General features: G+C 58.3%; 46 protein-coding genes, 2 tRNA genes, 1 pseudogene and 2 riboswitches (1 of these 51 running past the window's edge). Of the genes and pseudogenes, 27 read left to right on the forward strand and 22 right to left on the reverse strand.

Going from position 1 to position 57,671, the window contains the following annotated elements:
• Positions 1-317: 317 nt before the first annotated feature.
• Entirely contained in the window at positions 318-881 is a 564-nt protein-coding gene (locus tag IMW75_RS12945; protein WP_205892820.1) for a lipocalin family protein, read from the forward strand.
• A gap of 1,543 nt (positions 882-2,424) precedes the next feature.
• Here the strand turns inward: IMW75_RS12945 and IMW75_RS27255 are convergent.
• Complete coding sequence (locus tag IMW75_RS27255; RefSeq protein ID WP_205892821.1) at positions 2,425-4,224, reverse strand: DNA recombination protein RmuC; 1,800 nt, start codon at positions 4,222-4,224, stop codon at positions 2,425-2,427.
• 831 nt (positions 4,225-5,055) lie between these two features.
• On the opposite strand from IMW75_RS27255, the gene IMW75_RS12955 reads away from it, so the two are divergent.
• The 4 genes from IMW75_RS12955 (at position 5,056) to IMW75_RS12970 (ending at position 8,663) form a co-directional block, all read left to right on the forward strand.
• Complete coding sequence (locus tag IMW75_RS12955; protein WP_205892822.1) at positions 5,056-5,574, forward strand: hypothetical protein; 519 nt, start codon at positions 5,056-5,058, stop codon at positions 5,572-5,574.
• Positions 5,575-5,898: 324 nt separating this feature from the next.
• The gene (istA, locus tag IMW75_RS12960) at positions 5,899-7,485 is read left to right on the forward strand and encodes an IS21 family transposase (RefSeq protein ID WP_205892823.1); all 1,587 of its coding nucleotides are present in this window, start codon (positions 5,899-5,901) and stop codon (positions 7,483-7,485) included.
• On the forward strand, positions 7,463-8,212 hold the full coding sequence (gene istB / locus IMW75_RS12965; RefSeq protein ID WP_205892824.1) for an IS21-like element helper ATPase IstB: 750 nt from the start codon (positions 7,463-7,465) through the stop codon (positions 8,210-8,212). Before istA ends, istB begins: the two co-directional genes overlap by 23 nt.
• Positions 8,213-8,342: 130 nt before the next feature.
• Positions 8,343-8,663, forward strand: a complete 321-nt coding sequence (locus IMW75_RS12970) for a hypothetical protein (protein WP_205892825.1) — start codon at positions 8,343-8,345, stop codon at positions 8,661-8,663.
• Between the two features lie 265 nt (positions 8,664-8,928).
• On the opposite strand, the gene IMW75_RS12975 is transcribed toward IMW75_RS12970, so the two are convergent.
• The 4 genes from IMW75_RS12975 to IMW75_RS12990 all read right to left on the reverse strand — a co-directional run bounded on the left by IMW75_RS12975 (position 8,929) and on the right by IMW75_RS12990 (position 12,496).
• Complete coding sequence (locus IMW75_RS12975) at positions 8,929-9,630, reverse strand: hypothetical protein (RefSeq protein WP_205892826.1); 702 nt, start codon at positions 9,628-9,630, stop codon at positions 8,929-8,931.
• A 101-nt stretch (positions 9,631-9,731) separates the two neighbouring features.
• The gene (locus IMW75_RS12980) at positions 9,732-10,124 is read right to left on the reverse strand and encodes a PDDEXK family nuclease (RefSeq protein ID WP_205892827.1); all 393 of its coding nucleotides are present in this window, start codon (positions 10,122-10,124) and stop codon (positions 9,732-9,734) included.
• 528 nt (positions 10,125-10,652) lie between these two features.
• Positions 10,653-12,101 (reverse strand): relaxase/mobilization nuclease domain-containing protein, encoded by a 1,449-nt coding sequence (locus IMW75_RS12985; RefSeq protein ID WP_205892828.1) that lies wholly within the window; start codon positions 12,099-12,101, stop codon positions 10,653-10,655.
• 23 nt (positions 12,102-12,124) lie between these two features.
• A complete protein-coding gene (locus IMW75_RS12990; RefSeq protein ID WP_205892829.1) occupies positions 12,125-12,496 on the reverse strand; it encodes a hypothetical protein in 372 nt (123 codons plus the stop codon).
• A gap of 567 nt (positions 12,497-13,063) precedes the next feature.
• On the opposite strand from IMW75_RS12990, the gene IMW75_RS12995 reads away from it, so the two are divergent.
• Both IMW75_RS12995 and IMW75_RS13000 read left to right on the forward strand, forming a co-directional pair.
• Entirely contained in the window at positions 13,064-13,975 is a 912-nt protein-coding gene (locus IMW75_RS12995) for a hypothetical protein (protein WP_205892830.1), read from the forward strand.
• A gap of 55 nt (positions 13,976-14,030) precedes the next feature.
• The gene (locus IMW75_RS13000) at positions 14,031-14,390 is read left to right on the forward strand and encodes a histone-like nucleoid-structuring protein, MvaT/MvaU family (RefSeq protein ID WP_205892831.1); all 360 of its coding nucleotides are present in this window, start codon (positions 14,031-14,033) and stop codon (positions 14,388-14,390) included.
• A gap of 105 nt (positions 14,391-14,495) precedes the next feature.
• On the opposite strand, the gene IMW75_RS13005 is transcribed toward IMW75_RS13000, so the two are convergent.
• Positions 14,496-15,335: a hypothetical protein gene (locus IMW75_RS13005; RefSeq protein WP_205892832.1), complete on the reverse strand. Its 840-nt coding sequence runs from the start codon at positions 15,333-15,335 to the stop codon at positions 14,496-14,498.
• On the reverse strand, positions 15,332-15,820 hold the full coding sequence (locus tag IMW75_RS13010) for a hypothetical protein (RefSeq protein WP_205892833.1): 489 nt from the start codon (positions 15,818-15,820) through the stop codon (positions 15,332-15,334). Before IMW75_RS13010 ends, IMW75_RS13005 begins: the two co-directional genes overlap by 4 nt.
• A 929-nt stretch (positions 15,821-16,749) precedes the next feature.
• On the opposite strand from IMW75_RS13010, the gene IMW75_RS13015 reads away from it, so the two are divergent.
• The gene (locus IMW75_RS13015; RefSeq protein WP_205892834.1) at positions 16,750-17,832 is read left to right on the forward strand and encodes an acyltransferase family protein; all 1,083 of its coding nucleotides are present in this window, start codon (positions 16,750-16,752) and stop codon (positions 17,830-17,832) included.
• A 72-nt stretch (positions 17,833-17,904) separates the two neighbouring features.
• Here the strand turns inward: IMW75_RS13015 and IMW75_RS13020 are convergent.
• The 5 genes from IMW75_RS13020 to gacA all read right to left on the reverse strand — a co-directional run bounded on the left by IMW75_RS13020 (position 17,905) and on the right by gacA (position 21,224).
• Positions 17,905-17,978, reverse strand: a tRNA-Cys gene (locus IMW75_RS13020).
• A gap of 47 nt (positions 17,979-18,025) precedes the next feature.
• Positions 18,026-18,101, reverse strand: a tRNA-Gly gene (locus tag IMW75_RS13025).
• 63 nt (positions 18,102-18,164) lie between these two features.
• Complete coding sequence (gene pgsA / locus IMW75_RS13030; RefSeq protein ID WP_045058294.1) at positions 18,165-18,725, reverse strand: CDP-diacylglycerol--glycerol-3-phosphate 3-phosphatidyltransferase; 561 nt, start codon at positions 18,723-18,725, stop codon at positions 18,165-18,167.
• A gap of 32 nt (positions 18,726-18,757) precedes the next feature.
• Entirely contained in the window at positions 18,758-20,581 is a 1,824-nt protein-coding gene (gene uvrC / locus IMW75_RS13035) for an excinuclease ABC subunit UvrC (protein ID WP_045058351.1), read from the reverse strand.
• Between the two features lies 1 nt (position 20,582).
• Positions 20,583-21,224, reverse strand: a complete 642-nt coding sequence (gacA, locus tag IMW75_RS13040) for a response regulator transcription factor GacA (RefSeq protein WP_082069126.1) — start codon at positions 21,222-21,224, stop codon at positions 20,583-20,585.
• A gap of 679 nt (positions 21,225-21,903) precedes the next feature.
• Between gacA and IMW75_RS13045 the strand changes: the two genes are divergently transcribed.
• The 11 genes and pseudogenes from IMW75_RS13045 to IMW75_RS26930 form a co-directional block, all read left to right on the forward strand.
• Complete coding sequence (locus tag IMW75_RS13045; RefSeq protein ID WP_205892835.1) at positions 21,904-22,971, forward strand: 3-deoxy-7-phosphoheptulonate synthase; 1,068 nt, start codon at positions 21,904-21,906, stop codon at positions 22,969-22,971.
• A gap of 217 nt (positions 22,972-23,188) precedes the next feature.
• Positions 23,189-23,470 (forward strand): peptidylprolyl isomerase, encoded by a 282-nt coding sequence (locus IMW75_RS13050; RefSeq protein ID WP_045058291.1) that lies wholly within the window; start codon positions 23,189-23,191, stop codon positions 23,468-23,470.
• 136 nt (positions 23,471-23,606) lie between these two features.
• Positions 23,607-25,475, forward strand: coding sequence for an extracellular solute-binding protein (locus tag IMW75_RS13055; RefSeq protein WP_205892836.1), 1,869 nt, complete (start codon positions 23,607-23,609; stop codon positions 25,473-25,475).
• Positions 25,475-26,536: a microcin C ABC transporter permease YejB gene (locus IMW75_RS13060; protein WP_205892837.1), complete on the forward strand. Its 1,062-nt coding sequence runs from the start codon at positions 25,475-25,477 to the stop codon at positions 26,534-26,536. Before IMW75_RS13055 ends, IMW75_RS13060 begins: the two co-directional genes overlap by 1 nt.
• A complete protein-coding gene (locus IMW75_RS13065) occupies positions 26,536-27,558 on the forward strand; it encodes an ABC transporter permease (RefSeq protein ID WP_205892838.1) in 1,023 nt (340 codons plus the stop codon). The genes IMW75_RS13060 and IMW75_RS13065 overlap by 1 nt, the downstream gene beginning before the upstream one ends.
• A gap of 16 nt (positions 27,559-27,574) precedes the next feature.
• Positions 27,575-29,158 (forward strand): ABC transporter ATP-binding protein, encoded by a 1,584-nt coding sequence (locus tag IMW75_RS13070; protein WP_045057560.1) that lies wholly within the window; start codon positions 27,575-27,577, stop codon positions 29,156-29,158.
• Entirely contained in the window at positions 29,155-30,573 is a 1,419-nt protein-coding gene (locus tag IMW75_RS13075; RefSeq protein ID WP_205892839.1) for a sigma-54 interaction domain-containing protein, read from the forward strand. Before IMW75_RS13070 ends, IMW75_RS13075 begins: the two co-directional genes overlap by 4 nt.
• 291 nt (positions 30,574-30,864) lie before the next feature.
• On the forward strand, positions 30,865-32,256 hold the full coding sequence (locus IMW75_RS13080) for a GntP family permease (protein WP_045057562.1): 1,392 nt from the start codon (positions 30,865-30,867) through the stop codon (positions 32,254-32,256).
• Positions 32,257-32,263: 7 nt separating this feature from the next.
• Positions 32,264-33,037: a 3-hydroxybutyrate dehydrogenase gene (locus IMW75_RS13085; protein WP_045057563.1), complete on the forward strand. Its 774-nt coding sequence runs from the start codon at positions 32,264-32,266 to the stop codon at positions 33,035-33,037.
• Positions 33,038-33,137: 100 nt separating this feature from the next.
• Complete coding sequence (locus tag IMW75_RS13090; protein WP_205892840.1) at positions 33,138-35,093, forward strand: acetoacetate--CoA ligase; 1,956 nt, start codon at positions 33,138-33,140, stop codon at positions 35,091-35,093.
• 29 nt (positions 35,094-35,122) lie between these two features.
• A pseudogene (locus IMW75_RS26930) lies at positions 35,123-35,200 on the forward strand (outer membrane lipoprotein carrier protein LolA); the annotation flags it as partial.
• A 63-nt stretch (positions 35,201-35,263) separates the two neighbouring features.
• Here the strand turns inward: IMW75_RS26930 and IMW75_RS13095 are convergent.
• Positions 35,264-36,373 carry a PilT/PilU family type 4a pilus ATPase gene (locus tag IMW75_RS13095; RefSeq protein ID WP_045057628.1) on the reverse strand — a complete coding sequence of 370 codons (1,110 nt, stop codon included), beginning with the start codon at positions 36,371-36,373 and terminating at the stop codon, positions 35,264-35,266.
• A gap of 119 nt (positions 36,374-36,492) precedes the next feature.
• Between IMW75_RS13095 and IMW75_RS13100 the strand changes: the two genes are divergently transcribed.
• Both IMW75_RS13100 and IMW75_RS13105 read left to right on the forward strand, forming a co-directional pair.
• Complete coding sequence (locus IMW75_RS13100) at positions 36,493-39,030, forward strand: PAS domain-containing hybrid sensor histidine kinase/response regulator (protein ID WP_205892841.1); 2,538 nt, start codon at positions 36,493-36,495, stop codon at positions 39,028-39,030.
• 66 nt (positions 39,031-39,096) lie between these two features.
• Complete coding sequence (locus tag IMW75_RS13105; protein ID WP_007898282.1) at positions 39,097-39,372, forward strand: peptidylprolyl isomerase; 276 nt, start codon at positions 39,097-39,099, stop codon at positions 39,370-39,372.
• A 59-nt stretch (positions 39,373-39,431) separates the two neighbouring features.
• On the opposite strand, the gene IMW75_RS13110 is transcribed toward IMW75_RS13105, so the two are convergent.
• From IMW75_RS13110 to IMW75_RS13125, 4 genes are all read right to left on the reverse strand, one after another.
• A complete protein-coding gene (locus tag IMW75_RS13110) occupies positions 39,432-40,649 on the reverse strand; it encodes an amino acid deaminase (protein ID WP_205892842.1) in 1,218 nt (405 codons plus the stop codon).
• 59 nt (positions 40,650-40,708) lie between these two features.
• On the reverse strand, positions 40,709-41,098 hold the full coding sequence (locus IMW75_RS13115) for a RidA family protein (RefSeq protein ID WP_205892843.1): 390 nt from the start codon (positions 41,096-41,098) through the stop codon (positions 40,709-40,711).
• Positions 41,099-41,267: 169 nt separating this feature from the next.
• The gene (locus tag IMW75_RS13120; protein ID WP_045057568.1) at positions 41,268-42,827 is read right to left on the reverse strand and encodes a TerC family protein; all 1,560 of its coding nucleotides are present in this window, start codon (positions 42,825-42,827) and stop codon (positions 41,268-41,270) included.
• 324 nt (positions 42,828-43,151) lie between these two features.
• Positions 43,152-44,048 carry a LysR family transcriptional regulator gene (locus tag IMW75_RS13125; protein ID WP_045057569.1) on the reverse strand — a complete coding sequence of 299 codons (897 nt, stop codon included), beginning with the start codon at positions 44,046-44,048 and terminating at the stop codon, positions 43,152-43,154.
• A gap of 103 nt (positions 44,049-44,151) precedes the next feature.
• Here IMW75_RS13125 and IMW75_RS13130 point away from each other — a divergent pair, with 103 nt between their 5' ends.
• Together IMW75_RS13130 and poxB are read left to right on the forward strand one after the other, a co-directional pair.
• Entirely contained in the window at positions 44,152-45,699 is a 1,548-nt protein-coding gene (locus tag IMW75_RS13130) for an MFS transporter (protein ID WP_205892844.1), read from the forward strand.
• 85 nt (positions 45,700-45,784) lie between these two features.
• The gene (poxB, locus tag IMW75_RS13135; RefSeq protein WP_045057571.1) at positions 45,785-47,509 is read left to right on the forward strand and encodes a ubiquinone-dependent pyruvate dehydrogenase; all 1,725 of its coding nucleotides are present in this window, start codon (positions 45,785-45,787) and stop codon (positions 47,507-47,509) included.
• Between the two features lie 126 nt (positions 47,510-47,635).
• Here poxB and IMW75_RS13140 read toward each other — a convergent pair whose 3' ends face one another.
• The 4 genes from IMW75_RS13140 to cobW all read right to left on the reverse strand — a co-directional run bounded on the left by IMW75_RS13140 (position 47,636) and on the right by cobW (position 54,242).
• The gene (locus tag IMW75_RS13140) at positions 47,636-48,376 is read right to left on the reverse strand and encodes a vWA domain-containing protein (RefSeq protein WP_205892845.1); all 741 of its coding nucleotides are present in this window, start codon (positions 48,374-48,376) and stop codon (positions 47,636-47,638) included.
• A complete protein-coding gene (locus tag IMW75_RS13145; protein WP_205892846.1) occupies positions 48,301-49,299 on the reverse strand; it encodes a magnesium chelatase ATPase subunit I in 999 nt (332 codons plus the stop codon). The genes IMW75_RS13140 and IMW75_RS13145 overlap by 76 nt, the downstream gene beginning before the upstream one ends.
• Positions 49,300-49,367: 68 nt before the next feature.
• On the reverse strand, positions 49,368-53,177 hold the full coding sequence (gene cobN / locus IMW75_RS13150; protein ID WP_205892847.1) for a cobaltochelatase subunit CobN: 3,810 nt from the start codon (positions 53,175-53,177) through the stop codon (positions 49,368-49,370).
• A 3-nt stretch (positions 53,178-53,180) separates the two neighbouring features.
• The gene (gene cobW / locus IMW75_RS13155; protein ID WP_209012806.1) at positions 53,181-54,242 is read right to left on the reverse strand and encodes a cobalamin biosynthesis protein CobW; all 1,062 of its coding nucleotides are present in this window, start codon (positions 54,240-54,242) and stop codon (positions 53,181-53,183) included.
• 100 nt (positions 54,243-54,342) lie between these two features.
• A riboswitch (cobalamin riboswitch) is annotated at positions 54,343-54,556 on the reverse strand.
• 192 nt (positions 54,557-54,748) lie between these two features.
• A riboswitch (cobalamin riboswitch) is annotated at positions 54,749-54,977 on the forward strand.
• Between the two features lie 119 nt (positions 54,978-55,096).
• On the opposite strand from cobW, the gene IMW75_RS13160 reads away from it, so the two are divergent.
• The 4 genes from IMW75_RS13160 (at position 55,097) to cobM (ending at position 57,250) form a co-directional block, all read left to right on the forward strand.
• Entirely contained in the window at positions 55,097-55,288 is a 192-nt protein-coding gene (locus IMW75_RS13160; RefSeq protein WP_045057575.1) for a CbtB domain-containing protein, read from the forward strand.
• An 11-nt stretch (positions 55,289-55,299) separates the two neighbouring features.
• A complete protein-coding gene (locus IMW75_RS13165) occupies positions 55,300-56,007 on the forward strand; it encodes a CbtA family protein (RefSeq protein WP_045057576.1) in 708 nt (235 codons plus the stop codon).
• On the forward strand, positions 56,004-56,417 hold the full coding sequence (locus tag IMW75_RS13170; RefSeq protein ID WP_205892848.1) for a cobalamin biosynthesis protein: 414 nt from the start codon (positions 56,004-56,006) through the stop codon (positions 56,415-56,417). The genes IMW75_RS13165 and IMW75_RS13170 overlap by 4 nt, the downstream gene beginning before the upstream one ends.
• An 80-nt stretch (positions 56,418-56,497) precedes the next feature.
• On the forward strand, positions 56,498-57,250 hold the full coding sequence (gene cobM, locus IMW75_RS13175) for a precorrin-4 C(11)-methyltransferase (RefSeq protein WP_045057578.1): 753 nt from the start codon (positions 56,498-56,500) through the stop codon (positions 57,248-57,250).
• A gap of 76 nt (positions 57,251-57,326) precedes the next feature.
• Here the strand turns inward: cobM and nfuA are convergent, their stop codons facing one another.
• Positions 57,327-57,671, reverse strand: the 3' portion of a protein-coding gene (nfuA, locus tag IMW75_RS13180) for a Fe-S biogenesis protein NfuA (RefSeq protein WP_045057579.1). It continues 240 nt past the right edge of the window; the window shows 345 of its 585 coding nt (coding positions 241-585); its start codon lies beyond the right edge, outside the window — the gene reads right to left on this strand; the stop codon is at positions 57,327-57,329.

Genomic DNA, 57,671 nt, shown 5'->3' on the forward strand with positions numbered 1-57,671 from the left:
GCGATATCAGCCATTTTTTGATGCATCGCTACAACTGGATTCGGCCTCACCAATTCAACGAGGGGTTGGCACCAGCGCGGGCCGAGGAAAAACTTAACGTCGTGTCCGGGATTAGTTGACCACTACAACGTCTCATTAAATCGCAATTTGATTTTTTAGCTCATAAGACTCATGTCGGAAAAGGCGCGAGGCTTTCTAGGTGAGCTATCACAGGGGGTATCGTGTTTTGGCCATGCATGCCCTAAAAGCGGATAAAACTTTTACCCAACGCCTAGCGCCAAAAGCACGCGAGCAATCTCCTCACTGCCTGGAAGATCATGTCAATGCGTAACGCCCTGCGAATGTCCTTTCTTAGTCTCACTATCGCTCTCTCTGGATGCACGATTTCCGGTAATCAACCTCAGCCCACTACCGTGCAGGTTGATCTTCAGAAATATCAGGGCACGTGGTATGAACTGGCCCGTTTACCAATGTTTTTCCAAAGAGACTGCATACAGTCCAAAGCACATTATCGCCTTCGGGAAGATGGCCGAATTGATGTTACCAATCGCTGCAAGCAAAACGACGGTGAGTGGAACGAGGTAATCGGCATCGCGGAACCTCAACAACCAGGTAGGACAGACAAGCTCTGGGTGAAATTTGACAACTGGTTTAGTCGCGTAGCACCGGACGTAGCTAAAGGTGAATACTGGGTCCTTTATCACGATCCAGACTATCAATTTGCTTTGGTTGGCCATCCAAGCCGTGAGTACCTCTGGATACTTTCCCGTTCGCCTAGAATAAATGGAGCTAGGCGTGAACAGCTGGTGGAAGTTGCCAAACAACAAGGGTATGACCCCAGCCAACTGATTTGGCGCCAGACAGATCCGATGGAGCCTTAAGCGCTGCATTTTTCTGACGACTTAGTGCTTGTTAGTGGTTAACGTCAATGGGGAATGTAAGACCTGCCACTAACCCCGTCGCTATCATCCACGTAAATTCGCAAAAGCGATTGTCCCATGTACACCTTTCGAGTTGAGACATGTGATCAAGGTTGGGCGTTGTACTGAGCACGTTCAGTGCGGCCTAGCGTAACGCAGACTCGCTGGCTGAGTTGATCAAGGTCGCGACACCATTGCTATCGAAGCATGGTGCGTTGGTTCGCATCAGGAGCCCGGGAGGGGGATTTCATGAGTTGAAATTCGAAAAAGCCAATGTGGTGGAGAAATTCGCGGGGGAGTGACCGTTCGATTCCAAAATTTGCAAGTCCCGGCTAGTTAACGGCTCAATTGAGAGGGCCAACGCTTGGGCACTTGGCCAACTTTCCGTTAGGCTGTTGAACATTCCAAACAGAATAGTGTAGGGGCTTTTATGACATTAGTTAACGGAGTAACGCTCGCACTGGCTCTTTTGGGTGCTGTTTTAGGCGTCATCAACACTTGGCATGCGCTCGATAAATCTCGCGTAAAACTTCGGATTAGGCCAAAGCATGCGATTCCATTTGGCGGCACGGACGCACGTCTGAACTTCTGCATCGAGATTACAAATTTGAGTGCCTTCGCAGTCACTGTCGAAGAGGCCGGAGTCGCTCTCGACTCACCTGACAAGCGGCTTGCGTATACGAGCCCTGTGCTGATTGACGAAGGAGGCTGGCCCCGCCGTCTGGAACCAAGAACATCGGTCACCATTTACGGCCAAGCACCATCCACAAATGGCCTTCGTCTGAAGTGTACTTATGCGACTACCTCCTGCGGCGTTACCAAGGAAGGGACCAGTCCAGCGTTTAGGCAAATGGCGAAGCGTTCCGGATGAAAAAGGCATCGTTGCGAAGCAAGCTCGTAGGCGAGATGACTTGGAAGGGGCAAAGGAAGAAGGCAGCTTAAATTCGGGCCCCACAGACAAATGGTCTGATTGCGCCGCCCGGCAGCCGGTGCAATCAGCACGATACTTGGATCAATCGTTCGCAGATAGCGACCTGAGCAAGAGTGCTTGAAGGGCTATAAAAACCTGCACCTTTGCTCTGATCATTTTCCCGTCCTGACGGCCATTTCAGAGATCTGCCGCAGAGAAATTCGTCCTGGCCTAAAAGCTACTATCATTAATACGGCACCTCACTCTAAAAATTCAGGAGATGGGCATGTCAAAAGCAAGCGGAGAGAAAAGCGGGTCCGCACCGGCGAGTAAGGCAGGTGGCTCCAAATCACCACCAGTAGCGAATTTGCCAAGCACCACTGGTAAACCCTCAGGAGGTGGTCGAGGAAACGCTCCTGCTAAAGGCAAGTAAACAGACCAGAGGTTGGGTCGCACCATGGCAGCGCATGGCAACAGGCCTGCCTAGCCTTTACCCTCCGCCAGTTGTGTTTCATTTTTTTGTCAAAAAAACCGACTTTTGGGTAACTGAAAAACCAGCCGCGTTGTGGCGGTAACGCGGCTAATCGAAGAGTCTCAAGACACTGCAATTAAAGGCGTTTCCGGCCCTTCTCCAACTGCTAGCGCAATGTCACCTTCGAGTTCCAGCTTTGCCCGTTCCAGCAGTTCTCCTGGCAATTCTTTCTGCACTGAAACTCCCAGCTCTCTGAATTCCGACGCTTGTTTGATCAGGTTACCCTTACCGTTATAGAGCTGGCCCAAAGCCTTAGAGTAAGTCTCTTTGGCCTTATCAAGCTGGGTACCCACAGCCTGCATACTGGTGAGGAAACCGTTGAGCTTTTCGTAAAACTTCTGGGCCCGGCTGGCCAGCTCCGCGGTGTGCTTGTTTCGATCTTCGAAGCTCCAAAGCTGTTTAACGATCTTCAGGCTGGTCAACAAGGTCGTAGGAGTGGCCACCAATATGTTGCGCTCGATCGCACGTTGGAAAAGTGACTCATCGTGGCGCAGCGCTTCAACGTAGGCTGACTCGATAGGAATGAACATGATCACGACTTCGGGCGAATTCAGTCCGGCAAGGCGGTGATAGTCCCGGTCGGCAAGCTCATTGATCCGAGCACTCACGGCTGCGGTGTGAGCGGCTAGTGCTTGGGCACGTACAAGATCATCTTCGGCATTGATGTAGTCGGTGTAGGCAACCAGAGATGTCTTGGCATCAATAATCATGTGCTTGTTTTGCGGCAAGTATACGATGGCGTCCGGACGCTGGCGGCCATCTTCAGTATTGAAACTTACTTCGCGTTTGTAGTCAGTTCCAAGACGAAGGCCTGAGCTGTCCAAAACATTCTCCAACATCAGCTCGCCCCAGTTGCCTTGAACCTTCTTCTGGCCGCGCAGAGCAGTGGTCAGCTTTTCAGCCTGGTCAGTGATGTCTTTGTTCAGGACTTGGAGGTTCTTTAGCTCAGTTCGCAGTTCAACTCTCTGCTCAGCGTCCTTGGTGTGGATGTCTTCGATGCGCGAGCGGAAGCCTTTCATTTCAGTTTGTAACGGGGCAATCAGATTGTTGATGCTTTCCTGGTTCAGCTCTTTGAAGGCCTTCCCCTTGCGCTCCAGTACTTCATTGGCCAAGCGCTCGAATTCTTTGGTTAGACTCTCCCTGTTTTCATTGAGCTGCTTAAATTGCGCGTCGAAACTTTGCTGTTTTTCCACAAACGAGGTGTTGAGTTTGACGTGAGCGTTTTCCAACGCAGCATATTTTTCATTAGCGGCTTTGAGATCAGCGCATGTCGCCTCCCACCACGCTTTATAGTTGCTCAGCTCGTTCTGCTTTTCCTGTAATTGGGCCTGAACCTGGGCGAACAATTCGCGCGTCTCCCCCAGTTGAGTTGCGGTATGTTTGAGTTGAGCTTCGACAGATGACAGTTGGGTTTCCAACTTTTCTCTCTGTTGATCACGTTCGGACAATCGCTCCGTGAAGGTAACCACGTTGCTCGCTATTTGCTCTTGCAGCTTGGCAGCGGTTTCCTGAGCTTTGGAGTTGCTCTCACGTGCCACTTGTTCTGATTGTTGAGCGCGTTTTAGCTCGGTTTTGTGGGTTGTAATTTCCGCGTCCAGCTTGGCTATTTGATCTTTGTTGTTATCCCTATCTGTCTCCAGACGTCCATAGGCGATATCTAGAGCGGCCTTTTGCTCGCTCAACTGGGCGATCTGCGTCGCCTGAAGGGCTAGCTCAGCTTTGGCCTGCTCTAGACTGGATCGAGTGACCTCAACGTCTGTATGCAACTGTTGTTGGTTACGTTGGGCTCGCCAGCTGGCAAGCGCCCATGCGATGACGAAAGCGGCGAGTGGTAGCGCGACCAGAATCCATTTTTGCTCCACGATCTTCTCCTACACCTAGATTGCTTTCAAAATACGCGCCCCCGCAGACTGCGACGACGCGTCACGATTCTTATGCGTTTTTTTTGCCGAACCGATGGGCAGACCGATCCGAGATTCAAAGCAAGCGCAACAGAATGTCTCATTGTCGAAATGGCAAACAATCGCTCTCGCAGTGCCGAGCATAGACGACAATTTCGACGTAGTGGCCAAATGCTCTCTGCCGCGCCAAACAAGCAGGTATTCGGGTTCATCAGTAGATAGAAATAGGTAATAGAACGACATCGAGATGTCGAGGCGGGTGTTGATCGTCTTGGATATCTGGTCAAGCATTTGTAAAAGCAACTGTCCAGTGACAACGGTCCCTGATGGAAAAGGACCGAACTACTGATTGGATCAATGCCTATGCTTCTCTAATTGTCTGGCCGACGATTACTCTCACACCACTTGACCCCACCATGTTAGATCAGAAGCACCTACTCAACATTACGCCGCTAAAATGACGGAATGAACCGGCAACACTATGGCCGACACGAGGGAGCACGTCGCAACATCCTCATAGCAAGCTCTACACATCTTTCACCCGCACCCTTTTTCTCGCTTATGAAATACAATTATTTTTTATCCATCTTGACTTTCCCAAAACCTCCGCCAGCCGGAGGTTATAGAGTTTTCAATATCTAAAAGAAAAAATATTCTAGTTGCATACAAAAAAAGCATTGTCATACTCGAAAACAAATAACGATCCAGCGAAAACATATTTTATTATTAATAAATAAAATATTCAAAAATACCCCACTAGATTAAACCCCACAAACCAATTAGAGGATAAATATGCATAGCTACATCACATTGGGCGTTGGCAGCTCTTACCCACTTGAAACCCCTTGCCATGAAGGCGCTGCGGCTCAATTTCTTGTAAAGCCAGGAAACATCTTGCAAGTAATGATGCCATCGATTATGAATTCAGAGCTATCCGCACTAAAAAAGGGCAAAATACGCTCTGGATTCATAACTCAAGGTAAAACAATTTTTATACTTTTTGAAATCGGCGACCTCCTGTTTGAGTGTCCGTTTAAGCCAAGCATAATTCCTCAAGATCTCATTTCTATTCCTGACCTAACAAACGCAAATCAAAGAATGCTTGTGGATATGCACGTCATTGATACTGACACGAACAACCTCTGCGCTTTGCGCTCATTCACCTTGGCACCAGCTCTAACAGAAAAACTTATCGCCCAAGCGAAGAAAATAAGGGAGTCAGCAAACGTCACTTGTGAACTCCAAGATATCGTACATCAATCTCTTTTCAGCATGTTTAAGACTGCTAAACTATATAAATGTGGCGTGTAGTGCTTTTTAGACGATAACGTCTCTATGCGAAATCAACAGACCTATGGGCCATGCGAAAACCCAGATTTCACGTAGCAGCCAACCATGTCCAAAGTGCGTATTTCGGCCCATCGTGACCGCCCGTTTCGGTACATCGTGACCGACCATTTCGCTAACGCGTGACCGCTCATTTCGCTAACAACGTGACCGATTTTCCGCCTGTTCCGAAACAGCCGGTCACGCCCTTAGCGAAATGACCGGTCACGTTGTTAGCGAAATACCCTACACCCGTTGCGCATGACCTGAGCCGTCGCCACCCTTCGTCCCATTTCGGGGAATCGAAGGATGGCGGCGCAGCGAGTAGCCATGCGTAATATCAAAGAATGCCTACGCCTCAAGTTCGAGGCCGACCTGTCCCACGAAAAGATTTCCCGCGCCTTGCAGCTGTCCAAGGGCGTCGTCAGCAAGTACATCAAAGCAGCGCGCGACACTAGTATCGAGTGGCCCGCGCTGGCTCTGCTGGATGAGACGGCGCTCGGCGCCGCCCTGGTGCCCGCCGCCAAAGTCATGCACACACGCGGCGACCGCGTGTTGCCCGACGTGATCACTCTGCACCGCGAACTACGCCGCAAAGGCGTGACGCTACAACTGCTGTGGGAGGAATACACCGCCGCCCATCCCGACCAGCCGACCTACCGCTACACCCAGTTCGTCGAGCATTACCGCAGCTACGCCCGCACCCTCAAACGCTCGATGCGCCAGCAACACCGCGCCGGCGAGAAGCTGTTCATCGACTACGCCGGGCCGACGCTGCCGGTGATTGACGCGGCTACCGGCGAGATCAGTCAGGCGCATATCTTCGTCGCGGCCCTCGGCGCCTCGAACTACACCTACGCCTGCGCCACGCCGGGCGAAACCCAAGTGGACTGGTTGACGGCGTTGAGCCAGGCCCTTAGCTACTTCGGTGGCGTTCCCGAAATGATCGTGCCGGACAACCCTCGCGCCTTGGTCGCCCGGCCAGACCGTTACGAGCCGGGCCTGAACCGCGCTGCGCTGGAGTGCGCTCAGCACTACGGCGTCATCATGCTCCCGGCGCGTCCGCGCAAGCCACAGGACAAAGCCAAGGCGGAGGTGGCCGTGCAAGTGGTCGAGCGCTGGATCATGGCGCGGTTGCGGCACCAACAGTTTTTCAGCCTGCACGCCCTCAATCAGGCCATCGCCGTTTTGCTGGAAGACTTGAACCGACGTCCGTTCAAAAAGCTCGACGGGTGCCGACGGGACTGGTTCGAGCAACTCGACCAGCCAGCGCTCAAGCCGCTGCCGGCGCATCCATATGAGGTCGTGATCTTCAAGCGCTGCAAGGTCAACATCGATTACCACATCGAGGTAAATGGCGGCTTTTACAGCGTGCCCTCGGCCTTGTCCCGGCAAAGCGTCGACGCCCGAATAAGCGCCCATACCGTCGAAATCCTGCATGGCAATCGCCGGGTGGCCAGCCACCTGTTGCTCCGCCGGCGCGGTGCCTACAGTACCCAGAGCGAACACATGCCAGCCTCGCACAAGGCGCATCGCGACTGGACACCTCAGCGCCTGCTCGACTGGGGCGAGCGGATCGGCCCCCACACCCGGCAGGTCGTCGAACATCAACTGACCCACAAGCCCCATCCGGAGATGGGCTACCGCTCCTGTCTGGGCCTACTCTCGCTGGCTCGCCAATACGGTAACGCACGCCTGGAAGCGGCAGCCAGCCGCGCCGTGCAACTACGCGCACTTAACAGCCACACCGTCCGTAACCTGCTCAAACAAGGGCTCGACCAACAACCGCTGCCCAAGGCCACCGCCGTCGCACATCCGGCCCGCCACGAGAACGTGCGCGGTGCCGACTATTACACCCAAAAGGAGCTGTTCAATGATGACGCAACACACCCTTAACCAGCTGCACCAACTACGACTCAGCGGCATGGCCAAAGCGCTGGAAGAGCAGTGGACACTACCGGCCAGCCACAGCTTGAGCTTCGATGATCGGCTCGGCCTGCTGCTCGACCGAGAGCTGGCTTGGCGTGACAACAAACGTCTGGAGCGACTGCGCAAACAAGCCAAACTCAAGTATGGCGGTGCCTGCCTGGAAGACCTCGACCGACGCCCGGGCCGAGGCCTGGATGAACGCCAACTCGCGACCCTGGCCAGCGGCGACTGGATCCGCCAACAACACAACCTGCTGCTGACCGGGCCGACCGGCGTAGGTAAAAGCTGGCTCGCCTGCGCCTTGGGCAACCAGGCCTGCCGTCAGGGCTACAGCACGTTATACCTGCGCACGCCGCGCCTGCTGGAACAACTGCGCATCGCCCACGGCGACGGCAGCTTCGGCCGCACGCTACAACAACTGGCCAAAGTTGACGTGTTAATCCTGGACGACTGGGCTCTGGCGCCACTGGAAGAAAACGCCCGGCACGACCTGCTGGAAGTGATCGACGACCGCGCCGGCTCGCGGTCGACGGTACTGACCAGCCAACTGCCGGTCGATCACTGGCACGGCTGGATCAACGATCCGACAGTGGCCGACGCTTTACTTGATCGGCTGGTGCACAGCGCGTATCGAATCGTGATGAAAGGCGAGTCGTTGCGACGTAAAAAGACGGAAGAAGAAGCGGCATCGTGACCGATGCGGTTAGAATTTAGACCCCGCGCAATCGGGTGGAGAAACCGGTCACGTTGTTAGCGAAATGACCGGTCACGATGAGCGAAATACGCATCCAAAGCTTTTATGTTGTCAAACAAGGGGTCTGAGTGTGGGTGATGATGAAGAAAAGCCGGTCGATCCACTTGCGTCAATTCGGCACATGCTGCCTAACATTGAATCCGAAGATAGCTGGCTCGGTGAGAACTATCGAGGCTGGCAAAGCTTTGCGAACGCCATAAAGGTTGCGAGCGCAGACTACGACTGTGAAATTGTTTGTAGGCCAGAGCAAGGCTTCCTGCGAGTCGATTGCTTTTTTGCCCCGCCGCACATCAAAACCCTCGGTTACGCCATAGAGGCTGCTACAAGCCATATTTTTCAGCGTTGTGGTGAATACCCTGCTGAAAAGGCGGTCGTTGATGGCTGGGTCTGAAAGCTCTGCCAGCGATGCATCAAGAAGAGCAAAACAGGCTGATTCTTACGCCCTGGGGACGTAACGGTGCGTCGGTTTTTCAGATGGTTGAAAATGCCAAATGAGCCTGCTCTCAGTGGATTTTCAGGAACAATTTGATAGCACATGCTGGCGTGTGTACGCAGATTGTTCCAAGCGTGGAAAGTGGGTCTAAACCGTGCTTAAGATCCTCAACACCCAATTACACACCCAATTACACCCATTTCCAGCCTAAGAACAGGTCGGGTCAACCCGTGATGCTCTTCCTTAGGTCTTTGAACATCGCTCTGCCCTCCTTCGCAGCTATCCGGCCATTACGTGGCCCCTCAATTTTACCTTGCCCTGTTACGTCGTCTTCCATGCATGCTCCAAGGGCAGACCACGCAGCTCGGATATCCAGAAGCTCGTTCACGGAATACAAGTCGTCACCCTTTAGCCCAGTACGATGCTGATGCCTCAAAATTCTTGAAGAGATTTCCAGAATCGAGCTAATGATGGACTGTGCATCTCCACCATCAACTGGCCCTCTCGGGAATGCTGGTTCACTTCTCTGCCTCGTTATCGCACCCTTTATCAATCCGGCCTGGACCTCAATGATCGGCTCGATGATGCCGCTGAACTCACCGACTTTTGCCGCTTGGTCTCCTTGTGATGAGCGAGTCTTCAAAAGCGGCGTTCCCCCAAGCTTTCCGGCAGCAGCTGCCTCAATGAATGCCTTATGGATACGAGAAATCTGGGTGGATCTCCAGGATTCAAATTCGACCGCTTGTTCGAGGGGAATCTCAGGATGAGCTATAGGCTCCAACAGGTCGAATGTTGCGATCTGGATTGTCGTGCTTTTGCGGACGCCTTTGAGTGGATCGCCGTTTGCATCGAATGCAGCAACAGCTAATGAAACTGACTTGAGAATGACAACGCGGCCACAGTTTTGAGACATCCTGATATACATAACTTGTTACTCCTTCCTATTGTTCTTATGTTTTAAGTATAACATGTTAAATAGGAGTCCTAACGCACACTTAATAAAATGAGTGAATATTTTAATAAGTTTCAATGTTGCGTTATTTTGTGACGCTTTATTATCTCTGCGAACATTTTGCTCTTTTTGAAATCAGCAAACTCGTCTTCGAAAGTGCAGTAGAAAGGCATGCCGCGTTTGTGATGGTACGCAACCCACTCTTCATGTAACAACCGAAATCCGTCTTTCCTCGGTTTCTTCCAAGCGATTTCCGTACCACGGCGCTGGAACACAAAAAGGAATGCGAAGCCGCCCTGCTCTGTCACAGACTCGTATTTACCGGGTACGTCTTTCTCAAATGCACCTTTAAGTTCAACAGGGATGTTGGTGCCAGGGATAATTGAATCAGGTGTGTACCGATGCTTGCGAGTGTAATCAATCGTGAGCGGTTCGTACTCTAGGTTTACGAGATACGTTTCAAACATTCTCAGCTCAAACCAGCTTGACAATGGGATCGGCGGCTTCGGAATTTAGGTGATGCCATCAGGGGCAGGAGGAGCGGAATACTTAATTCTATTGTATTCATTAAATTTAATTAATAACTGCTGCTTCTTTACTTCCATCGCAAAGCTTCGAAGCTCTTCACATCCGAGAGACGCTAAATTCTCTGGGATCTGGATCATCAATTGGTGGCAACTATTAATAAAAGGTTAACTTACAACGTTATAATAAAGTAAAAAGGATGGAGAGGTAATACTTTAACGATATATTTGGGAGAAGGAGTTGAGTATAGCGTTAAGTACCTCTATAATAGGAGAATGAAACGGAAGTCCTAAAAATCCTTTTAAAGCATGATTCTGACGATCCGGAAAGACGGGTACGAGGATTTACGTTTCATCGAATTTAGAGTACAACTTTTGCTCGAACATACCTCAGCGTTGATAAACTCGTTGTGGGCTCCGGGGTTTTGTTTTGTTTAGGAGTAAATAAAACCTGGAAGTCCCCGGCTTTGGTTATGCTTCTAATTTCTCATCTGGCTCATCAAAACCTTTGCATAGAGTGGCTAGATATTTCATTTGCTTTTGCACTTTTTCTTCAACATCCAGCTCCATAACGTCGGACATGTCGTCCTCGGGTAGATCGAGCACGACTGGCACATTTAGCCGACAGGCTGTATCAGACAATTCATTCGATGGAGCCATTTCGTCGAACTCCACTTCAAGGCCATCAAAGAAATCATCAATCGCTCGTTTGATAATAGCGAGCATCATCTTCATTATTCTTGCGACACGTTCGGCCTCAATTTCGATTTCAACCTCGCTTCTGGATTTCTTTATTAGGCGCAAATGGAACGATGCGTTGAACCCCAGGTAGCTTGAGCCTGAATCTGCATAGAGGCCAAACAACCGCCCCCTGTTCTTTACGTATGATCGTATGCGTGCGTTGTTGGGTGGAAGCTTGACGTAGACTCGCCGTAACGCAGTCATGCTCCCAGCCTCTTGGTACGTAGGCATGGCGCTCCTTGCGTTCTGTACGAGCGTGTAAGCGGTGGGTGGCAGGCCAAGCATGGCGTTGTCGCGAGCTGGGTTGTAATTTAAACCTTCTTTGAGAATCAGTTGGTCAAACGTAAGACGGGTGGCTTTCAGTTTTGAGCCAGAGATCCATCTGCCATCGGGTCTGCTCAATTTGAACATGATGCCTTTAATGTGATCTGGATTGTTTGGCTCAGTTTTCACCTGGGTAAGTACTCCCCTTTCGTTTAGCTTCAGTACAAGCTCCGAAAAAGTTTTTGGTTTGTCTTGCTTCCACAGGTCACCGAAAATCCCTCTGAGTATTTTTGCTTGATCGCTGCCCTTTCTAAACACATCTCCGTTTTTTGCGAAGCATTGGTCAGGATTTTCCACGACCTTCAAATTATATTTCAGTTCAAGTTCTCTACATGCCTCCCAGCCTTTTTTGTAGCCGTTGCTATCGCTAACAATAGAAAATTGAGGAGCACGAGGTTTTCCGTTAGGTGCAACATCACTGTGAATTAATTGCGCTCGGCAGGCGATTATGTGAATGTGCAGATTGTCAGTATCGTAATGGGCGCTGGCAACCCATTTAGCACCCTTCCCATAGCCGAGGGCTTTCATATAATGTCTTGCGCAATCAAGCAATTCCTGTTTGCTAAGCGTTTCACCAACATCTAATGATAAGACGTAATGAGCAAACATTAGCTTAGATGTGCCCTTATATTTATTAGCGTGGCCGCTCATTTCGGCGATGATTTGAGAAGTATCGACTTCGACACTTTCGCTTCCGTCAGTATTTAAAGAGCGAATCAATGGGTCACCAGCGATGATGTTGCCGCCTATAAACTCAATAAACGGGCGCTTCTCACGATATTTCTCTGGTTCGGCGAAAATATATTTGACTCCATTCTCCGATATTTCCTGATATTCAAGTTGCTCACCAATCATTTTTGTTGCTCCTTTTATTATTTTTATTGTGTTAGGAAGCTTTCTATAATTTCGACTTTTTCGAGCAAGCCGTGAATCGTATGCACTACATCGACTGGTAACTCTGACTCGATAGCGTACTGTTCTAAATCGTGGCATGAGAATGCCAAATCCCCCAAATAGGCTGAGGCTGCCTGGATTTGCGGATTGTTTGCCGTCAATATTCTGCGCTTGCTACAAAATTCCAGAATCTTTTCCCGCAAAAGACCAGAAATTGTCGGATATCCCAACTCTTCACTTATTGCTTTGATGGCCTGAAACTCTTCAGGTATCAGATAAACTTTTAAGATCTTGCTCTGACGTATTATTTTTCGAGGCGCACCGCCCTTGTTCTTAATAAATACTTTTTCCGACATGTCGCTCACCATTTATTATTTTTATTTTTGGCTTTTATGTTTTTGATTTGAATCGCGCAGAATCCGAAGGATTTGAGCAGAAGCCCGTCGAAAGCACCGTGTACGAGAGAATCGAGGTATCACGGGGCTGTGAGACATAGCTTGCATTTCTAGTCAATAAAAATATTATACCACCTTAGTATTGACTTTTTTGAAGCTTTATTAATTTTTTCTAATTATTTTCTTGCAATCTATATCCTTTCTACTATGCTTCTAGGAAGGCAGTGGTTTTCATAGCGTAAAGTCAGTTCTGTCTACGCATGCGTTAAGGCCAGCTAACGCTGAAATCGGCCAGCGGGTTGGTGTGTAGACCCAACCCCTCCGATGCGTGACCAAAATTAGAAGTGAAGTGCATGCCCGAAAACGTTGAACGGCATAGAGAAAAAGCGGAGTACGGCGATAGAAGAGCATGCATTCACTGTTAAGCCTTTGCGTATTGAGCCCCCAACGCAACATCCGTTTTTCAGGATGTTGCGTGGGGCATTCGGTCAAAAGACTGCGGAACCTAGCTCCCAGACGGAGAAAAGAATGAGGCCAAGAAAGGAAAAAGCTCAAAAACTGATAGATAAGTGCGGGGTTCTCTATTGGAAATGGCAAGAGCTGCTTGAGAAAACAGAGGACGATGTAGAGGCCGAACGGCAGGGCAATAAGCGTATGGGTCGCCCTCCTATCCCGCTGAAAACTTTGCGAGAGCGAGCAGAAACTGCGTACCAGCAAGAATTGGCAGAGCTTCGTGAGTTCGAAATACAACTAGGAATTGAAGAAACACCTGAGGTTGAAATAATTGAAAATGGCGAGCGACTCCGCCAGAAAGGCCCTGGTCGCCCTGGGATCAGCGAGATCGGCAGAAAATTCCGACACTTGCGCCGTAAGCTGAAGCATCTGGAAGATGCCATGTCTGCTGTCGATGAAACGGCATCGCCTGTTTATGACGGCTTGGGTCGTCCAGCAATGTCATCGAGAGAGCGCATTGGTTATTATCAGCGCGATATCGAACAGATAAAAAAGGATATCGACGCCGAGCTGTCGAAAATGTCGTCTGCGGAACGCACAAAGATTTTGCTAGACAATGCGCGAATCGACCGGCGCGATTTGAATATGAAGCTTAAAAAAGAACCTGAGAACAACGAGGCGATTCAGGCGTTGATTGAAAAGCTAGACTCTGAAATCAGCTCACTGGAGCAACAACTCGAAGAGGAAGGTCAGGCGTCGAAACCTTTTGTCCAAGCGCCACTGATTACGCAGGTCGTTCGTTCCCCGCGAGAATATTCGCCAGCCGTTTCTGAACTCATCAGGAAATTGGAGTCCCAGCTGATCGTGACGAATCCACCAGCTGAGTTGACACTCGAATCGCTGGAAAAATATAAGGCCGAAGTAGCCCTAGCAAATGAATTCAATGGGGCTATTGTTAGCCAAATAGAAGCACTGAAATCCGTTTAACCGAACATCAGCCACGGATGGCTTGCTCCTCACACCGAAAACATTGAGATTAAAAATGTCCAAGATTGCAGAATTTAAAGCCCTGGAAGCCCAGCTCGCGGAACACATTCGTCAGCTGGACGAAATGAAGAACGATGATGGCCTAAAGAAGGAAATTGAATTCGAAACCAAGCTCCGCACTTTGATGGGCGAGTACAGCGTCTCACTGCCAGCCATCATCGCCCTGCTCGACCCAACCGCACGCCGTAGTACCAAACCAGTCGAAGCCAAGCTGGCTCGCAAGGCTCGCGCAGTGAAGCGCTACAAGAACCCTCATACTGGCGAACTGATCGAGACGAAGGGTGGCAACCACAAGCTGCTTAAAGAATGGAAATCCGAGCACGGTGCTCAAGAGGTTGAATCCTGGCTTCAGTGAAGCTCTATAATCGGTCTATAGTCGGTCTATAATTGCCTATAATCCGAAGCAGATCAGGCGCCCTTCCCCTTCGGATCGGCGCTTTTTTTGTGCCCAAGTGGTTTATCACTGCTCGCCAAAAATTATGTCCATGTCTCCGGATTTGAAGTGCCAAAGATCAGCGATGTGCTTTGATTCGGATTCTCGAAGCAGGTCTGCGGCGGGTGAAAATGTTGAGGCATAGAGATGGATGAAGTGGGCCATGATGTGAACGCTTATCTGGAGACCAGCCTCGCTCATCCTCGCTTGAGTTGCCAGGTCTTGCGCCTGCCCAATCTGCATCGCACTGATGTAACTGCTATGCGAATAACCGCACAGGTAGCCATAGACATTATCAAAGTACTTGCGGTGAAAACCTGCCCTCACGGCTTCGTCAGCCCATGACCAGCCTACCCGCCAGTTGCCCTTCAGGAGCTGATCCACCTGTTTCGGTGTATAGGCCTTAAGGCGCTCAGAAGCCTGGATATAGCGCAGCAGTTCCATCTGCTGCACTCTGGCGTCATCTTGTTTCGCTCGGCCCTCAGCGCTCGTGGCCGTGTGATTCACTCTGTCGTTCAAGCCTGCGTACTGCCACACGCGGTGACGGAACTGCGAAATCTGAAAGTCGCCACCAAACAACCAGTGGAGTGTCAAAAATGTCTCGATATTTGCCCTCGCAAGAATCGATACAGAACCTTGGTCAATAAACTCATACGCCTTGCCCGTTTTGCTTTGAAAAACGCACCCCGTCGAAATCGTCTTCGTGGAGCACAGCTGCTTGAATAACTTCAATGAGAGCGTCTGGATGTCGTTCAGGAATTCCATGCCAGGAATGATCGGGCTGTTAAGTCGCGAATTGATGACAAGGATCATTAGCTCCATCAGCGCATCGAAATCCTGTTCGATATCTCTTGGGAACGCAGTCATCTCAAATACCCCCGCCCTTTCACCAGAAGCAGCGTTCTGACCCAGAGTTTCTTCCAGACCGGCGTATCCCATGCAAAACCAATTGTAGGCCTGCTCTGAGTGACCGACTTCGCAAATGCACCAATCGGAGTGTCGCGGCGGATGTAGCCAATTTCGAAATAGTCGCTGCGCTTTTCTAAGACGCTTTCGCCACGCTGGTAAAGATGACTGTCATGGAAGTCGCTCAGCTCACGCTCCAATGGAATTGAGGAAAATTTGAAGTCAGGATCAATGAACCCGTAATCCGCCAATTGAATGGGGTGATCGCTGTGGCTCACAACATGCATCATTGTTTCCCTGATGATCTCTGGCCGGACTGTTCCTGGGCGAACCGCGAAACGGTCACGCTTACCGCGCATCTGAAGCCAGAGGCTCCACACCCCTGTGCAGGCCGCAATTACTGCCCCCACAAGCGTGATAAGCTTCGTTAAAGACTCAACGTCCATGTGCCCTCCCAGGGACTTTGTGGTGGCCAATTGTTACCAAACCTGGCGCCAAAGCCCATCATTAAATCCTCTTAATGTCCTAGCGTTACCAAAACGTTACCAAAGGGTTTTAGGAAGGAAAACAAAAAACCCGCGCAGCCCATGAGCCATGCGGGTTTCAAATCGATACTTAAACGTTTAATAATCAATCTTCGAGGGATTTTAAGTCCCATGCGTCTACCAGTTTCGCCATTCGGGCGGTAGCGCGGTCAAGCAGCCTGAATTTCACCAGTCACTCCTGGCAGATCCGACGCTTGTGCAGCAGAGGTGGGAATATATACATCCCGACCGCGTGAAGCAAGTTCACAAGCCTCTTTTTCGAGACTAAATCTTGCAATCTCGCTGGTTAAATCTCTTGGCAAATCATGGATCTACAGCGCAATACTCGAGCAGCAGATGCAGTCGCGCGCTGGCGAGGGAGACCTGCAACGGTTCCAATGTGTGCTCCACCCCCGGCTGATTGCGCCGAAAAGCACCGGCTCGGCTTAAATTGCATAGTAGCTGTTTACGAAACACCGGTGTAGGACTTACCACTCACTATTGATGTACTGAGTACTGAGATTATTTTCTGGCGTCATTATTGAGTCGATCGTCCATTCGTCACAACTCCACAAACCGCCTTGCTCTTTCAAAGAGCACTGCTAACGTGTTATCACGCCGCGCGATTTGGTTAAGTCGTCATCTCGAAGATGGTAACTATCATTAGCCGCCATGTTGGCGTGTTGTCTATGACAACTCGATGCTATGCAACTGTTTAGCGCTCGGTTCTTCGATTGTTTGATTTGCACGTATTACTGCCAAACGTATTGGTATTATCAGACTGCGCCAGCCATATCGCCTTCCCTCTGATTCGACGCCACCTTCCGAGCCACACTGATCAGGGTCTCGCCATGAATTCCTCGCTGCAGGCTCCAACCGACAAGCTCGAAAGCGTTCAAATGCTGCGCGCTATCGCAGCACTCGCCGTGGTGTTTTTTCATATTCCGTTGTTTCGCAATGGCGACTGGGGCGTTGATATCTTTTTTGTCATCAGCGGTTTTATCATGGCCATGGTCACCGCTAAATCAGGCAGCCACTTTTTTATTAAAAGAATTATCCGTGTCGTTCCGTTGTATTGGCTCGGCACCCTCGGTGTATTCGCAGTTGCCTTGTTGTTGCCGAGCTTGCTCGACAACACTACGGCCGATGGCGTCGGGCTGCTTAAATCGCTGTTCTTCATTCCGTATCAGAAATGCGAGTACGTTCAGCCGCTGTTGTACTTGGGCTGGACTCTGAACTACGAAATGTTCTTTTATGCCTTGTTCGCCACGTCCATGGCCATCAGCCACCGTTATCGCCTGCTCATTTGCTCGGCCCTGCTTCTGGCATTAGTGGTGGCGGGCCACCTGGTGGCGTTTGACGCGCTAGTGGCCCAGTTCTACACACAGCAGATCCTCGCCGAGTTCGTCCTTGGCATGGGCTGCTACGCTTTCTACGCCCGCACCGCCACGTGGCGTGCCGACGGCACGACTAACGGCGCGCGCACTGTGCTCATCCTGATCGGCCTGGCTGCTCTGGTGTACATGCCCTTTGCCGTTGACTTGACCCACTGGCTGGGACGCGGGCTGGCCTGGGGTATCCCGGCTGCAGTTGTATTTCTCACACTGGTGCACGGGTTGGCGGGGCTGAATTTGCCTGGGTGGGTGGTATTGATCGGCGATGCCAGTTACTCCCTGTATCTATTCCACCCGTACGTACTGAAGGTCTTCAACAAGGTATTCCATGTTTTCGACGAGCCTGGCGCCCTCGCCTATCTGATGACGCCCGTAAGTATCGCTCTGTGCTGCATCGTGGCAATCGGTATTTACCGCCTGGTGGAGCTTCCAATGACCCATTGGCTGCGGGTCATGTTAATCGACAGAAGGAAGCTGCCCAGCCAACCGCCGGTCTTGCCCATGGGGACGGTGGGCCATAAAAGCGGCGTGGAAGGCTGATACGCTCAACCACCGCACTTTCCCGAAGCAAAAAAAAACCCGTAACTCACTGAGTCACGGGTTTTTTAATAGTGGAGGCCGAGGTCGGAATCGAACCGGCGTAGGTGGATTTGCAATCCACTGCATAACCATTTTGCTACTCGGCCTCAAAACATTTGGTGTCGTGTAGCGCAACATCAAATGTGTACAAACTTGGAGCGGGAAACGAGACTCGAACTCGCGACCCCGACCTTGGCAAGGTCGTGCTCTACCAACTGAGCTATTCCCGCGTCTTGGTGTGGCGCATTCTATAGAATCCAGAAGCCCCGTCAACCCCTTGATTCAAAAAAGTTTTATTTCTTTTCAACCTCGGTCTTCAGATGTGGCCAGGCAGCCCGCAGGTACTGGACCATCGACCACAAAGTCAGGCCGGCAGATATCAGCAACAGCGCGTAACCCACCAGCACCCAGAAGGTGAAATCCGATGGATTGGCCAGCAGGATCACCAGCGCGAGCATTTGCGCGGCGGTTTTCCATTTGCCCAGGTTCGACACCGCCACATGAGCGCGGGCGCCGAGTTCAGCCATCCACTCGCGCAATGCCGAAACGACAATTTCACGACCGATGATCACGGCTGCTGGCAGCGTGAGCCACAGGTTGCCATGCTCTTGCACCAGCAGCACCAGCGCGACAGCAACCATCAGCTTGTCGGCCACGGGATCGAGAAACGCCCCGAACGGTGTGCTTTGCTCCAGACGGCGGGCCAGATACCCGTCCAGCCAGTCCGTCGCGGCGGCAAATGCGAACACCGACGCGGAGGCCATATAGCTCCACTGGTAAGGCAGGTAGAACAGCAAAATAAAGATCGGGATGAGCAGGACGCGTAGAACGGTAATCAGATTAGGGATATTCATCGGCACAACTGGCTACGAGGTGAGGTGGCATTCTACTCGCTGTGCAGATTTGCATAAATCAACTCTGCGAGCTTTTTACTGATTCCGGGTGCTTTGGCGATCTCTTCGATGCTGGCACGAGACAGCTCCTGCAATCCACCAAAATGTTTCAACAAATCACGACGACGGGTTGGCCCGACTCCGGCTACGCCTTCCAGCGTAGACGTCCGACGGGTTTTACCACGACGGGCACGGTGACCGGTAATAGCAAACCGGTGGGCTTCGTCGCGAATCTGCTGGATAAGGTGCAGCGCGGGGGAATCGCCGCGCAGGGTGAACTCATGGGCGGCGTCGTTGAGGTACAGGGTTTCAAACCCTGCCTTGCGGGTTGCGCCCTTGGCCACGCCCAACAGGATAAGGTCCGGCACCGCCAGTTCATTGAGCACGTCCCGGGCCATGGAGAGCTGGCCCTTGCCCCCGTCCACCAGCAGGATGTCCGGCAGCTTGCCGTCCCCGTCCTTCAGCTTGCTGAAGCGCCGGGTCAGGGCCTGGTGCATGGCCGCGTAGTCATCGCCTGCAGTCACGCCTTCAATGTTGTAGCGTCGGTAATCGGACTTGATCGGCCCTTCGGGGCCGAACACCACGCAAGACGCCACGGTCGCTTCGCCGCTGGAGTGGCTGATGTCGTAGCACTCCAGGCGTTGCGGCGGCTCGTCCAGGTTCAGTACTTCTGCCAAGGCATCGAAACGTGCTGCAACATGTTGCCGGTTGGCCAGCCGTGCGCCCAGGGCCTGTTCGGCATTGGTCACCGCTAATTGCTGCCAGCGCGCTCGGGTGCCACGCACCCGATGACTGATGGACAACTCACGACCACGCAGCTCTTCAATGGCGGCGATCAATGTCGGAAAGTCTTCGTGAACCACGTTGACGATCAATTCGCTGGGCAAGTCGCGTTCGGGACTGCTGATAAAGTAGTGCCCGAGAAAAGCAGCCATGACTTCTGAAACGTCTTCGTCGATACCCACCTGCGGAAAGAAATTCTTGCTGCCCAGGACCCGGCCTCCGCGCACGCTGATCAGGTGCACGCAAGCACCGCCCGGGTTGACGAACGCGGCGATGACATCCACGTCGCCGGTACCGCCTTCCATGCTCTGCTGGTCCTGAACCCGGCGCAGCAGGGAGATCTGGTCGCGCAGCTCAGCCGCGCGCTCGAATTCGAGATTGATCGCGGCTTCTTCCATGCCCGCGGACAATTCATCGGTCAACGCATTGCTGCGCCCCTCCAGGAACATGACCGAGTGCCTGACGTCTTCGGCATACACATCGGGCTCCACCAGGCCGACACACGGTGCCTTGCAGCGCTTGATCTGGTACTGCAGGCACGGTCGCGTGCGGTTCTTGTAGTAGCTGTCTTCACACTGGCGAACAAAAAAGGTCTTCTGCAGCAAACTCAGGCTTTCGCGGATGGCGCCGGCACTGGGGTAAGGACCGAAGTACTTGCCCTTGGCTTTTTTTGCGCCGCGATGAATGCTGAGCCTTGGAAACTGGCCATCCGAAAGGAACACATACGGATAGGACTTATCGTCGCGCATCAGGATGTTGTAGGGCGGTCGCCATTCCTTGATCAACGTCTGCTCGAGCAACAGCGCCTCGGTTTCGTTGGCCGTGATGGTCGTCTCGACCTGGGCAATACGCGCTACCAGCGCGGCCGTCTTTGGTGCGAGCCCGGACTTGCGAAAGTAGCTCGACAGCCGACTCTTGAGGTTCTTGGCTTTGCCGACGTAGAGCAGGCGCGCATCGCTGTCGAACATGCGATAGACACCGGGGCGCCCACTGACCGTGGACAGAAAAGCGCTGGGATCGAAAGTTTCAGTCATTTCAGAGGCTGGCATCGACCATGCCGTGACGAACCGCCAACAGCGTCAACTCGACGTCACTGCTGATCGAAAGCTTTTCGAAAATGCGGTATCGGTAGGTGTTGACGGTTTTCGGGGACAGGCACAATTTATCGGAGATGATCTGCACCTTCTGGCACCCGACAATCATCAGCGCAATCTGGATTTCCCGCTCGGACAAGGCGTCGAACGGTGAATCGCTGGTGGGCTGGAACGATTTGATCGCCAGTTGCTGGGCAATTTGCGGACTGATGTAGCGCTGCCCGGCAAACACCAGGCGGATGGCCTGGACCATTTCCGGCAGCCCGGCACCCTTAGTCAGGTACCCCGCCGCCCCGGCCTGCAACAACCGGGTAGGGAACGGATCTTCCTCGCACACGGTCACCGCGACCACCTTGATGTCGGGATGGCTGCGCAACAGCTTGCGCGTGGCTTCAAGGCCGCCGATACCTGGCATCTTGACGTCCATGAGGACCACATCGGGTTTCAACTCGCGCGCCTTGAGCAGGGACTCTTCCCCTGACTCGGCCTGGCCGACTACTTGCAGGCCATCGATGTCAGCCAGCATTCGTGTAATGCCTGTACGAACGAGATCATGGTCATCGACTACTAGCACCCTAATCAAGCAGACACCTCACGCAATGGTCTTATTGGTTGCCGGACACCTTAGCAAAAAGCGACTCCCAGACCTAGCGCCAAGCGCCAACTAAAAAGTTTCAATTCGTCTTGGGAGGCTTGTCGTCTGCGCGTTTCAGCGAATCCTGCGACCGCGCGCAATTTCTGATTGAAACCGCCTGCCCGCCTCTAGTAAGCTCCCTGCATCCATCGGAGACAGACCATGACAAACACCCTTTCACAGCTTCGGACCGCCAGCGCCCTGCGCTCGGTTGCGGCTGCCCGGGTGAATGACGCCTGCGCTCCGGTCAGCTTTTATTTTGGGTATTGGTTTAGCCACTGGCGCGCCTGATACCCACACGGCGCCCACTTGAAACGGGTCGCCACCAGAGATTTCTCAACCCCCGGTCGGCCTCCCGACCGGGGGTTTTGTTTTTTCAGCTCCACACATTTTTTAGCGTCATACCAGACACCACGAGGATTACCCAATGAACTACGCCACTTATTACCGTTACGACATTTTTACCGCCTGGCGATTTACCAGCCTCCGCTCGGGACAGCCTGCCGCCTCCGATCGGTCACCCACAGGTGGCAAGCACACACACGCAGCCAATCCGGCTAATTGTCGAACACCCCAGTAGGGCCGAGCGCGCGGGAACGAACCCGCCCCTCGTCCAGGAAGCCTGAATATGAACTCGTCCGTCTCCGCCATGCCGCTGTCCACCCTGAGCCCTGCCAACGAAGCGCTGACACTGCGCCTGCCGAGCTCATTGCAACTCAAACAGCAATTGCCCCTCAGCAACACCCTGACGCAGCAAGTCGCCGCCCATCGCGACGCCGTCCGGGCGATCCTCAACGGTGAAGACTCCCGTTTGCTGGTGATCGTCGGTCCCTGCTCGATCCATGACCCGCAATCGGCCCTCGAATACGCCGCCCACCTTGCACGCCTCGCCACGGAAGTCAGTGACGAGATGCTGCTGGTCATGCGCGCCTACGTCGAAAAACCACGTACGACCGTTGGCTGGAAAGGCCTGGCCTACGATCCGGAACTGGATGGCAGCGACGACATGGCCGGCGGCCTGGCGCTGTCGCGGGAATTGATGCGCGAAATGCTTCGGCTCGGTTTGCCGGTCGCCACCGAGTTGCTGCAACCGATGGCGGCAGGCTACTTCGAAGACCTGCTGAGCTGGGTGGCCATAGGCGCGCGGACCACTGAGTCGCAGATACACCGGGAAATGGCCAGCGGCCTGAGCATGCCGGTCGGTTTCAAGAACGGCACCGATGGCGGCGTCGGCGTCGCCAGCGACGCGATGCGCTCAGCCGCCCACCCGCACCGCCATTTCGGCGTTGACAGCCAGGGGCACCCGGCAATCATCCAGACCCCGGGCAATCCGGACACTCATCTGGTGTTGCGTGGGGGCCATAGCGGCCCGAATTACGATCGCACCAGCGTGGCCCAGGTGAACAGTGACCTCAGTCGCTTGAAGATCCCGACCCGGATCATGGTCGACTGCAGCCACGCTAACAGCGCCAAGGATCCGCTACGGCAACCGGCGGTGTTCAATGATGTGCTCGAACAACGCCTGCAAGGCGACCGCTCGCTGATTGGCATGATGATCGAAAGCCATTTGTTCGAAGGCTGCCAGCCACTGGGCGCGTCCCTGCGTTATGGCGTGTCGGTCACGGATGGGTGCCTGGGCTGGAGTGCAACCGAGCAATTGCTGCGCGAGGCGGCGCAAAAGCTGCGTAGGAGCTGAGTAGGAGCTGACGAGTGAAACGAGGCTGCGATCTTTTGACCCTGCGTCTTTACATGCCCACACACCCATTTTCGCCGTAACGAATCTGACCACAGCTCCGAACCGGCGGACTGCCTGCGCAAGGCCGCCTCATAGAACCGATGGAACTTTGAGAAGAATTGGGCCACTGAATCCGGTAGGCTCACCACTTTACTGAACATTGATTGGAGTTTTTCCCATGCCTAAAGCTACTGCCCGTCACATCCTCGTTGCCAGCGAAGCCAAGTGCAACGAACTGAAAACCCAGATCGAGGGCGGCGCAGACTTCGCCGAAGTCGCCAAAGCCAACTCCACTTGCCCTTCCAGCCGCCAGGGTGGCGACCTCGGTTCGTTCGGCCCGGGCCAGATGGTCAAGGAATTTGACACTGTAGTGTTCAGCGCGCCGATCAACACGGTGCAAGGCCCGGTCAAGACCCAGTTTGGCTATCACCTGCTGGAAGTGACCAGCCGCCAGGACTGATCAGTCCGCGCAGCTTTCACCACGACGGCCCGCCCTTTGGTGGGCCGTTGTGTATGGGACGATCAATTCGGCTGGCGAGGGATGCGCCGCTAGCGTACAAATTACGGTTATCGACCGCCCGGCTCTAAGGCTGACAATGCGACTGGCTTTCCCTACTGTGCTATTCACTGCCGTGGCCCTGTTGTTTGGCGCCGCCGGTGTGAATGCAGCACCGCAACATGCACTGACCGTGTACGGCGAACCCGCCAAGTATCCTGCCGGCTTCAGCCACTTTGCCTACACCAATCCCCTGGCCCCAAAGGGCGGCACCTTGCGCCGTTCGGCGGTCGAGATCGGTCACTTCGACCACATGCTGCCGTACATCGACAAAGGCATCGGTGTCACGCAGATCGACGGCATGCTCTACTCGCCCCTGGCCCAGCGCTCGATGGACGAGCCCTACACCGTGTATGGCCTGGTAGCGCAACAAATGGAACGCTCTGATGACGGCCTGTCCCTGCGTTTCTACCTGAACCCGAAAGCGCGTTTCGCCGATGGCACGCCAATCACTGCCGAAGACGTGCGCTATACCTTCGACCTGCTGATGACCCAGGGCAGCCTGCGCTATCGCAGCCAGTTCGCCGACGTCAAAGGGGTGGAGATCGAATCGCCGCTGACGGTTCGGTTCGATTTCAAGAGTAACGAGAACCGCACCCTGCCCCTGGACATCGCTACCCTGCCGGTATTCCCCGAGCACTGGTGGAAGACTCGCGACTTCGCTGCTGGTGGCGGCTACGAGGCACCACTGGGCAGCGGCCCCTACAGGGTCGGCAAAGTCGATTCCGGGCGCAGCATCACGTTCGAGCGCAACCCCGACTGGTGGGGCAAGGACTTGCCGGTGAGCCGTGGGCTGTACAATTTCGACCATTTCAGCATCGAGTATTTTGGTGATACCGACGTGGCGCGGCAGGTGCTGCGCGGCGGCGCCTATGACTACAACCGCGAGTTCTCCGCCACGGGTTACTCCATTGGTTATGACAGCCCCGCCCTGCGCGACGGCCGATTGCAAAAAGCCCACCTGGCTACCCAGGCACCGCAACCGAGCCAGGGTTTCGTGTTCAATTTGCAAAACCCGATGTTCCAGGATCGGCGCACGCGCCAGGCATTGGCCATGCTCTGGGATTTCGAATGGAGCAACCGGCAGATGATGCGCAACCTGTACATACGCCAGCAGAGCTTCTTTTCCAACACCGAACTCGCCGCCCGGCATCTGCCGGACGCTGCGGAACTGGCGATACTCGAGCCGTTGCGCGGGCAGATACCCGACGAGGTGTTCACCCAGGTGTTCGAAGCGCCGAAAACCGATGGCAGCGGAGTCATCCGCGACAAACAGTTGCAGGCCCTGGAGCTGCTTGAACAGGCCGGCTGGAAACCCGAGGGCGATCAATTGGTGAATGCTGAAGGCAAGCCGCTGAGCTTCACCTTCCTTGTCAGCCAGAACGGCATTGACCGCTTGCTGCTGCCTTACAAGCGCACGCTGAAGCAGATCGGCATCGACTTGAACATCCGCCGCATCGATGCCTCCCAGTACGTCAACCGCCTCATGAGCCGTGACTACGACATGATCGTCACCGGTTACCCGGTCACTACGTCACCCGGTGGCGAGCTGCTCAACTATTTCGGCTCGGCCTCGGCCAACGACCCGGGCGCCAACAACTACATGGTGCTCAAGAACCCTGCGGTGGACAGTTTGGTGAACGGCCTGATCCGCGCCTCGACCCAGGCCGACATGCTGCGCTACGCCCACGCCCTGGACCGGGTACTGCAGTGGAACTACTACTGGATCCCCAACTACTATCCGCCGGGCACTTCCACCGTCTGGTGGAACCGTTTCGGCATGCCCAACGAGCAGGCGAGCAATGACGAAGCCATCGAAAGCTGGTGGGAAATGAGCACCACGCCCCTGACCAACCAACAGATGACCGCCGAGCGCATCAGCCGCAGCAAACCCGGAGGGCCTCATTGATGTGGGCTTATACGTTACGGCGTCTGCTGCTGATCATTCCAACCCTGGTGATCATCCTGCTGGTCAACTTCGTCATCGTTCAGGCCGCACCTGGCGGTCCGGTCGAACAGGCCATCGCGCACCTGCAAGGCATCGGCGGTGCGAGTGTCGGCGGCGGTTCCGGCGATGCACCGTCGGGCAGTTCCCGGGCCAGTCGCGGGCTCGACCCGCAATTGATCAAGGAAATTGAAAAACAGTACGGTTTCGACAAACCGGCCCATGAGCGGCTGTGGCTGATGCTCACCAGCTATGCGCGACTGGACTTCGGCAAGAGCTTTTTCCGCGGCGCCACGGTCACCGACCTGATCCTGGAGAAGATGCCGGTCACCATCTCCCTGGGCCTTTGGGCCACGCTGATCACCTACCTGGTGTCGATCCCGCTGGGCATCCGCAAGGCGGTGCACCACGGCAGCCCATTCGATATCTGGAGCAGCACCGCGATCATCATCGGCTATGCGATGCCGGCGTTCCTGTTCGCGATGTTCCTGATCGTCGTGTTCGCCGGTGGCACCTCACTGAACTGGTTTCCGGTGCGGGGCCTGGTCTCTGACAACTTCGAATCGCTGTCCACCGTGGGCAAGATCGCCGACTACTTCTGGCACCTGGTGCTACCGGTCACGGCGCTGGTCATTGGCGGGTTCGCCACCCTGACCATCCTGACCAAAAACTCCTTTCTCAACGAAATCACCCGCCAATACGTGGTCACCGCACGCGCCAAGGGCATGAGCGAACGCCGGGTGCTGTACGGCCATGTGTTTCGCAACGCCATGCTGCTGGTGGTTTCGGGCATTCCCCAGGCGTTCATCAGCGTGTTCTTCGCCGGCTCGCTGCTGATCGAGGTGATCTTCTCCCTTGATGGCCTGGGCCGCATGAGTTACGAAGCCGCCGTCTCGCGGGACTACCCGGTGGTCTTCGGCTCCCTGTTCATCTTCACGCTGTTTGGCCTGCTGATTAAACTGATTGGCGACCTCTGCTACACCCTGGTCGACCCCCGTATCGACTTCGCCGCGAGGAACGCCTGATGTTCAAGCTCTCGCCGCTGGGTCGTCGGCGCTTCGAACGCTTTCGCAAAAATCGTCGCGGCTGGTGGTCGTTATGGCTGTTCATCGGTCTGTTCCTGCTGACCCTGGGCGGCGAACTGATCGCCAATGACAAACCACTGGTGGTCAGTTACCAGGGCGAACTGTATTTCCCGGCCTTCAAGCGCCACACCGAGCAGGAGTTCGGTGGGCAGCTGCCGTTTCAGGCCGATTACCGCAGCGAATATGTGCAGAAACTGATTAAAAAAGATGGCGGCTGGATGCTGTTCCCGCCCATTCCCTTCAGCGCGGACACCCCTAATTACGACCTGAGCAAACCCGCCCCCAGCCCGCCTTCGAGCGAGAACTGGCTGGGCACTGACGACCAGGCTCGCGATGTGTTGGCCCGGGTGATTTTCGGTGCGCGGGTGTCGATTCTGTTCGCCCTGATGTTGACCGTGGTCAGTGCGCTCATCGGCATTGCCGCCGGCGCCTTGCAAGGCTATTACGGCGGTTGGGTAGACTTGCTCGGTCAGCGCTTGCTGGAGGTGTGGTCCGGGTTGCCGGTGCTGTACCTGCTGATCATTCTCTCGGGGTTCGTCGAGCCCAATTTCTGGTGGCTGCTGGGGATCATGGCGCTGTTCTCCTGGCTGGCCCTGGTGGACGTGGTGCGTGCCGAGTTCCTGCGCGGGCGCAACCTCGAATACGTCAAGGCTGCGCGAGCGCTGGGGCTGACCGATCGAAAGGTGATCGTGCGGCACATCTTGCCTAACGCCATGAATGCGACTTTGAGCTATCTGCCGTTTATCCTGACCGGCGCGATTTCCACGCTGACGGCCCTGGACTTCCTCGGTTTTGGCATGCCCGCCGGGAGTGCATCCCTGGGCGAACTGATTGGCCAGGGCAAACAGAACCTGCAGGCACCCTGGCTTGGGCTGACGGCGTTTTTCACCCTGGCACTGATTCTTTCCTTGCTGGTTTTTATCGGTGAGGCATTGCGCGATGCTTTTGATCCGCGATCTTGAATGACGGACCGTTGATATGAGTAACCTGATCGAAATCCGTGACCTCTGCGTGGCCTTCAGCGGCCAGACCGTGGTGCGCAATCTGTGCCTGGACATTCGCCCCGGCGAATGCCTGGCACTGGTAGGCGAGTCCGGCTCCGGCAAATCGGTGACCGCGCATTCGATCCTGCAACTGCTGCCCGAGACCGGCACCGAGACCACCGGCAGCATCCGCTATCATGGCAAAGAGCTGCTCGGCGCCGACCCCAAGGTGCTGCGCGAATTGCGCGGCAACCGGATAGCGATGATCTTCCAGGAGCCGATGACGTCGCTCAACCCCCTGCACAGCATCGAGAAGCAGATCGGCGAAGCGCTCCTGCTGCACAAGGGCCTGACCGGCAAACCGGCCCAGGCACGTATCCTCGAGTTGCTGCACCTGGTGGGCATTCAAAAACCTGCGGAGCGGCTCAAGGCCTACCCGCATCAACTGTCCGGGGGGCAACGGCAACGGGTCATGATCGCCATGGCCCTGGCCTGCGAACCGCAGCTGCTGATCGCTGACGAGCCCACCACCGCGCTCGACGTCACGGTGCAGCGCAAGATTCTGCTACTGCTCAAATCCCTGCAGCAGCGCCTGGGCATGTCCCTGTTGCTGATCAGCCACGATTTGAACCTGGTGCGCAGCATCGCCCAGCGCGTGTGCGTGATGAAGGCCGGGGAGATCGTCGAACAGGCGCCCTGCGAAACCCTGTTCAACGAACCGAAACACCCCTACAGCTGCGTCTTGTTGAATGCCGAGCCGGAAGGCGAAGCATTGCCCCGGGACGAGCGCGAGAATGTGCTGGAAGTCGATGACTTGAACGTCAAGTTCCTGCTCGGTAGCGGGCTGTTCCAGCGCAAGACCTACCTGCACGCCGTCGATGGCATCAGCTTGAACATCCAGCGCGGCAAGACCCTTGGCATAGTCGGCGAGTCCGGTTCGGGCAAGTCGACATTGGGCCAGGCGATCCTGCGCCTGCTCGACTCCGAAGGCAGCATCCGCTTTCAGGGCGCGGCGCTGGACGGTCTCACGCAAAAACAGCTAAGGCCATGGCGCAAGAAAATGCAGGTGGTGTTCCAGGACCCCTTCGGCAGCCTGAGCCCTCGCATGTCGGTGGCGCAGATCATCAGCGAAGGTCTCGAAGTGCACAGCCAACTGAGCGCTGATGAATGCCAGGCCGAGGTGATCCGGGCGCTGGAAGAAGTCGGCCTGGACCCGCAAAGTCGCCATCGTTATCCCCACGAGTTCTCAGGCGGCCAGCGCCAACGCATCGCCATTGCCCGGGCGCTTGTGCTGAAACCGGCGCTGATCCTGCTCGACGAGCCGACCTCGGCACTGGATCGTACCGTGCAAAAACAAGTGGTCGCCCTGCTGCGTCAGCTCCAGGAAAAACATGGCCTGACGTACCTGTTCATCAGCCACGACCTGGCCGTGGTTCGCGCGCTGGCCCACGATATGATCGTGATCAAGGACGGCAAGGTGGTGGAACGCGGGGCCAGCCATGAGGTGTTCGATTCACCGCAGCATCCGTATACCAAGGAGTTGCTGGCCGCAGCGCTGCTTGGCGGGCCCCCATCATGAACACCACCGAAAGCCTCAAGGACTACCAGCGCGTGCGCCTGCTGGCGATCCGCTCGCTGTTCGAAATCATCGAGCAATCGAGCGAAGGCACGGTCATCGTCGACCGCGATGCCAACATCGTCTGGATGAACGAGCGCTACGCCCGCCGCTTTGGCCTGGAATCGGCTGAAGTGGCTATCGGCAAGCCATGCGAAAGCGTGATCCCCGGCAGTCTGCTGCGCGAGGTGGTGCGCACCGGCCGGCCGATCCTGCTCGACATGCAGGACACCCCCAAGGAGCCCCTGGTGGTCATGCGCCTGCCTATCCATGACGATACCGGTGTGGTGATCGGCGCCATCGGCTTTGCGCTGTTCGACGAGTTACGCAGCCTCTCGCCCATGCTCAAGCGCTACATGAGCATGCAAGAGGAACTGGCCTCGACCCGCTCGTTGCTGCGGGCACGCCAGAGCAAGTACAACTTTGCCCACTTTATTGGCACCAGCACCGCGACCCTCGAAGTCAAGCGCCGTGCCCGACGCGGTGCCAGCGCCGATTCTCCGGTGTTGCTGCTCGGCGAAACCGGCACCGGCAAGGAACTGCTCGCCCAGGCGATCCACGGCGCGTCACCCCGGGCCCACAAAGCCTTTGTCAGCATCAACAGCGCGGCCATCCCCGAAGCACTGCTGGAAGCCGAATTCTTCGGCACCGCTCCCGGTGCGTTTACCGGCGCAGACCGCAAGGGTCGCATCGGCAAGCTGCAATTGGCGCAAGGAGGCACGCTGTTCCTCGACGAGATAGGCGACATGCCCCTGCCCCTGCAGAGCAAGTTGCTGCGCGTGCTTCAGGAGAAGGAGTTCGAGCCCGTGGGCTCCAACGAAATGATCCAGAGCGATGTGCGCGTCATCGCGGCGACTTCCACGGACCTGGAAGCGGCGATCAAGCGCGGCGAGTTTCGTGCCGACCTGTATTACCGCCTCAATGTCTTGCCGATCAATGTGCCGCCGTTGCGTGATCGCCCAGGCGACCTGCCAGCCCTGAGCGAGGCGATCCTTGAAGAGCTGCGCAGCCAGCATGAACTCAACCAAGAGGCCCTGGCGCTGTTGGCGCAACACGCTTGGCCGGGCAACATTCGTGAATTGCGCAATGTGCTGGAGCGGGCGGCATTGCTCAGTGATGATCTGATCCTCGACGCCCAGGAAATACGGGCGGCAATCGGCACGTTGACCCCGGTGGAGCGTGCGGCGCCACCGGTGATCGTGACAGCTGCGCATGAGACGTTCAGCCAGGCGCGGGAGCGTTTTGATCGACAACTGATTGAATCAGCCCTGGCGCAATGTAGCGGCAAGGTCATTGATGCGGCAGTACTGCTGGGGTTGGGGCGGTCGACGTTGTACAAGAAGATGGTCGCTTTGGGGATTGCCGAGTCTCCAATATGAGACATGGGTCTCTATTGGTAGATAGACTCTCATCGCGGGCACGCCTTGCTCCAACAGGTGCGAGGCCTAGCACAACTGTTGCAGTCTTCAGGGTTCTGCAGGAGCAAGGCTTCCCCTGGATGGCTCCCCCCAGCCGAAGCAATTCTCAAATCCGAGACAAAAACCTTGACGCCAATCTCAATGAAACAACATTTTCCTTATATTTCAATGAGTTGTACCACTGGCACGAAACTCGCTAAAGCGTCTCCTACCAAGCCTCACCCAAAAAAATAACAATTCAGGAGACACACCATGAGTGTGATCATCGCCTTGGCAGCCCTGGCGCTGCTAATGCTGGCCGCCTACCGCGGCTACAGCGTCATCCTCTTCGCCCCTATCGCCGCCCTCGGCGCCGTCCTGCTCACCGACCCTTCCGCCGTTGCACCTGCCTTCACCGGCGTGTTCATGGAAAAAATGGTCGGTTTCATCAAACTGTACTTTCCGGTATTCCTGCTCGGTGCGGTGTTCGGCAAGCTGATCGAGCTGTCCGGCTTTTCGCGCTCTATCGTCGCCGCAGCGATCCGCATGCTCGGCACCCGCCAGGCGATGCTGGTGATTGTGATGGTGTGCGGGCTGCTGACGTATGGCGGCGTGTCGCTGTTTGTCGTGGTGTTCGCGGTCTACCCGTTCGCCGCCGAAATGTTCCGCCAGAGCAATATCCCCAAGCGCCTGATCCCGGCAACCATCGCCCTAGGTGCCTTTTCGTTCACCATGGACGCCCTGCCCGGCACTCCGCAAATCCAGAACATCATCCCCAGCACCTTCTTCAACACCACCGCATGGGCAGCGCCCTGGCTGGGATTGATCGGTTCCATATTCGTGGTGTGCGCCGGCATGCTGTTCCTGCAGCGCCAGCGCAACAAGGCCCAGCGCGCGGGCGAAGGCTATGGCACCGAGCTGCGCAACGAGCCGGAGACAGCCGAAGACATCAAGCTGCCAAACCCCTGGATCGCCCTGTCGCCACTTTTGGCCGTGGGCGTCATGAACCTGCTGTTCACTCACTGGATTCCCCAGTGGTACGGCAAGACTCATAGCCTCGCCCTGCCGGGCATGAGCGCACCGGTCACCACCGAAATCGCCAAGCTCACGGCGATCTGGGCGGTACAGGCTGCCCTGCTGATCGGCATCCTCATGGTTCTGGCATTTGGCTTCAAGGCGATTCGCAGCAAGCTCGCCGAAGGCAGTAAAAGTGCTGTAAGCGGCGCGCTGCTGGCAGCCATGAACACTGCATCGGAGTACGGTTTTGGCGCAGTGATCGCCTCGCTGCCGGGCTTTCTGGTATTGGCCGACTGGCTCAAGAACATCCCCAACCCACTGGTCAATGAGGCGGTTACCGTGACCTTGCTCGCGGGGATTACCGGCTCGGCGTCCGGGGGCATGAGCATTGCCCTGGCGGCCATGTCAGAACAATTCATCAGCGCAGCCAATGCCGCCAACATTCCCCTGGAAGTGCTGCACCGGGTGGCCGCCATGGCCAGTGGCGGCATGGACACCTTGCCGCACAACGGCGCGGTGATCACCTTGCTGGCCGTTACCGGCCTGACGCACCGGGAAGCTTACAAAGACATTTTCTGTATTACGCTGATCAAGACCCTGGCGGTTTTCGTGGTGATCGGCACTTTCTACGCCACTGGCATTGTGTGAGGTATTCATGACCACTCTTTCGGGCAAGACCGCACTGGTTACCGGTTCCACCAGCGGCATTGGCCTGGGCATTGCCCTGAGCCTGGCCAAGGCCGGCGCCAACGTGGTGCTCAACGGCTTTGGCGATGCCACGGCAGTGATCACCCAGGTAGAGCAATTTGGCGGCAAGGTAGGCCATCATCCGGCTGATGTGAGCGATCCATCGCAGATCGCCGAGATGATCGCCTACGCCGGGCGCGAGTTCGGCGGCATCGACATTCTGGTGAACAATGCCGGCATCCAGCACGTCGCGGCCGTGGAGGATTTTCCCGTGGAGCGCTGGGATTCGATCATCGCGATCAATCTTTCGTCGGTGTTCCACAGTACGCGCCTGAGCCTGCCCGGCATGCGCGCGAAGAACTGGGGGCGGATCATCAACATCGCCTCGGTGCATGGCCAGGTGGGTTCCACTGGCAAGGCTGCGTATGTGGCTGCCAAGCATGGGGTCATTGGCTTGACCAAGGTGGTCGGCCTCGAAACCGCGACCACCGGGGTGACCTGCAACGCGATCTGCCCAGGCTGGGTGCTGACGCCGCTGGTGCAGAAACAGATCGATGATCGCATTGCCAAAGGCGTTGACCCGCAGCAGGCGCAGCATGATTTGCTGGCGGAGAAACAGCCGTCCCTGGAGTTCGTCACGCCGCCGCAACTGGGTGAACTGGTGCTGTTCCTGTGCAGTGACGCGGGCAGCCAGGTGCGGGGGGCCGCTTGGAATATCGATGGTGGGTGGTTGGCTCAGTAGCCAGGTAGGGCCAAAGTCTGCTCCCTCAGGCTATATGCAAGACCTGTGGGAGCAAGGCTTGCCCGCGATTGGATTTCAAAATAAAAAAAGAGGCCAAGCCATGTCCACCATCCTTTGGCAACCCGATGCCGACCGCATTGGCAAGACACGCATGGAAGCGTTTCGGCGCTTTATCAATCAACGCCATCACCTGCATGTCGATGACTACCCTGCCCTGCACCAATGGTCCATCGATCAGCGCGCGGACTTCTGGCAAGCCATTGTCGACTTTTTCGACATCCGCTTTCACCAGCAACCGGACTGCGTGCTGCTCGAAGGCGCACAGATGCCCAGCGCCCAGTGGTTCCCCGGCGCCACGCTGAACTTCGCCGAGCACCTGTTGCGGCGCCGCGACGATGCGGTGGCCGTGGTCGCCATCGCAGAAAACGGTCAGCGCGAACAGCTGACCTGGGCGCAACTCAGTGAACACGTCGCCGGATTGCAGAACAGCCTCAAGGCTGCCGGCGTCGGCCTGGGTGACCGGGTGGCCGCATGCATGCCCAATACCTGGCAAACCCTGGTGGCGATGCTCGCCACCACCAGCCTGGGGGCCATCTGGTCCTGCTCCTCACCTGACTTTGGCACCCAGGGCGTGATCGACCGCTTTGGCCAGATCGAACCAAAAGTGCTGATCACCTGCGCCGGATACCGCTACGCCGGCAAGGACATCGAGCAAACCGTCAAGGTCAATGAAATCCTCGTACGGCTGCCGTCCTTGCAACAGCTGATCGTTGTTCCTTACGCTCGGCCACAGGCGCGTATCGACGACTTCCATACTCCGGCCAATGTCAGCCTGTGGGAAGACTTCTACGAAGTCGGTGGCGAGCCTGATTTTATTGCCGTGCCTTTCGCGCACCCGCTCTACATCCTCTACTCCAGCGGCACCACCGGCGTACCCAAGTGCATCATCCACAGCACCGGTGGCGTGCTGCTGCAGCATGTGAAAGAACATGGCCTGCACGCCGACCTGGGAGTCGGCGACCGGTTGTTCTACTACACCACCTGCGGCTGGATGATGTGGAATTGGCTGGTCTCGGCCCTGGCGGTCGGCAGCGCGGTGGTGCTGTACGACGGTTCGCCGTTCCATCCAGGTCCGGAACGCCTGGTCGACCTGATCGACGATGAACGCATCAGCGTCTTTGGCACCAGCCCGAAGTTTCTCGCGACCCTGGAAAGCAGCGGCCTGAAGCCCCGGCACAGCCACGACCTGGGCAGCCTGAAAACCCTCCTGTCCACGGGCTCGGCCTTGTCGCCGCAAAGCTACGACTACGTCTACCGCGACATCAAGAGCGACCTGTGCCTGGCCTCAATGTCTGGGGGCACCGACATCGTCTCGTGCTTCGTCATCGGCAACCCGCTATTGCCGGTGCGCCGTGGCGAAATGCAGGGCAAGAGCCTGGGTATGGCCATTGAAGTGTGGAACGACGAAGGCCATCCGGTCATCGGCGAGAAAGGCGAGCTGGTGTGTACCCGGCATTTTCCGGCGATGCCGATCGGATTGTGGCATGACGCCGATGGCGAGAAACTGCGGGCCTCCTATTTCAGCCAGTTTCCCGGCGTGTGGGCCCAAGGCGACTACGCCGAGCAACTGGTGCATGGCGCAATGATGATCCACGGCCGGTCGGACGCGGTGCTCAACCCGGGCGGTGTACGCATCGGAACGTCAGAGATCTATCGCCAGGTCGAAAAAGTCCCGCAGGTCGTGGACAGCGTGGCCATCGGTCAACAGTGGCAGGATGATGTGCGGGTGGTGCTGTTCGTGAAACTGCGCGAGGGAGTGTCGCTGGATGAAGGCCTGCAACAACAGATCCGCCAGATCATCCGCGCCAATACCACGCCACGGCATGTTCCGGAGAAGATTGTCGCAGTCACCGACATTCCTCGCACCATCAGCGGCAAAGTGGTGGAGTTGGCGGTGAGGAATGTGGTGCATGGGCAGCAGGTCAAAAACACCGATGCACTGGCCAATCCCGAGGCGCTGGAGCAATACCGCAACCGCCCCGAATTGCACAACTGATAGCCGTTGTAGGAGCGAGCTCGCTCGCGATGGTGGTCAACGATGACACGGGAAAACTGACACCCCGCAGCGTTCTCAGGTTTTTCGCGAGCAAGCTCGCTCCTACATGAAAAATGTCACCCATAAGCCCGACATACACCATATCGGTCCATGAGCCCGTCTAGCCCAGGTCAATCCATCAGCCCCCATTCGCCAGAGGCCGGCGCCGCCCCCGGCGTCACCTCCCCATGCAACTTCAGTCGCAAGCGCAGATTGTTCACTGAATCCGCATGCTTCAACGCCTCCTCCTCATCGATCGCCCCTTCGACCACCAGCCCGAACAGCGCGCCATCAAACGTCTGCATCCCCTGCTCGGCCGATTTTTCCATGATGCCTTTGAGCTCATCCAGCTCATTACGCCGGATCAGGTCGGCGATGGTCGGCGTGCCCAGCATCACTTCTACCGCGGCCCGACGCTGGCCACTACGGCTGCGCACCAGGCGCTGGGAAACAAACGCCTTGAGGTTGTTGCCCAGGTCATGCAGCAACTGGGGGCGGCGTTCGTCCGGGAAGAAATTGACGATGCGGTCCAGTGCCTGATTGGCGTTGTGTGCATGCAGCGTGGAAATCACCAGGTGCCCGGTGTCGGCAAATGCCAGGGCATGCTCCATGGTTTCGCGGTCGCGGATCTCGCCGATCAGTACCACGTCCGGGGCCTGGCGCAAGGTATTCTTCAGCGCGGCGTGAAAGCTGCGGGTATCGACCCCCACTTCGCGCTGGTTGATGATAGAACGCTTGTGCCGATGGATATATTCGACCGGGTCCTCGATCGTGATGATGTGCCCGCTGCTGTGGCGATTGCGGTAGTCGATCAACGCGGCCAGGGAAGTCGACTTGCCCGACCCGGTGGCGCCTACGAACAGCATCAGGCCTTGCTTGAGCATGATGGTATCGAGCAGCACCGCTGGCAGGTTGAGGTCTTCGAAGCGAGGAATGTCGAGCTTGATATTGCGCGCGACGATGGACACGTCGTTACGCTGTTTGAAAATATTGACGCGAAAGCGCCCCACCCCCGGCAACGAGATCGCCAGGTTCATCTCCAGCTCCCGATCGAACTCCAGGCGCTGTTCGGCGTCCATGATGGACGCGGCAATGGCGGCGATCTCTCCCGCCTTGAACGGTTGCTCGGCCAGTGCCTGCAATATCCCATCGAACCGGGCGCTGGGCGGCGCGCCTGTGGAGAGGTACAGATCGGAGCCGTTACGGCGGGCCAGCAGCGTTAACAGTGCAACGATTTCCATGGCAAAAAACACCCGCGAAGCATTCAATTGGACAGTATGGCCCCAACAGGCCACCCAGCGTCTACCACCTTGCAAGCATAATAGACGCCGCCAGACCGACATTACTGCAGGACAATTTGATGAACGCATCACCGACCGGCAGCGATGCCCAGGCCTTGATCGCCCGCACCGACTGGAGCCGCAGTGCGCTGGGCGCAGCCAGCACCTGGCCGCAAAGCCTGCGAACCGCCGTGGACATCGTGCTTCATTCGCCCATGCCCATGCTGTTGATGTGGGGGCCAGACCTCTCGCAGATCTACAACGACGGGTTTGCCCTGCTGGCGGGCAGCAAACATCCCCATGCGTTTGGCCAACCGGCACATCAGGTCTGGCCCGAACTCAAGGACTTCACCAACCCGATCTATAGTGCAGTGCTGCAAGGCCAGGTGCGCACCTACAGCGAACAGCGCTTTATCTTGCAGCGTGACGGCGTTGATGCGGAATTCTGGCTGGACCTGACCTACAGCCCGATCCGCGACGAAGCCGCGCAGGTCGCCGGCATCCTGGTCACAGCCATTGAAACCAACGAGCGCCGGCGCATTGCCGTGGAGCTCGAACAGCGTTCGGCAGCCAGCCTCAAGGCCCAGCGCGAAACCGAAGAGCGCCTGCAGCTGGCACTCGCCGCGACAGATGCGGTTGGCACCTGGGACTGGGACATCAACGAAGACCACTTCATAGCCGACACCCACTTCGCCCAGCTGCACGGGGTCGACCCGCTGCTGTCCAGCCAGTTACCCATCACCGCCTATTTGCAAGGCGTACACCCAGAAGACCGGGCCACCGTCGCGCGGGGCATCAAGCACGCTATCACCCACGGTACTGAATACGCCGAGGAATACCGCCTGCTGCAGGCTGACGCCCAGGTGCGCTGGGTGTTCGCCCGCGGGCGGTGTTACAAGGATCACCACGGGCGGCCGATCCGCTTCCTCGGCGCCGCCCTGGACCTGACCGAACGCAAACACACCGAGCAGGCCTTGCGCCAGAGCCAGACCGAGTTGCAGCTGATCATCAACGCCATGCCGATCCTGATCAGCTACGTGGATCGCGAGGAGCGCTTTCGCCTGAACAATGCGGCCTACCTCGACTGGTACGGCCGCACGCCCCAGGAACTTTACGGGCGCACGATCCGCGAAGTACTCGGCGAGGAAGCCTACGCATTGCGCGCCACGCACATTGCCGACGCCCTGAACGGCAAGACCTGCTGCTTCGGCATCGACACTCGCCACCGTGACGGCAGCTACCGGCATGCCCTGATGAACTACCTGCCGCGCCATGGTGCGGACGGTGCGGTGAACGGTTTCTACATTTTCGTGATTGACGAAACCGAGCGCAAAAAAACCGAGGAGGCCCTGCGTAACCTCAATGAAACCCTGGAAGAGCGCGTGGCCGCCCGTACCCGGCAACTGGCCGAAACCAACCAGCGCCTGCAAAACGAAATGTTTGAACGCGAACGCGCCGAAGACGCCTTGCGCCATGCACAGAAGATGGAAGCGGTGGGTCAGCTCACCGGCGGCATTGCCCATGACTTCAACAACATGTTGACCGGGATCATCGGCAGCCTCGACCTCGTGCAACGCTACATCGCTGACGGGCGTGCCGCCGAGATCGGCCGGTTCACCGAAGCGGCCGTGTCGTCGGCCAACCGCGCCGCCGCCCTGACCCACCGCCTGCTGGCCTTCTCCCGACGCCAGTCGCTGGATCGCAAGCCGTTGAACGCCAACGACCTGGTCCACTCCCTGGAAGATCTGCTGCGCCGCACCAAAGGCGATCACATCGAGCTGCGCCTGCAGCTGACTGAAGACGCATGGCCGGTGAGCACCGACGTCAGCCAGCTGGAAAATGCCCTCTTAAACCTGGTGATCAACGCCCGCGATGCCATGCCGGACGGCGGTGAGCTGCTGATCGAGACCGCCAATGTCTATCTGGAAGACAGCGACATCAACACCCTGGAACCGCTCAAGGCCGGGGATTACCTGATGATTGCCGTCAGCGATAACGGCACCGGGATGACACCTTCGGTACTGGCCAAGGCCTTCGACCCGTTCTTCACCACCAAGCCGATTGGCCAGGGCACAGGCCTGGGCCTGTCGATGATCTACGGGTTTGCCCAGCAGTCCGGCGGGCATGTCCATATCGACAGCGTGCCGGGCCAGGGCACCTGCGTGCGCCTGTACCTGCCTCGCCTGCAAGACATGGAGCAGCCAGACACCCTGCTGCCCTTCACAGGCGAAGCGCCGGCGGCCAATGCCGGTGAGACCGTGGTACTGGTCGAGGATGATCCGGCGGTGCGCATGCTGGTGCTGAACCTGCTCAAGGAGCTCGGTTACCAGGCCCATGAGGCTCGGGATGCGATCGAGGCCCTGCCCTTGCTGGAGTCGGACGCGCGGGTCGACCTGCTGGTGACCGATGTCGGCCTGCCGGGCATGAACGGACGGCAACTGGCGGAAATCGCCCGTCAGCGCCGGCCCGGCCTGAAGGTGCTGTTCATGACCGGTTACGCGGAAAAAGCTGCCGAACGCCAGGGTTTTCTCGAGCAAGGGATGGACATGGTGGCCAAGCCGTTTTCGATCGACCTGCTAGCCAACAAGATTCGCGCGATGCTCGGTCAACCGGGGTAAGTTGAGGCATAATCGCCCGCCCCGCGCTGGCACCCGCCCAGCCACCACCGTTGCAAGGTACTTCCAATGAAAGCTCAAGCCCGCCATATCCTGGTGAAAACCTCGGAAGAAGCCGAGCAGCTCAAACAGCGTATCGCCAAGGGCGAAGCCTTCGATGTGCTGGCCAAAAAATACTCCACCTGCCCGTCCGGCAAACGCGGTGGTGACCTGGGTGAAGTGCGGCCCGGACAGATGGTCGGAGTGATAGACGCAGTGATTTTCAAGAAGCCATTGCGGGTGGTGCACGGGCCGATCAAGAGCAAGTTCGGTTATCACCTGGTGCAGGTGTTCTACCGGGATTGATCCTGCGGCCACTGTGGGAGCAAAGCGTGCTCGCGATTGCCGCACCTCGGTCTTGACTGTTAAAAACAGGTTTCCATGGTCTCGATGACATTCAACTGCTCATCCACCAGGCACCCTACCCGCCACTTGTCGAACGTCAGGCATGGATGGGAAGTGCCGAAGGAAATGATGTCCCCCACCCGCAGTTCAACCCCGGGCGCCACGGTCATGAACGCATGCTGGTCCATGACCGCAGTCACTTTGCAGGCACCCACGTCGTCGCCCACTGCAGGCACCACCCCCGGCCGGTAACGCCGCAACGGCACCGGCAGGCCGGCGTCATAGGCGACGTCGCGCTTGCCCAGGGCAATCACCGCAAACCCCGGCTCCGGCAGCGACTGCACGTGGGCCCAGACTTCCAGTGCCGGGCGCAGGCCTTCGTGCAAGTCGCTGCGACGCTCGAGCACGCAGCACTGCGCCTCTTTGTAGATGCCATGGTCGTGGGCCACATAGCTGCCAGGACGCAGCACACTGAGAAAGCGTCCGGCGGCATTCTGCGCCTCGAACGATTCGGCAATCAGGTCGTACCAGGCCGACCCCGAGGCCGTGATGATCGGCTTGGCGATGGCGAATGCGCCGCTGTCCTGCAACTGGACCGCCAGGCGCACCAGGGAGGTGGCGAACGCGCGAATTCCGCTCTCGGCATGATCACCGTGGATCACACCTTCGTAGCCTTCGATACCGGTCAGTGCCAGTGCCGGTTGCGCACAGATGGCTTTGGCCAGATCAAGCACTTCCTGTTCCGTGCGGCAGCCACACCGGCCGCCGACCACACCATATTCGATCATCACGTTCAGGCGCACACCGCGCGAGGCGAAGTAGCCACCGAGGTCGGCGACGTTATCCGGATGATCGACCATGCAGTGAAAATCAAAGCCCGGGTCTGCCAGCAGATCCGCGATCAACGCCATGTTCGGCGTGCCGACCAGTTGATTGGCCATCAGTATCCGCCGCACGCCATGGGCGTAGCCGGCACGGGCCTGGGTGGCGCTGGCCAGGGTAATGCCCCAGGCGCCAGCATCCAGTTGGCGGCGAAACAAAGCCGGCGTCATGCTGGTTTTGCCATGGGGGGCGAGCTCGGCGCCGCTGTTGCGAACAAAATCCTGCATCCAGCGAATGTTGTGTTCCAGCGCTTCCCGGTGCAAAACCAGGGCCGGCAGGCTGACGTCGCGCACCAGGCTGGCGCCGGTGGAGGCCGCACCTTTTTCGACGGCGACGTTGAATGGAGCAGTAGTCATGGTCGAACTCCTCGGATTTCGCGACTTCACACAGCCGCTGTCCTGCCTTCGGTGACGATTCAGGCTTTTTTCCTGTAGGCCACGCAATCAATCTCAACCTTGCAGTCGACCATCATGTTCGCCTGCAGACACGCGCGGGCCGGGGCATGCTCAGGGCTGAAGTACTCGGAAAACACCTTGTTGAAGCTCCAGAAATCCCGCGGGTCTTCCAGCCACACACCGGTACGAACCACGTCCTCCAGGCCATAACCGGCCTCTTCGAGGATCGCGACCAGATTCCTCATGGTCTGGTGAGTCTGCTCGACGATACCGCCGACGATGATCTCGCCATCCAGCGCCGGGACCTGGCCAGACACGTACAGCCAGCCATCGGCCTCCACGGCGCGGGCGAAGGGCCGCGGCTGGCCGCCGCCTGCAGTGCTGCCGGTGCCGTATCGAGTGATGCTCATGGGTATTTCTCCTGGTCTGGATGCTGGGTGCTGGGTGCGCCGATTCTGAACGTGCGCCAGCTGAGAGATTAAATCGCAAGCAGGCTCGCTCCTACAGGAAATTGTGATCGATCACAAAATCTGCGGGAGCGAGCCTGCTTGCAATGAGGCCTTCAAGGGCCCGGCAAGATTAAACGCTGCGAGGCACCAGCAACACGCGCGTCACCCGGCGCTCCTCAACGGCCATCACGGTCATCCGCCAGCCGTCCCACTCATGACTGTCACCGATGACCGGCAGGCGATCCAGCACACTCACCACCAGGCCGGCCAGGGTCTGATAGTCCTCGGTGGGTTCTGCCGCGAAACCAGTGCGCTGGCGCACCCGCATCAGGTTCAAGGCGCCGCTGACGATGAACCCGCCATTGTCCTCAATCACGTCCGGGCCTTCGATTTCACTGGCGTCAGGCAACTCACCGGCAATCGATTCCAGGATGTCGGTCATGGTCAGCAAACCGACGAAGTCACCGAACTCATTGACCACGAAGGCAATGTGAGTCGAGGCCTTGCGCATCTGCTCCAGGGCATTGAGGATCGAATAGCTGTCCAGCAGGTTGATAGTCTTGCGCGCCAGGTGTTCAAGGTCCGGCTCGTTGCCGGCCAGGTATTCCTTGAGCAATTCCTTCTTGTGCACAAAGCCCAGGGGCTCGTCCACCGCGCCGTCGCGAATCAGCGGCAGGCGCGAATAGGACGAGTGCATCAGCCGCGCGCGAATGGCTTCGGCGTCATCCGCCAGGTCGATGTGATCGATGTCGGCACGGACCGTCATCAAGGTGCGGATCGGCCGCTCGGCCAACTGCAATACACCGCTGATCATCACCCGCTCGCGCCGGTCGAATAGCGCTTCACTCGGTGCCTCGCCATTGTCCAGCAGGTCGGCGATCTCGTCGTCGACCTCCTCCGCTGCCAGCGTGCGCCCGCCCAGCAAACGCATCACGGCATGCGCGGTGCGTTCGCGAATCGGCCGCACGCCCTGCACCGAGCGTTTGCGACGAGCGCGGGCGATCTGGTTAAAGACCTCGATCAGGATCGAGAAGCCGATGGCCGCGTACAGGTAGCCTTTCGGAATATGGAAGCCCAAGCCTTCGGCGGTCAGCGCGAAGCCGATCATCATCAGGAAGCCCAGGCACAGCATGATCACTGTCGGGTGCGCGTTGACGAAGCGGGTCAGCGGCTTACTGGCGACGATCATCAGGCCAATGGAAATGATCACGGCGATCATCATCACCGCCAGTTCATCAACCATACCCACGGCGGTGATCACCGCGTCCAGGGAGAACACCGCGTCGAGCACGACGATCTGCGCCACGATTGGCCAGAACATCGCGTACGCCGTATTGGACGTGCGCTCGCCGACATGGCCCTCGAGCCGCTCGTGCAGTTCCATGGTGGCCTTGAACAGCAGGAATACACCACCGAACAACATGATCAGGTCGCGGCCGGAGAAGCTCTTGTCGAACACCTCGAACAGCGGCTGCGTCAGGGTCACCAGCCAGGAAATACTGGCCAGCAGGCCCAGGCGCATCAACAACGCCAGGGACAAACCGATGAGCCGGGCGCGGTCGCGCTGCTCGGGGGGCAGTTTGTCCGCCAGAATCGCGATAAACACCAGGTTATCGATACCCAGTACCAGTTCCAGCACAATCAGGGTCAACAGGCCCAGCCACGCGGTGGGATCAGCAATCCATTCCATGAAAATCTCTCTACCTCTTCAGTTGATTCAGAATGCCAGGCACGGCAAAGCGCGGCGCACAGGCCGTGAAAATACTTGGGAAATGGATATCTGGGGGCGGAAGACTGGGTGCTTCGCGTGCATCAAGACTGCGCGGCGGCGCCGGGCGATCGGGTAACTGGGAGGCTCCGAGAGGGTGTTCATGCAATTCCTGCGGGAAAATAAGGATTCCAAGCGTACAGCGGAATCCTATTTTTCCTACACATGGAAATCATTACAAAATCTGTAGGAGCGAGCTTGCTCGCGAAAAACCTGAGGGCGCTGCAGGGTGACAGGCTTGCCGCGCTATCGTTGACGACCATCGCGAGCAAGCTCGCTCCTGCAACGAATCTGCTCGATGTACCGGCCCACCGCCGCAGACTTTTCAAACCGCCGATAGATCAAGGACAACCACGAACTCGCCTCACAGCCGTCAATCTGCCGATACCAGACACCGGGCAAACCCACATGGCCGACCACCGATTCCGGCACTACGGCCACGCCCTGCCCCAGGGACACCAGCGCCAGCACCGCCACCAATCCACCCGGTTGGGCCCCCAGTTTTGGCGCAAAGCCGCCCTCGGCAGCCACCTGCAACGTACCGCTGATCTGCTCGGGCAGAATAAAGGTCTCATCCTGCAGTTGCCTCGGGCTGATCATCGGCAACCGGCTTAGCCATGACTCGCCCGACACCGCCAGGACAAAACCTTCGGCATCCAGGCGTACAGCTTCCAGGCCGTCCGGCAACGTCATGGGCGAGCGCACGTAACCGACGTCATATCGTCCATCCAGGACCATCGCCGGTAGGGCGGCCATCGGGCTTTCGCACACACTCACGCTGACGTCCGGATACTCGCGAGTGAAGGCCTGCACCTGTTTTTGCAGGAGCCCGGAATAGACTGCCGAGGCCACATATCCCAATTCAATGTGGCCGATGTCCCCGCGGCCGGCACGCCGGGCATTATTCTGCGCCGCCTCAAACTGGCGCACGGCAGCGTCCGCCTCGGGCATCAGCGCGACGCCGGCCTCGGTCAGGCTGACGTCACGTTGATGGCGGTTAAACAGCCGGGTGCCGAGTTCGCTTTCCATGTCCTGGATCTGCCGGCTCAGGGTCGGCGGTGCGATACCCAGTTGCTCGGCGGCGCGGGTGAAGTTGCGCTGACGGGCGACGGCCAGGAAATAACGAAAATGACGGATATCCATAGGCGTATTAGCTCAAAGGTAACGAAGTCATGGTGCTCGCCTAACGCGGACAGTAGCTGGCAGCCATAAGCTTGAACGACTCCCACCCTAGAGAACAACCGCCATGCTCGTCAAACCCCGGGTCAGCCCACGCCTGACGTTACTTACAGCCTCAGGCGTTTGCTCACTGATCGTCCTCGACACCAACATCGTCGCCGTCACCTTGCCCACCATTGCCCGCGACCTGGGTGCCAATTTTGCCGACATCGAATGGGTAGTCAGCGCCTACATGCTGGCGTTCGCCGCCTTGTTGCTGCCGGCGGGCAGTATTGCCGACCGATTCGGCCGACAGAAAACCCTCCTGTGGGGCCTGGGCATTTTTATCCTGGCCTCTATCGGTTGCGGGGCCGCACCCAGCGCTTTGGTCCTGGACATCGCGCGGGCGATCAAGGGCGTTGGCGCAGCGCTGCTGCTGACCTCGGCCCTGGCGTCCATCGGCCATACATTTCACGATGAGGTCGAACGGGCCAAGGCCTGGGCGTTCTGGGGTGCCTGCATGGGCGTGGCGATGACAGCCGCACCGACCCTCGGCGGGCTGATCACGGAAACCATTGGCTGGCGCTGGATTTTCTACCTCAATCTGCCGGTGGGAGCGTTCCTGATGGTGATGGTGTGGCGCGCTGTTCCCGAATCGCGCGACCCGCAGTCCGCTCGTCTGGACCCTTGGGGGAGCCTGGCCTTCAGTGCCAGCCTGCTGTGCCTGATCTGGGGGCTGATCGAGGCCAACCGCATTGGCTGGAGCAATCCGCTGACCTACGCCCGGCTCATCGGCGGCGCTTTATTGATGGGGGCGTTTGTGCTCATCGAGCGCATGCAGCAAAGGCCGATGGTCGACCTGCAGCTGCTCCGCCATCCGCGGTTTATCGGCGCCCTGCTCGGCATGTTCGCCTACGCTGGTTGCGCCCAGGTAATGATGACGCTGCTACCGTTCTATCTGCAAAACGGCCTCGGCTTATCTGCCATAAGTTCGGGCCTGGGCATGTTGCCGTTTGCTGCGACCATGCTGATTTTCCCGAAGGTCGGTGCACGCCTGGCCACTAAATTTACGCCAGGCACGTTGATGGCGACCGGGCTGGCCCTGGTCGCCAGCGGCAACCTGTTGAGTGCGTTGGCGGTCAGCAGCGCCAGCTACCTGCCCTTCGCCCTGGCGATTGCAGTCACCGGCGCCGGCGCCGGATTACTCAATGGCGACACCCAGAAAAACATCATGGCGTGCGTGCCCCGCGAACGCACGGGGATGGCATCGGGCATGAGCACCACCATGCGCTTCAGCGCCATCGTCCTGGCAATCGGCGTGTACGGTGCCCTGCTGACGAGCCACTCCTCGCAGGTGTTGCAGGCCGAACTGACGAACCAGGGTCCGCAATGGCTGGAGCACACTCAAGGTATCAGCTCGCGAGTGGTCGCCGGGGACATGCCCGCAGCCATGAGCCTGCTGCCCGAGGCCGCTCGCACGTTGGTGGAGCCTCTGGCCCGGCAAGCATTCATCAGTGGCTTCAGCTTGTTACTGCTGGTTGCCGGGCTGTTGGCGGGATTGGGCGCGCTGGCAGTCGGCACCTTGATGCGTCATCCGATTCCGGTGCAGAGCGGCTTGTCCCTGAGCGCGAAATAAACAGGGGAGTCATGACCGGTATTGAGTTGTCCTCTTTTAACCCGAGGACAATTCATCGCTCGATTTTTGGAAAACGGAGTACCCCATGGCGAAAATCACCCTTGCCCAGCTACTGGCAACCACCCTTGAACAGGCCGGCGTCAAGCGCATCTGGGGCCTGACGGGCGACAGCCTCAACGGCCTGACCGAAGCGCTGCGCACCATGGACAGTATCGAGTGGATGCACGTGCGCCATGAGGAGGTCGCCGCCTTCGCCGCCGGTGCTGACGCGGCGGTCACTGGCGAACTGGCGGTGTGCGCCGGCAGTTGCGGGCCGGGTAATCTGCATTTGATCAACGGGTTGTTCGACTGCCACAGGAACCACGTGCCAGTGCTGGCAATTGCCGCCCAGATCCCATCGTCGGAGGTCGGCCTTAATTACTTTCAGGAAACCCATCCCCAGGAACTGTTCAAGGAGTGCAGCCATTTCGTCGAACTGGTGAGCAACCCGGCGCAGATGCCCCAGGTGCTGCACCGGGCGATGCGCAGCGCAATCCTCAACCGCGGCGTGGCGGTGGTGGTGATTCCCGGTGACGTGGCGTTGCAGGAAGTTGACGACGCCTTCAAGCCCTGGCCCGCGCTCGCCCAACCCCGCATCCTGCCGGCGCCCCATGACCTCGATCGACTGGTCGAGCTATTGAGCCAAAGCAAGGCCGTTACCCTGATGTGCGGAGCCGGCTGCGCGGGCGCCCATGATCAGGTGGTGGCCTTGGCCGACGCCCTTGGCGCGCCAGTGGTGCATGCCTTGCGCGGCAAGGAACACGTGGAGTGGGACAACCCGTTCGACGTAGGCATGACCGGCCTGATCGGTTTCAGCTCCGGTTACCACGCCATGCTCAACTGCGACACCCTAGTGATGCTCGGCACCGACTTTCCCTATCGCCAGTTCTATCCCACCGACGCAACCATCATCCAGATCGACCACGACCCGCAGGCCCTCGGGCGGCGCACGGCCCTGGACCTGGGCATAGTCGCCGACGTCAGCGAGACGCTCGCGGCCCTGTTGCCACGCCTGCCCTATCGGGCTGATCGAAGCTTCCTGGAGTCATCACTCAAGCACTACGCAAAAGCCCGTCAGGGCCTGGATGACCTGGCCCAGCCGTCGGCGCCAGGGCGTCCGATCCACCCGCAGTACCTGACCCGCCTGCTCAGTGAACTGGCGGATGAAGACGCGATCTTCACGGCTGACGTCGGCACGCCAACGGTGTGGGCTGCACGCTACCTGAAGATGAATGGCCAACGGCGCCTGCTCGGCTCCTTCAACCACGGTTCTATGGCCAACGCGATGCCGCAAGCGATCGGCGCACAGGCAGCCTTCCCTGACCGCCAGGTGATTTCCCTGTCGGGTGACGGTGGTTTCAGCATGCTGATGGGGGATTTCATTTCCCTGGCGCAACTCAGGTTGCCAGTGAAAATCATCGTCTATGACAACGCCTCCCTGGGCTTTGTCGCGATGGAAATGAAGTCCAGCGGGCTGCTGGATACGGGCACCGACCTGCACAATCCGGATTTCGCGGCGATGGCCAACGCGATGGGCATCCTCGGGATTCGCGTCGAGGCCAGCGAAGATCTGGACGCGGCATTGCGTCGGGCGCTGGCGCATGACGGGCCGGTACTGGTGGACGTGGTGACCGCAACCCAGGAACTGGCCATGCCGCCGACCATCAAACTAGAGCAGGCCAAGGGTTTCAGTTTGTACATGCTCAAGGCGGTGATGAGCGGGCGCGGGGATGAGGTGATCGAGTTGGCGCGGACTAATCTGTTTCGTTGAGGGCCGGTTACGCCCTGTAGGAGCTGGCTTGCCAGCGATGGTCGTAAACGATGACATGGGGCGGCGGGATGAACCGGTAAAGGCCACGAGATTAAAAGATCGCAGCCTCGTTTCTCTCGGCAGCTCCTACAGGGGGACAAGTTCGTCGATGTGGCGGTAGTCGATGGTTAACTCTGCGGCCAATTGCTTCGCTCGTGCCAAGCGAATCGGGCCGCGCTCTATGTCGATCAGCAGCCCGGGGCACTTGAGCGACGACAGTATCGGCCACTCCTTCAACCGCCCATCGGTGACTAGCAATAGCCGCTGTTGCTCGGCGGGCAAGCGCTTTTGCCGCGTAGCTAACCATTGTTCCGCCTCGGACAGTGCTGCCAGCAAAGGTGTGCCGCCTCCGGCACCCAATTGATCCAGCCAGGCGTGCAAACCGCTGGACGCCTTTAAACCTTGTACCTGCCAGCTCGGGGTCGTACCGCTGGCGGTCAGCAACGCCAGCCGCGCACGCTGGCGATAGGCGTCATCGAACACCTGCGCGAGCAAACCCTTGGCATCACTCAGTGCCTGGTGGCGACGAGTGGACGCAGAGGCATCGACGATCACCAGCCACAGTTCATGGGGCGAGCGAGTGCGTGCCTGAAATTGCAAGTCATCACGCTGGCGCGGTCGCCCATTGAGCAAGGTGCCTGGCCAGTTGACCGAACCTTCGCGCGTCACCCGCTGCGGGCCTTGCTTGCCGCTGTCGAGATGTCCGGCGCGGGCTTTGGCATTCGCCCCTGCTGCAGATCGAGGGCGAATGCCTAGGGCTTTTTTGGCCAGCTCGGCACTTCGCGGCGAGCGCCAGTCGGCAGTGCCTGGGCGGGCATTTCGCCCCATTGGCCCTGCCCTTCCCCTGGCTGCGAACCCTGGCTTGTGGGTGGCTGGCTGGCTTGCGGCGCGGGTGGTGTGTGTTCGCGCCGACGATGGCGCAAGGCGAACTCGGCAACCGCTTCAATATCTTCTTCGCCTATCCATTGTGCACCGCGCCAGGCCGCGTGGGCCCGGGCGGCACGCAACCAGACGAGATCAGCGCGCAAGCCATCGACGCCGGCAGCGAAGCAGCGCTCAGTGATTTTGCCCAAGGCCTGGTCATCCAGAGGAATGCTGGCCAGTACACTCCGGGCCTGCTCACAACGCTCGCGCAAGGCGTGCTGGGCGGCTTCCCATTCGGCGCAAAACGCCGCGGGATCATGATCAAACGCCAGGCGCCGGCGAATGATTTCGCCGCGTTCGGTGGGTACAGTGTGGCCACCGAGCGCAACGTTCAGGCCGAAGCGATCGAGCAACTGCGGACGCAGCTCACCTTCTTCAGGGTTCATGGTGCCGATCAGGACGAATTTCGCCGAATGCCGATGGGAGATGCCATCGCGTTCTATCAGGTTGATGCCGCTGGCCGCCACGTCGAGCAACAGGTCCACCAGGTGATCGGGCAGCAGGTTGACTTCATCGACATACAATACGCCGCCGTCGGCCTTGGCCAGGACGCCTGGCGAAAATCGCGCGCGGCCTTCATTCAGTGCCGCATCAAGATCGAGGGTACCGACCAGGCGCTCTTCTGTCGCACCCAGCGGCAGCGTGACGAACAGGCCGCTGGCGAGCAGGTCCGCCAGGCCCCGGGCCAGGGTGGACTTGGCCATACCCCGGGGGCCTTCGATCAATACGCCGCCGATCTTCGGGTCGATGGCGGTGAGGCACAGGGCGAGCTTCAGATCGTCGGCGCCGACCACGGCGGATAAAGGAAAATGCGGTGTTTCAGTCATTAGTCAGTCTCGGTCATGGTCGCAGTATCGCGAGCAGGCTCACTCCTACAGGGGGGGTAATTGCAGTCTCAAGTATATTCTTCAATGTCCAGCAGCAGATTCTCCAGCGCCTCCTGGTACTCGCCGGGCTCTTTCCACATGCCGCGCTGCTGCGCCTCGAGCATGCGCTCGGTCATGTCGCGCAGGGCATGGGGATTGTGCTCGCGCACAAACTCGCGGGTCGCCGGGTCCAGCAGGTAAGCATCGGCGAGCAACGCGTACTGGTGATCGTCAATCAACTGCGTGGTGGCGTCGAAGGCGAACAGGTTGTCGACCGTCGCCGCCATTTCGAACGCGCCTTTATAACCGTGGCGCTTCACCCCGTCGATCCACTTGGGATTGGCTGCGCGGGAGCGAATAACCCGGTTGAGTTCTTCCTTGAGGGTGCGGATTTTCGGCAGGTCGGGCTGGCTGTGATCGCCGTGATAACTGGCCGCCGCTTCCCCGCTCAGGCTTTCGACGGCAGCGAGCATACCGCCCTGGAACTGATAGTAGTCGTTGGAATCGAGCAAATCGTGCTCACGGTTGTCCTGGTTTTGCACCACGGCCTGGACCTGACTCAGGCGCTGGGCGAACTGTTCCCGGGCAGCCGTTCCTTCGTCTGAACCGCCATAGGCGTAGCCGCCCCAGTTGAGGTAAACCTCGGCCAGGTCTTCGCGGCTCTGCCACAAGCGATCCTCGACCGCGCCCTGCACGCCAGCACCATAGGCCCCCGGTTTCGCCCCGAAAATACGCCACCCGGCCTGGCGGCGCGCAGCCTCCTGGTCAAGCCCCGCCAGCAACAGGGTTTCCCGCTCGGCACGCACCTTGGCAGCCAGTGGATTGAGGTCGTCGGGCTCGTCGAGTTCGGCAACCGCTTGCACGGCGGCATCGAACAGTCGGATCAGATTGGCGAACGCGTCGCGGAAGAACCCGGACACCCGCAACGTGACGTCCACCCGTGGGCGGTCCAGCAGGCTCACTGGCAAAATTTCAAAGTCGTCAACCCGCTGGCTGCCGGTGGCCCACACCGGCCGCACGCCCATCAAGGCCATCGCCTGGGCGATATCGTCGCCACCGGTGCGCATGGTCGCGGTGCCCCAGACCGACAGGCCGATCTGGCGCAGGTGATCGCCGTGGTCTTGCAGATGGCGCTCAAGGATCAGGTTGGCCGACTGGAAGCCGATGCGCCAGGCGGTGGTAGTCGGCAGGTTGCGTACGTCCACCGAATAGAAGTTGCGGCCCGTGGGCAGCACGTCCAGTCGTCCCCGGCTGGGTGCACCGCTTGGGCCGGCAGGGACGAAGCGGCCGTTCAACGCATCGAGCAGACCGCGCATCTCTGCCGGGCCGCAAGCGTCCAGGCGGGGGGCGACGGCTTCGCGCAGGTGGTCGAGGATGGCCGATACTTGCGCCCAGTTCTCACCTTGCGGGAGCGAATACGGTGTGTCAGGCAAATCAAGTTTGGCTGACACTGCGCTCCCACAGGTGGTTTGCTCGATCAGTTGCGTGGCGAACAGTTCCAGGCGTTCGCGGGTGTCGCCCGCCGTGCGCCATGTATCATCATTGATGGATTGCAGTTCAATGGGACGCGGCCCGGTCCACGGCTCGGCCAATGCACAGTCCAGCGGATCAAAGCCCAATTCGAACGCCTTCGCCAGCGCCCGCAGCACGCTCGACTGGGCACCGCGTCCATCGCCACGAGGAATACGCAGCAACGCCAGCAAGGTGTCGATGCGCAGCCGACCGCTCGGCGACTCGCCGAAGATGTGCAGGCCGTCGCGGATCTGCGACTCCTTCAGATCACACAGATAAGTATCCAGGCGCGGCAGCCAGATGGCCGCGTCGGCATCACTGTCCAGCTGTTCGTCCAGCTGCAGCTCTCGGTCGATATGGCTGTCGCGCACCAGTTGCAGGATGTCGCGCTGCAGCTCCCGCGCCCGACGGGGGTCGAGCAGCTGCGCATCGTAGTACTCGTCGGCGAGCAGTTCCAGGTTGCGCAGCGGGCCATAGGTTTCGGCGCGGGTCAGCGGCGGCATCAGGTGATCGATGATCACGGCCTGGGTGCGCCGCTTGGCTTGGGCGCCCTCGCCCGGGTCATTGACGATGAAGGGATAGATGTTCGGCAACGGCCCGAGCAGCGCATCCGGCCAGCAATGCTGCGACAGCCCGACACCCTTGCCCGGAAGCCATTCGAGGTTGCCATGCTTGCCGACGTGAATCACACCGTGGGCACCGTAGGTGTTGCGCAACCAGAAATAGAACGCGAGATAGCCGTGCGGCGGCACCAGGTCCGGGTCGTGGTACACCGCGCTAGGGTCAACCTGATACCCCCGAGCCGGTTGAATGCCGACAAAGGTCAGGCCAAAACGCAGGCCGGCGATCATCATCCGGCCGCTGCGGAACATCGGATCCTTTTCTGGCGCCCCCCAACGCTGCAGCACGGCCAGCCGGTTGGCCTCAGGCAGCGCGTTGAACATCGCCAGGTAGTCATCCAGCCCGAGGCTTTGCTGGCATGGACGCTGATCAATAGTGTCGAGGTCATTGCTGACGCCGCCGAGCAGTTGCTGGATCAGCGCGGTGCCGCTTTCCGGCAGTTGATCCGGCAGCGGATAACCTTCCTGGCGCAGCGCGCGCAGGATATTCAGCGCCGCCGCCGGCGTATCGAGCCCGACTCCATTGCCGATGCGACCATCGCGGGTCGGGTAGTTGGCCAGGATCAGCGCAATGCGTTTTTCGCGGTTGGGTACTCGGGCCAGATCGGTCCAACGCCGCGCCAGTTCAGCGACGAAATCCATTCGTTCGGGCTGCGCGCGGTAGCACACCACGTCCGACTGGCTGCGCTCGCTGCGCCACGCCAGGTCCTTGAAGCTGATCGGTCGGCTGATGATCCGCCCGTCCAGTTCCGGCAGCGCAATGTGCATGGCCAGGTCCCGCGGGCCGAGACCCTGGTCGCTGGCTTGCCAACCGGCCTCGTTATCCTGGGCGCAAATGGCCTGGATCACCGGAATATTGCGGCGAAACGGCCGGATATGCGGCGCTTCGGGACTCGACTGGGCAAAGCCGGTAGTGTTGAGAATTACCGAGGCGCTGACTTCGTCCAGCCAGTCCTCGACCACCGCCAGGCAGCCGGGTTCTTTCAGGCTGGCCACGGCAATCGGCAGCGGGTTCAACCCCGCCGGCTGCAGGCGCTGGCAGAAAATATCGATGAAGGCGGTATTGGCCGCCTGCAGGTGCGAGCGATAAAACAGCACAGCGGCCACGGGCTGTCCGGCCTGCCAGTCGGCTTGCCAATCGGCTAGTACAGCTGGGCTTCGCTGCGGATGGTAGATCGCCGTGCGCGGCAAAGCCTGCGGCTCCGCCCAGGGGTAGTCGCGTTCCAGCCAACGACTGGCCAGGCAGCGAAAGAAATCCAGGGCATTGCCCAGACCGCCCTGGCGTAGAAACTGCCAGAGCCGGTCGCGGTCTTCGGCGCCCACGGTACTGAGGTCGCTGAGTTCCGGGTCGGGACGGTCATCGCCTGGCACCAGAATCAGTTGCACGCCACGTTCGGACAATTGCACCAGGCGCTCGACGCCATAACGCCAATAGGCGATGCCGCCGTGCAGCGAGATCAGAATCACCTTGGCATGGCGCAGCACTTCATCGACATACAGGTCGACCGAGGCATGATTCTGCACCTGCATCGGGTTGGCCAGGCGCACGCTTGGATAGTCGTCGGGCAACTGTTGCGCGGCTTCGGCGAGCAACGCCAGGCTGGAGTCGCCGCTGCACAGGATCACCAGCTCCGCAGGGGTCTGTCCAAGATCGGCAATATTGTCATCCGAAACGAAACCGCCGGGCTGGGTCCTGAGCAGGTGCATGGCTTATACGCTGAGCGCGGCGCGCAGTTGTGCTTCGAGTTGCGCGGCGTCCAGCTCCTGGCCGATCAGCACCAGGCGGGTGGTGCGCGCTTCATCGGCGCCCCATTGACGGTCGAAATGCTTGTCGAAACGCGTGCCCACGCCCTGGATCAGCAGGCGCATCGGTTTGTTCGCAATAGCTGCGAAACCCTTGACCCGCAGGATGCCGTGCTTGACTACGAGTTGCGTCAGGGCGTCCAGCAGCAGGCTTTCATCCGCCTGGGGCAGTTCGATGGAGATCGAATCGAAGGCGTCGTGATCGTGATCGTCTTCACCTTCGTGGTGATGATCGTGATGGCTGTGACGGCTGTCGATGTGTTCTTCGGAACCGGCACCCAGGCCAATCAGCACGTCCAGGGGCACACGACCGCTACTGGCTTCGATGACCTTGACCGCCGGCGGCAGTTCCTCGGCGACTTCCAGGCGCACCCGGGCCAGGTCTTGCGGGCTGATCAGGTCGGCCTTGTTGAGGATGACCAGGTCGGCGCTGGCCAACTGGTCGGCGAACAGTTCGTGCAGTGGCGATTCGTGATCCAGGTTCGGGTCGAGTTTGCGCTGGGCGTCAACCTGGTCAGGGAACGCAGCAAAGGTGCCCGCCGCCACGGCCGGACTGTCGACCACGGTGATCACGGCGTCGACGGTGCAGGCGCTGCGGATTTCCGGCCACTGGAAGGCTTGCACCAGGGGCTTGGGCAGGGCCAGCCCGGAGGTTTCAATCAGGATGTGGTCGAGGTCGGCGCGACGGGCCACCAACTCGCGCATCACCGGGAAGAACTCTTCCTGGACGGTGCAGCACAGGCATCCGTTGGCCAGTTCATAGACGCGGCCGCTGGCTTCTTCTTCAGTGCAACCGATGGAGCACTGCTTGAGGATTTCGCCATCGATACCCAGTTCGCCAAATTCGTTGACGATGACCGCGATGCGCCGGCCGTGGGCGTTGTCGAGCATGTGCCGCAGCAAGGTGGTCTTGCCCGAGCCAAGGAAGCCGGTAACGATGGTGACGGGAAGTTTGGCCAGTGTTTTCATCGGATGCCCTTTGGCAAGGTGGCGGGCATACGGGACGACAATCGCTGCGACTGAAGCGCGCGCGGGAGAGTTCGCCACCGGATCACCCCGCCCGGTTGTAGTGAGAATCTGTATCGAGGCAGGTCTCCTGGCTGACGGCGTGCCGGGCATGCAGCCTGGCATTCGCTGCGCCTTCCCGCGAACCCGTTGTACAGGGCTTGCAGTGGCGTGGCAGCGAACATCACCGTTCACAGTTGCGGGGGCAGCCGCGGCATTGACCGCGTTCCCTTCTTAGCTTCGGCCAACGCCGAAGAACCTCGAAAGCGCAAGGCTACGCATGGTATCGGGGCGGGTCAATGCTCCTGCGGTAAACGCTATCCCCTGCAGGAGCTGCCGAAGGTTGCGATCAGTTGATTGTGTCTGTCAAACAGCCAGATCAAAAGATCGCAGCCTCCGGCAGCTCCTACCGGGGCCAACCCCCAATTGAGAACCTCTGCCAATTGACGCCAAACCCCGCCTCATGCTCTCCTACGCAACTTGTTACGGGTGCCCTTCACAGGGTGAAACGGGAAACCGGTGAATCATGTGCTTTACTAGAAGCTCATGTCAGTCCGGTGCTGCCCCCGCAACGGTAAGCGAGCGAAGAGTCAGATCCACTGTGCCAGCAGTACGGCATGGGAAGGCGACTATTGCAGGTACAGGCGCAAGCCCGCACCCCTCGCGAGCCCGGAGACCGGCCCGCAACGCATGGCGAACATCAGGTTCGCTGACCAACAAACCCGCGGTGGGCGGGCGCTGTTTGAGCTTCGGCGTGCCCGTTCGCAGGAGTTTTCCATGCGCTCCATAACCCCGCTGACAGACCAGAGGGAAGCGCCATGTCGACCATCAGCACCACCGGTAGCCGTACCACCAGCAGTACCACGACCCTGACCCAACGCCTGACCGCCGCTGTTTTCGCGTCGATCCTGGGCGCCGGCCTGGTGTATTTCGCCGGTTTCTCGCACATTGAGGCGGTGCACAACGCGGCGCACGATACCCGTCACAGCTCCGCGTTCCCGTGCCACTGAGACCTGCCCAGATGATCAAGCGTATCGCGCAAACCGCAGGTTTTACCGGGTTGCTGGCCGCCCTGCTGCTGACCCTGCTGCAAAGCCTCTGGGTCTCTCCGCTGATTCTGCAGGCGGAAACCTACGAACAATCCGAACCTGCCACGGTTCAAATCCACGAACACGCAGCCGGCGCTACCGCAGCGCACAGCCACGACGCTGAAGCCTGGGAACCGGAAAACGGTTGGCAGCGCCTGCTGTCGACAACTGGCGGCAACTTGGTGGTCGCCGTGGGTTTCGCCCTGATGCTGGCCGGCCTCTACACCCTGCGCGCGCCAACTCGCACGTCCCAGGGCCTGCTCTGGGGCCTGGCCGGCTACGCGACCTTCGTCCTGGCGCCAACCCTCGGCCTGCCCCCTGAATTGCCGGGCACTGCAGCGGCGGACCTGACTCAACGGCAGATCTGGTGGATGGGTACAGCCGCTTCCACAGCGGTCGGTATTGCGTTGATCGTCTTCAGCCGTCACTGGCTGATGAAGGTCCTTGGCGTGGCGATCCTGGCCGTGCCACACGTGATCGGAGCACCACAACCCCAGGTGCATTCGATGCTCGCGCCAGAGGCATTGGAAACCCAGTTCAAGATTGCTTCACAGTTGACCAACGTGGCGTTCTGGCTGGCACTCGGCCTGATCAGCGCCTGGCTGTTCCGGCGCAAAAATCCTGATCAATACCCGGCATGACCCAAGCTGGCAAAGTGCCGACGCTGGTCGTCGGCCTTGGCTGCCAGCGTGGCTGCCCTCTCAGCACGCTGCGGGCGCTGCTGGACCAGGCGCTGCAGGCCCACTCTATCGAGCTCGAGCAGATCAGTGCCCTGGCGAGCATTGACCTCAAGCGAGAAGAGCCAGGCCTGATTGAGCTCGGCGTCCAGCTTGGGCTTGAGGTGCAGTTTTTCAGCAGTGAGGCACTGGCCAGGTATCAGGGCCAGCTCAGCCATCACTCGGACATCGCTTTCGAACGTACCGGCTGCTATGGAATCGCTGAAAGCGCTGCCCTCGCCCTGGCCGAACAGCTAACCCGCACCCCGGCAAAACTGTTGATTTCACGACAAAAATACGCCCAGGCCACCCTCGCGTTGGCCCGCGCCGTTTAAAACCCCCGATAATCCCATGCCTGATCATGAGCAATCTTCATCTGAAGCCTGCCCATGTCGCTTTTTCACAGGATACGACGATGACCGTTTACTTCATCGGCGCCGGCCCCGGCGACCCGGAACTGATCACCGTCAAAGGCCAGCGCCTGATTCGCAGCTGCGCCGTCATCATTTACGCCGGCTCGCTGGTGCCCGCCGCCGTGCTCGAAGGCCATCATGCTGAACAGGTGGTCAACAGTGCCGAATTGCACCTGGAACAGATCATCGAACTGATCAAGGCTGCCCACGCCAAGGGCCAGGATGTGGCGCGGGTGCATTCCGGCGATCCGAGCCTGTATGGCGCCATCGGCGAGCAGATTCGCCACCTGCGCGAGCTGGGTATCCCTTTTGAGATCATTCCCGGGGTGACGGCCACGGCAGCCTGTGCCGCGCTCTTGGGTGCTGAATTGACCCTGCCGGACGTTTCCCAGAGCGTGATTCTGACCCGCTACGCCGACAAGACGGCGATGCCGGCCGGTGAAGAACTGGCCAGCCTGGCACAACATGGCGCGACCATGGCGATCCATCTGGGGGTCAGCCACCTGCGCAAGATCGTGTTCGAATTAATCCCGCATTACGGTGCCGACTGCCCGATCGCGGTGATTCACCGGGCCACCTGGCCTGACCAGGATTGGGTGGTGGGGACTTTGGCAGATATTGCCGGGAAGGTTGAAGCCAAGGGTTTCCGGCGTACAGCGCTGATTCTGGTGGGTCGGGTGTTGGGCAGTGATCAGTTCAGCGAGTCTTCGCTGTATCGTGCGGGGCATGCGCATCTGTACAGGCCCCAAGAATAGAAGGTCTTTTGGCTTCAGGCATAAAAAAACGGCACTCACGGGTGCCGTTTTTTTGCTTGCGCAGCGAACACCTTACTTAGTAGTAGGCGTTTTCTTTCTGCGTATGGTCAGTCACATCGCGCACGCCCTTGAGCTCCGGCACACGCTCGAGCAAGGTGCGCTCGATGCCTTCGCGCAAGGTCACGTCTGCCTGGCCGCAGCCCTGGCAACCGCCACCAAACTTGAGGACGGCGATGCCGTCGTCGACCACATCGATCAGGCTGACCTGGCCGCCGTGGCTGGCGAGGCCCGGGTTGATCTCGGTTTGCAGGTAGTAGTTGATGCGCTCGTTGATCGGGCTGTCGGCGTTGACCATTGGCACCTTGGCGTTGGGTGCCTTGATGGTCAACTGGCCACCCATGCGGTCGGTGGCGTAGTCGAC

It is taken from the genome of Pseudomonas gregormendelii (genome assembly GCF_017114825.1).
In the GTDB taxonomy this organism is placed as follows: Bacteria; Pseudomonadota; Gammaproteobacteria; order Pseudomonadales; family Pseudomonadaceae; genus Aquipseudomonas; species Aquipseudomonas gregormendelii.

Excerpts from the sequence above, each read along its gene's own strand:
- IMW75_RS13075 (WP_205892839.1), top strand. The coding sequence starts at position 29,155 with ATGAACACCACCGAAAGCCTCAAGGACTACCAGCGCGTGCGCCTGCTG.
- IMW75_RS13010 (WP_205892833.1), bottom strand. The coding sequence starts at position 15,820 with ATGGACGTTGAGTCTTTAACGAAGCTTATCACGCTTGTGGGGGCAGTA.
- cobN (WP_205892847.1), bottom strand. The coding sequence starts at position 53,177 with ATGCACCTGCTCAGGACCCAGCCCGGCGGTTTCGTTTCGGATGACAAT.
- IMW75_RS12945 (WP_205892820.1), top strand. The coding sequence starts at position 318 with ATGTCAATGCGTAACGCCCTGCGAATGTCCTTTCTTAGTCTCACTATC.
- IMW75_RS13105 (WP_007898282.1), top strand. The coding sequence starts at position 39,097 with ATGAAAGCTCAAGCCCGCCATATCCTGGTGAAAACCTCGGAAGAAGCC.
- IMW75_RS13125 (WP_045057569.1), bottom strand. The coding sequence starts at position 44,048 with ATGGATATCCGTCATTTTCGTTATTTCCTGGCCGTCGCCCGTCAGCGC.
- IMW75_RS13015 (WP_205892834.1), top strand. The coding sequence starts at position 16,750 with ATGAATTCCTCGCTGCAGGCTCCAACCGACAAGCTCGAAAGCGTTCAA.
- IMW75_RS13045 (WP_205892835.1), top strand. The coding sequence starts at position 21,904 with ATGAACTCGTCCGTCTCCGCCATGCCGCTGTCCACCCTGAGCCCTGCC.
- IMW75_RS12985 (WP_205892828.1), bottom strand. The coding sequence starts at position 12,101 with ATGATTGGTGAGCAACTTGAATATCAGGAAATATCGGAGAATGGAGTC.
- istA (WP_205892823.1), top strand. The coding sequence starts at position 5,899 with ATGGCGGCGCAGCGAGTAGCCATGCGTAATATCAAAGAATGCCTACGC.
- poxB (WP_045057571.1), top strand. The coding sequence starts at position 45,785 with ATGGCGAAAATCACCCTTGCCCAGCTACTGGCAACCACCCTTGAACAG.
- IMW75_RS13050 (WP_045058291.1), top strand. The coding sequence starts at position 23,189 with ATGCCTAAAGCTACTGCCCGTCACATCCTCGTTGCCAGCGAAGCCAAG.
- cobW (WP_209012806.1), bottom strand. The coding sequence starts at position 54,242 with ATGAAAACACTGGCCAAACTTCCCGTCACCATCGTTACCGGCTTCCTT.
- IMW75_RS12990 (WP_205892829.1), bottom strand. The coding sequence starts at position 12,496 with ATGTCGGAAAAAGTATTTATTAAGAACAAGGGCGGTGCGCCTCGAAAA.
- IMW75_RS13100 (WP_205892841.1), top strand. The coding sequence starts at position 36,493 with ATGAACGCATCACCGACCGGCAGCGATGCCCAGGCCTTGATCGCCCGC.
- IMW75_RS13165 (WP_045057576.1), top strand. The coding sequence starts at position 55,300 with ATGATCAAGCGTATCGCGCAAACCGCAGGTTTTACCGGGTTGCTGGCC.
- IMW75_RS13080 (WP_045057562.1), top strand. The coding sequence starts at position 30,865 with ATGAGTGTGATCATCGCCTTGGCAGCCCTGGCGCTGCTAATGCTGGCC.
- IMW75_RS12955 (WP_205892822.1), top strand. The coding sequence starts at position 5,056 with ATGCATAGCTACATCACATTGGGCGTTGGCAGCTCTTACCCACTTGAA.
- IMW75_RS13000 (WP_205892831.1), top strand. The coding sequence starts at position 14,031 with ATGTCCAAGATTGCAGAATTTAAAGCCCTGGAAGCCCAGCTCGCGGAA.
- istB (WP_205892824.1), top strand. The coding sequence starts at position 7,463 with ATGATGACGCAACACACCCTTAACCAGCTGCACCAACTACGACTCAGC.
- IMW75_RS13115 (WP_205892843.1), bottom strand. The coding sequence starts at position 41,098 with ATGAGCATCACTCGATACGGCACCGGCAGCACTGCAGGCGGCGGCCAG.
- IMW75_RS12975 (WP_205892826.1), bottom strand. The coding sequence starts at position 9,630 with ATGTATATCAGGATGTCTCAAAACTGTGGCCGCGTTGTCATTCTCAAG.
- IMW75_RS13065 (WP_205892838.1), top strand. The coding sequence starts at position 26,536 with ATGTTCAAGCTCTCGCCGCTGGGTCGTCGGCGCTTCGAACGCTTTCGC.
- IMW75_RS13170 (WP_205892848.1), top strand. The coding sequence starts at position 56,004 with ATGACCCAAGCTGGCAAAGTGCCGACGCTGGTCGTCGGCCTTGGCTGC.
- cobM (WP_045057578.1), top strand. The coding sequence starts at position 56,498 with ATGACCGTTTACTTCATCGGCGCCGGCCCCGGCGACCCGGAACTGATC.
- IMW75_RS13120 (WP_045057568.1), bottom strand. The coding sequence starts at position 42,827 with ATGGAATGGATTGCTGATCCCACCGCGTGGCTGGGCCTGTTGACCCTG.
- IMW75_RS12995 (WP_205892830.1), top strand. The coding sequence starts at position 13,064 with ATGAGGCCAAGAAAGGAAAAAGCTCAAAAACTGATAGATAAGTGCGGG.
- IMW75_RS13095 (WP_045057628.1), bottom strand. The coding sequence starts at position 36,373 with ATGGAAATCGTTGCACTGTTAACGCTGCTGGCCCGCCGTAACGGCTCC.
- IMW75_RS13060 (WP_205892837.1), top strand. The coding sequence starts at position 25,475 with ATGTGGGCTTATACGTTACGGCGTCTGCTGCTGATCATTCCAACCCTG.
- uvrC (WP_045058351.1), bottom strand. The coding sequence starts at position 20,581 with ATGACTGAAACTTTCGATCCCAGCGCTTTTCTGTCCACGGTCAGTGGG.
- IMW75_RS13090 (WP_205892840.1), top strand. The coding sequence starts at position 33,138 with ATGTCCACCATCCTTTGGCAACCCGATGCCGACCGCATTGGCAAGACA.
- IMW75_RS13130 (WP_205892844.1), top strand. The coding sequence starts at position 44,152 with ATGCTCGTCAAACCCCGGGTCAGCCCACGCCTGACGTTACTTACAGCC.
- IMW75_RS13085 (WP_045057563.1), top strand. The coding sequence starts at position 32,264 with ATGACCACTCTTTCGGGCAAGACCGCACTGGTTACCGGTTCCACCAGC.
- IMW75_RS13145 (WP_205892846.1), bottom strand. The coding sequence starts at position 49,299 with ATGACTGAAACACCGCATTTTCCTTTATCCGCCGTGGTCGGCGCCGAC.
- IMW75_RS13070 (WP_045057560.1), top strand. The coding sequence starts at position 27,575 with ATGAGTAACCTGATCGAAATCCGTGACCTCTGCGTGGCCTTCAGCGGC.
- IMW75_RS13160 (WP_045057575.1), top strand. The coding sequence starts at position 55,097 with ATGTCGACCATCAGCACCACCGGTAGCCGTACCACCAGCAGTACCACG.
- IMW75_RS12980 (WP_205892827.1), bottom strand. The coding sequence starts at position 10,124 with ATGTTTGAAACGTATCTCGTAAACCTAGAGTACGAACCGCTCACGATT.
- IMW75_RS13005 (WP_205892832.1), bottom strand. The coding sequence starts at position 15,335 with ATGACTGCGTTCCCAAGAGATATCGAACAGGATTTCGATGCGCTGATG.
- IMW75_RS13110 (WP_205892842.1), bottom strand. The coding sequence starts at position 40,649 with ATGACTACTGCTCCATTCAACGTCGCCGTCGAAAAAGGTGCGGCCTCC.
- IMW75_RS13055 (WP_205892836.1), top strand. The coding sequence starts at position 23,607 with ATGCGACTGGCTTTCCCTACTGTGCTATTCACTGCCGTGGCCCTGTTG.
- IMW75_RS13140 (WP_205892845.1), bottom strand. The coding sequence starts at position 48,376 with ATGGGGCGAAATGCCCGCCCAGGCACTGCCGACTGGCGCTCGCCGCGA.
- pgsA (WP_045058294.1), bottom strand. The coding sequence starts at position 18,725 with ATGAATATCCCTAATCTGATTACCGTTCTACGCGTCCTGCTCATCCCG.